The 57671-nt window shown below is 74.5% G+C and carries 16 protein-coding genes (1 of these 16 running past the window's edge); 8 read left to right on the top strand and 8 right to left on the bottom strand.

The genetic code is table 11. The features are described 5' to 3' along the window. From AB0I16_RS19190 to AB0I16_RS19165, 6 genes are all read right to left on the bottom strand, one after another. Positions 1-238 carry the 5' end (the start) of an SDR family NAD(P)-dependent oxidoreductase gene (locus AB0I16_RS19190; RefSeq protein WP_363250606.1) on the bottom strand. Its footprint begins 14591 nt before the window's first position, so only the first 238 of its 14829 coding nucleotides appear in the window; the start codon lies at positions 236-238; the stop codon falls past the left edge of the window. Between the two features lie 79 nt (positions 239-317). After that, positions 318-3542 (bottom strand): ACP S-malonyltransferase, encoded by a 3225-nt coding sequence (gene fabD, locus AB0I16_RS19185; protein WP_363250605.1) that lies wholly within the window; start codon positions 3540-3542, stop codon positions 318-320. Next, on the bottom strand, positions 3539-9544 hold the full coding sequence (locus tag AB0I16_RS19180) for an amino acid adenylation domain-containing protein (protein WP_363250603.1): 6006 nt from the start codon (positions 9542-9544) through the stop codon (positions 3539-3541). The genes fabD and AB0I16_RS19180 overlap by 4 nt, the downstream gene beginning before the upstream one ends. 77 nt (positions 9545-9621) lie before the next feature. Beyond that, on the bottom strand, positions 9622-13197 hold the full coding sequence (locus AB0I16_RS19175) for a beta-ketoacyl synthase N-terminal-like domain-containing protein (protein ID WP_363250602.1): 3576 nt from the start codon (positions 13195-13197) through the stop codon (positions 9622-9624). Positions 13198-13213: 16 nt separating this feature from the next. Further along, entirely contained in the window at positions 13214-22309 is a 9096-nt protein-coding gene (locus AB0I16_RS19170; protein ID WP_363250601.1) for an SDR family NAD(P)-dependent oxidoreductase, read from the bottom strand. Continuing rightward, complete coding sequence (locus AB0I16_RS19165; protein WP_363250600.1) at positions 22306-45699, bottom strand: amino acid adenylation domain-containing protein; 23394 nt, start codon at positions 45697-45699, stop codon at positions 22306-22308. Before AB0I16_RS19165 ends, AB0I16_RS19170 begins: the two co-directional genes overlap by 4 nt. Before the next feature lie 1211 nt (positions 45700-46910). On the opposite strand from AB0I16_RS19165, the gene AB0I16_RS19160 reads away from it, so the two are divergent. From AB0I16_RS19160 to AB0I16_RS19135, 6 genes are read left to right on the top strand one after another with little or no spacing between them, the layout of a single operon-like run. Further along, positions 46911-47774 carry a 3-hydroxyacyl-CoA dehydrogenase family protein gene (locus AB0I16_RS19160; protein ID WP_363250599.1) on the top strand — a complete coding sequence of 288 codons (864 nt, stop codon included), beginning with the start codon at positions 46911-46913 and terminating at the stop codon, positions 47772-47774. After that, on the top strand, positions 47774-48439 hold the full coding sequence (locus AB0I16_RS19155) for a class I SAM-dependent methyltransferase (protein WP_363250598.1): 666 nt from the start codon (positions 47774-47776) through the stop codon (positions 48437-48439). The genes AB0I16_RS19160 and AB0I16_RS19155 overlap by 1 nt, the downstream gene beginning before the upstream one ends. A 14-nt stretch (positions 48440-48453) precedes the next feature. Continuing rightward, positions 48454-48735: an acyl carrier protein gene (locus AB0I16_RS19150; RefSeq protein WP_363250597.1), complete on the top strand. Its 282-nt coding sequence runs from the start codon at positions 48454-48456 to the stop codon at positions 48733-48735. Beyond that, entirely contained in the window at positions 48728-49828 is a 1101-nt protein-coding gene (locus tag AB0I16_RS19145) for an acyl-CoA dehydrogenase family protein (RefSeq protein WP_363250596.1), read from the top strand. The genes AB0I16_RS19150 and AB0I16_RS19145 overlap by 8 nt, the downstream gene beginning before the upstream one ends. Further along, a complete protein-coding gene (locus AB0I16_RS19140; RefSeq protein ID WP_363250595.1) occupies positions 49825-50823 on the top strand; it encodes a 3-oxoacyl-[acyl-carrier-protein] synthase III C-terminal domain-containing protein in 999 nt (332 codons plus the stop codon). Before AB0I16_RS19145 ends, AB0I16_RS19140 begins: the two co-directional genes overlap by 4 nt. Next, the gene (locus AB0I16_RS19135) at positions 50820-51926 is read left to right on the top strand and encodes an HAD-IIIC family phosphatase (RefSeq protein WP_363250683.1); all 1107 of its coding nucleotides are present in this window, start codon (positions 50820-50822) and stop codon (positions 51924-51926) included. Before AB0I16_RS19140 ends, AB0I16_RS19135 begins: the two co-directional genes overlap by 4 nt. Positions 51927-51962: 36 nt before the next feature. On the opposite strand, the gene AB0I16_RS19130 is transcribed toward AB0I16_RS19135, so the two are convergent. Further along, positions 51963-53411 carry an MFS transporter gene (locus tag AB0I16_RS19130; protein ID WP_363250594.1) on the bottom strand — a complete coding sequence of 483 codons (1449 nt, stop codon included), beginning with the start codon at positions 53409-53411 and terminating at the stop codon, positions 51963-51965. Next, positions 53408-54355, bottom strand: a complete 948-nt coding sequence (locus AB0I16_RS19125) for a nucleoside hydrolase (RefSeq protein ID WP_363250593.1) — start codon at positions 54353-54355, stop codon at positions 53408-53410. Before AB0I16_RS19125 ends, AB0I16_RS19130 begins: the two co-directional genes overlap by 4 nt. Before the next feature lie 281 nt (positions 54356-54636). Here AB0I16_RS19125 and AB0I16_RS19120 point away from each other — a divergent pair, with 281 nt between their 5' ends. Both AB0I16_RS19120 and AB0I16_RS19115 read left to right on the top strand, forming a co-directional pair. Continuing rightward, a complete protein-coding gene (locus AB0I16_RS19120) occupies positions 54637-55710 on the top strand; it encodes a LacI family DNA-binding transcriptional regulator (protein ID WP_363250592.1) in 1074 nt (357 codons plus the stop codon). 502 nt (positions 55711-56212) lie between these two features. Then, the gene (locus AB0I16_RS19115; protein WP_363250682.1) at positions 56213-57580 is read left to right on the top strand and encodes a helix-turn-helix transcriptional regulator; all 1368 of its coding nucleotides are present in this window, start codon (positions 56213-56215) and stop codon (positions 57578-57580) included. Positions 57581-57671: the final 91 nt, after the last annotated feature.

Genomic DNA, 57671 nt, shown 5'->3' with positions numbered 1-57671 from the left:
CGAACAGGTCGACGTCCGGCAGGATGCCGTGGGCCCGTACGTAGGCGGGGTCGGCGCGCAGCGCCTCGGGAACCCCGGCGGCGGCCAGCTCCTCGTCGCTGAACCGGGTGATGCCCTCGCGGCCCGCGCGCAGCAGCTCCCAGAATTCCCCCACGCTGTCGGCGCCGGGGAAGCGCCCGGCCATGCCGACGATGGCGATGTCGTTCCCTGACACCTCGGTGGCGTCGTGCGAACTCACGGTCGTTCCCTCTTCCCTTGCTGCTCGGCTCGGAGTGCGGCTGCCGCTCGGTGGCCCGGTGTGCGTGCGCCGGTTCGGCTCAGAGCGCGGCGAACGCCGCCGCGCGGTCGCGCAGCAATGCCGCCGTCTCGGTCATCAGCTGCTCGGCGATCGCGTCGACGTGGCGCGACTGCCAGGACTCCAGGACGGTGCCGCGGGCCCAGGAGTTGAAGGCGCCCATCGCGGGCCCGCAGTAGATCAGGTAGTCGACGGTCCTGCCGGGTTCGCCGCGTCGTGCGAGGTCGAAGCCGCGGTCGAGGTAGGTCTTGAAGGCGTCGGCCATCCGCCGCTTGGGGTCGCCGCCCGCGTCGGCGGACGGGAGCGGGCCGCGCAGGAACTTCTCCTCGATCTGCCGTCGGATCGCCGGGTCGACGGCGTCGAGGGAGTCGTGGCGGCGCCACAGGTCGTGCAGCTTTCCGGCGCGCGCCGGCAGGAACACGCCGCGCTTGACGACCTGGGCGCGTACGCCGAGTTCGAACATCTCGGCGGCGGGCGCGAGGGCCACGTCGTGGACGTCGAGCGACTGGAGCAGGTCCTTGACGGCCGTGCTGGTGTCCGCCTCGGGTGTGCACTGGTTGATGGACCCGGTGAGCAGGAAGTCCGCGCCGAGCAGGAACGCGGCGGCGGCCGCCTCCGGGGTGCCGATGCCGCCCGCGGCGCCGACGTGCACGCGCGGCCCTGGACCGGCCGCCGCGTCGCGCAGGCGGAGCACGGCGGGCAGCAGGGTGGTGAGGCCGCCCACGGCGTCGTACCAGCCGGAGCCGGTCTCCACGCACAGGTCGTCGGCGAGCGGCAGGTCCGCGTACCGCGCGGCGTCGTCCGCGGAGACCTGCCCCGACGCGACGAGTTCCCGGACGGTCGCGGGCGGGGCGGGTGCCAGGAAGGCGGCGGCCATGTCGGTGCTCGACACCTTGGCGAGCACCCGCCCGCCGCTGAGGCGGTACCTGACCAGGGCCGGGGTGATCCGCAGGAAGCCGGAGGCCTCGACGGTGCGGACGCCCTTGCGCAGGAAGAGGTCGACGAGGGCGGACTCGCGGTGCGGGTCGGCGTGCTGGTGCAGGAGGTTGGCGCCGTAGGGCCCGTCGGCGCCGAGGCCGGCGCGCACCGCGTCGAGCCCCGAGGCGACCTCGTCCAGGGAGAGCCCTCCGGTGCCGAAGAAGCCCATGCCGCCCGCCTTGGCGAGCCGCACCAGGAGGTCCGCGCCGGACACTCCGCCGTACATGGAGCCCGCGAGGTAGGCGTAGCGCAGGCCGTGGCGCTCGCGGAACGCGGCGGCGCCGAGGGAGGCGGGGCCACCGCCGGTCCGCGCCGCCACGGGCTCCGGTTCAGCCGTCGGAGGTTCCGCCACCACGGGCTCCGCGCCGGGCACCGGAGCTTCCGCCACCTGGGGTTCCGCGCCGGCCACCAGAGGTTCCGCCGTCAGCGGCTCCGCCTCCGCTCTGATCTTCGTGACGAGCTTGTCGAGGACCCGGCCGGGGCCCAGTTCCACGAACGTGAAGTCGCCCTGGCCCATGAGGTAGCGGATCGTGTCGGTCCACCGCACGGGCGAGGCGATCTGGCGCGCGAGCTGTCGCGCCACCTCGCCGGGGCGGTAGGGCCGGGCGTCCACGTTGGCGATGACGGGCACGGCCGGGTCGCGCAGGGTGAACCCGTCGAGGAAGCGGCCGAACTCCTCGGCGGTGTCCCGCAGGTAGCGGGAGTGGAAGGGCGCGCTGACGTTGAGCTGCACGTAGTGCGCGCCGAGCCCTTCGAACACCGGCTTGGCCGCGGTGATCAGCTCGGCGGGCCCGGCGAGGACGAACTGTCCCGGCGCGTTGTGGTTCGCGATGTCCAGGCCGGTCAGGCCGTTCTCGGCGAGGGCGCGCTCGACGGTTTCGAGGTCGCACTTGAGGACGGCCGCCATGCGTCCGTCGGCGGCGCGGCTCATCAGCTCGCCGCGGCGCGCGACCAGGCGGAGGCCCGTCTCGAAGTCGAAGGACCCGGCGGCGAACAGCGCCACGTACTCGCCGAGGCTGTGCCCGACGAAGCAGGCGGGCGGTCCGGGGTCCGCGCGCTGCTCGCGCAGCCAGCTGAGCGCGCTGACGACGTAGAGGGCGGGCTGGGTGAACCGGGTGAGCTTCAGCTCGCGGCGGGGGTCGTCGACGCACAGTTCGCGGATCGAGTAGCCGAGCACCGAGTCGGCGAGCGCGGTCTGCTCGGGGAACTCGTCGAAGAGGTCCTTGCCCATGCCCTTGGCCTGGCTGCCCTGGCCGGGAAATCCGTACACCTTCATGGAGCCGTCCTTGGTCACGGGGGTCTGACGACGGGGTTCGGCGGCCGGCACGGCGGCGCGCACGGCGGCGAGGGAGCGGACGTCGTCGCCCAGCGGGCTCAGCAGCGGCAGCGACCGGGAGCGCGACGACGCGGGCAGGCCGTTGCGGGCGAAGTTGTGCAGGGTGCCCGAGGGGCCGAGGTCCAGGTACTGGAAGGGGCCGCGCCGCTCCATCGCGGCCAGCGTCTCCGCGTACTCGATGGGCAGCCGGGCCGCCCGCCACAGGTGGTCGACCGTGACGCGGTCCACCTCGCCACCGGTGGCGCAGGAGACGACGGGGAGGCGCGGCGGGCGCAGCTCGGCCTCCGCCATGACGGAGCGGAACAGCGGCTCGCCGGAGTCCATCCGGCGGGAGTGGAAGGCGTACGGGACGGGGACGCGGTGGCACACCACCTTGCGGGCCCGCAGCTCCTCCTCGGCGGCCGTCAGGTCCTCGTGGGCGCCCGAGAGGACGAAATGCCCGGGGTAGTTGCGGGCGGCGACCTCGGTGCGCTCCCGCAGCAGCGGCACGCGTGCGTGCAGCGCCACGTCGTCCAGTACGGCGAGCATGCCGCCGCGCGGCGCGGCGCGCAGCGCGGTGGCCTGGCGGACGAGGAGCCGCAGGCACTCCTCGGCGTCCAGGACGCCCGCGAGCACGGCGGCGGTGAACTCGCCGAGGCTCGCGCCGAGCAGCAGACCGGGTTCGATGCCGTACGCCATGAGGGTCTCGGCGGCGGCGAGTTCGACCATGACGATCGCCGGGTGGGTGAAGGCGATGTCGTCGAACGGCGCGGCGCGCCCACGGCCCGGCGCGTAGAGGGCGGCGAGCACGGATTCGCCGAGCTCGTCGGCCGCCGCCGCGTCGAGGCGGTCCATGACGCGGCGGAAGACCGGTTCCGTCTCGTACAGGGCCGCTCCCATGCCGCTGTACTGCGAGCCCTGGCCGGAGAACTGGAAGACGACGGGGCGGTTCAAGCGGGGTCACCGCCCTGCTGTGCGCGTATGTCGGCGACGCGGAACCCGCCCTCGTGGAAGACGCCGAGGCCGGGCGGGGCGGCGCGCTCCTCCAGGGCGGCGTCGGCGAGTTCGCCCACGGTCCTGTCGAGGCCGTCGAGCATGGCTTCGAGCACGCCCTGGAGCCCGAGCAGGAGCCGGGTCGCGGCGGCGTCGGTGACCTGGTCGCGGTGGTAGGACAGGTGCACGGTGACGACGTTGGTGGGGAAGACGTCGAGGCGGATCGGGAAGCCCATCTTGGAGACGAAGAACGCCGTGCCCGCGCGCTCCATGGTGTCCACGCCGACGTTCTGGAACACGATGTAGCTCTCGCAGGGCAGGGTGCCCTGCGGCAGGTCGCTCCAGCCGATGACGGTGTCCAGGGGAGTCGTCTCGTGGCCGCCCATCTCCACGAGGGCGTCGAGGACGTCCTTGAGGAACGCGCCCGCGTCGCCGTCGCGGTCGACGCGGGTGCGCAGCGGCAGGATGTTGAAGGCGGGGCCGACCATGGTGGAGAGCGCGTCGGGGTCGGCGACCGGTGAGGAGCGACCGGCGAGGAGCACGCCGTGTGTGACGTCGTCGCCGGCGGTGTACGCGGCGTTGACCAGTGCCCAGGCGCCCTGGAAGAGGGCGTTGAGCGGGAGGTGGGCGCGCTGGGAGAGGCGGCGCAAGCCGAGGGTGGTGTCCCGGTCGAGGGTGATGATCTGCCGTGCGCAGCCTTCCTCGGCGGGCTGTGCGGGCAGCGCGGCGCGCACCCCCGCGGACAGGGGGGTCGGCCGGGTGAGGCCGGCGAGGGCGCGCCGCCAGTAGGTCTCGGCGGTCCCCGCGGGCAGGGCGCGTACGCCTTCGACGAACCTCTTGAACGCCAGCCTCTCGGGCGCGGGTTCCGGTGAACGCCCGGTGGCCGCCGCGTCGAGCAGTTCCTGGAGCCGGTCGGTGACGATCTCGAAGCTCCAGCCGTCCAGGCAGAAGTAGTTCAGGCTCACCACGACGAGCGCGGTGTCCGCGTCGAGCAGGGCGACCAGGTAGCGCAGCCCTGAGGCGGTGCCGAGGTCCACGCCGCGGTTCCGGTCGGCGGCGAGGTAGGTCTCCAGGCGGGCGTCCTGCTCGGGTCCCGCAAGGCCGCGCCAGTCGGCGAAGGCCGTCTCGGGAGCGGCCTCCTCGTGCACCACCTGCACGGGTTCGGCGAGACCTTCCCAGGCGAAGGTGGTGCGCAGCAGCGGGTGCTCGGAGATGAGCTGCCGGAAGCAGTCGACGAAGACGTCCTCGCTGAAGTCGGAGACCGTCAGGAGCTGCATGCGGTGCACCAGGAAGAGGCCGGGTTCGGGGTGTGCGCGCCACTCGCCGAGTGCCCACTGCTGGAACGGCGAGAGCGGGTAGACGTCGAGGACGCCGGGCGCCTCGGACAGGTCGCGCAGCGCCGTGTCCGTGTCCGCGTCCCGGCCGGTGGCGGCCCGCCGTTCGGGGGCCGGGGTGTCGGCGGCGGCGCGCTGTTCGTCGAGCGCCGCGGCGAGCGCGGCGATCGTGCCGTGCCGGAAGACGAGCTGCGGGGCGAACTCCAGGCCGCGCTGCCTGGCCTTGGCGACGACGTGGATGGTGTGGATGGAGTCGCCGCCGAGCTCGAAGAAGTTGGTGTGCACGCCCACGTCGTCCACGCCGAGCACCTCCGCCCACAGCTCGGCGAGGACGTGTTCGGTGGGGGTGGTGGGCTCGGCGGCGGCGCCGTCGGCGTCGCCCTGTTCGGGGACGGGCGGCAGCGCGTCGCGGTCGAGTTTGCCGTTGACGCCGACCGGCAGGGCCCGCAGCGGCAGGAACGCGGCGGGCACCATGTAGTCGGGCACGCTGTCCTTGAGGAAGCGGCGCAGGTCGCGGACGAGTTCGGCGCCCGCGCGGTCGAAGGCGGGGTCGTTGGTGAGGGGTCCGGCGGGCAGGGTGTCCGTGAGGTCGAGGCGGTGGGTGCCGGTGCGGCTGAGCAGGACCGCGTAGCTGCCGTCGGTGGCGTCCGGCATCCAGGAGACGGTGACGGTGAGGCCGGTGTCGGCGCCGAGGCGCCACCACTCCTCGGGGTCCACGTAGCCGGCGGGGCCGGTCCCGGTGTCGCGGACGAGTTCGCCGACGATCTCCTCGGCGTCCTTGTCGCGCAGCAGGTCCCGCTTGGCGTTGACCGCGGCGAGGCGGGCGTTGGGCACGCCGCGCACCGCGAGCGCTTGGGGCCGCTCCTCGTCGAGGCGCCCGCGGACCTCGGCGAGGCTGCCGCCGTCGGCCCAGTCCAGTGTGACGACGTCGGTGTCGGGGGCGGTGTCCCGCGCCGTGACGTGCAGGACGGCGTCGTAGCGGTAGCGGGTCAGCTCGTTGTCGTGGCGGCCCCTGCGCAGCTGTACGTCGACGCCGCTGATGGCGGGCCGTTCCGCGCGCAGGGCGGTGAAGAAGGCGGGGTGGACGAGGAGTTCCTGCTCCTGGCGCGTCCTGCGGGCGATGCGACCACGCAGCCGCCCGGCGGGGAGCTTCGCCGTCGCGCGGCTCAGCTCGACGTCGGTGTGGAAGGTGTCGAGCAGGGTGAGGTTGCGCAGGTCGCCCACGAAGACGGCGCCGTCCCCGGAGAGGCTGTCCAGGGCCTGGCCGAGCACCGTGCGCAGGTAGGCGCCGTCGGGGAAGTACTGCGCGACGGAGTTGAGGATCACCACGTCGTACGGTTCGTCGCCGTCCCGTGCGCTCTCGTCGGCGGCGCGGTGCGAGAGCGTGACCCCGGCGAGTTCGGGGCGCTCGGCGATCAGCCGGGTGCGGACGAAGTCCAGGGCCGCCGCGGAGATGTCGGTGCCGTGGTAGCTCTCGCAGTGCGGGGCGATGCGGGAGAGCAGCAGGCCGGTGCCGCAGCCGATCTCCAGGACCCGGCGGGGCTTGAGGGCGAGGATGCGTTCGACGGTGCCGTCGACCCACTCCCGCATCTCCTCGGCGGGCAGCGGCTCACCGGTGTAGCTGCTGTTCCAGCTCACGATGTTGAAGTCCGCCTCGCGCGCGCCCGCGCCCTGCGCGTAGGCCTGGTCGAAGACCTCCGCCCACTCGGCGACCCGCTCGGCCATCGGGTCGTCGCCCCCGGCGGCGCGCGCGGCGGGCGCGGTGTCGGGCACGACGTAGGCGACAAGCTGCTTGTGGCCGGCCTCGCGCGGGTCGTCGCGGGTGACGACGGCGGCCTCCACGACGTCGGGGTGCCGGGTCAGGGCGGCCTCGACCTCGCCGGGTTCGATGCGGATGCCGCGCACCTTGACCTGGAAGTCGGCGCGGCCCCGGTACTCGATCGCGCCGTCGGGCAGCAGCCTGGCCAGGTCGCCGGTCTTGTACAGCCGCTCGCCGGGCGCGCCGAACGGGTCGGGGACGAAGCGCTCCTCGGTCAGTTCGGGCCGGTTGTGGTAGCCGCGGGCCACCTGGACGCCGCCGATGTGCACCTCGCCGACGACGCCGACCGGCACCGGTTCGAGCCGTTCGTCGAGGACGAGGACGCGGGTGTTGGCGATGGGGCGGCCGATGGGCACGGTGCCGCGCTCGTCGCCGGGCACGCACTGCCAGGCGGTGACGTCGACGGCCGCCTCGGTGGGCCCGTAGAGGTTGTGCAGCTCGGTGCCCGGCAGCTTGGCGAAGAACCGCTCCTGGAGGGCGAACGGCAGCGCCTCGCCGCTGCACACCACGCGCCGCAGGTCCGCGCAGCGCCCGGCGAGGCCGCCCTCGCCTTCTTCCTGGCCGAGGAAGACCTGGAGCATCGACGGCACGAAGTGGGCGGTGGTGATCCGCTCGGCGCCGATCAGTTCGGCGAGCCGGGCCGGGTCCTTGTGCTCGTCGGGCCCCGCGACGACGAGGGTGGCGCCGGTCAGCAGCGGCCAGAAGAACTCCCACACCGAGACGTCGAAGCTGAACGGCGTCTTCTGGAGGACCCGGTCGGTGGCGTCGAGCCGGTAGCGGTCCTGCATCCAGAGCAGCCGGTTGACGATGCCGCGGTGGGTGTTGAGGACACCCTTGGGCTCGCCGGTGGAGCCCGAGGTGTAGATCATGTAGGCGAGCGTGTCGGGGCCCGCCCCGTGCGCGACCGGCCCATCCGGTTCCTCGGCGATCTCCGCCCAGCGGGTGTCGAGGGAGAGCACCTGCGCCTCGGTGGGTGGCAGCGCGGCCCGCAGGTGCTCCTGGGTGAGCACGATCGCCGGTGCGGCGTCGTCGAGCATGAAGGCGCGGCGCCTCGCGGGGTGGGCGGGGTCGACGGGGACGTACGCGGCGCCCGACTTGAGCACGCCGAGCAGCGCGACGACCAGGTCGACCGAGCGCTCGGCGCAGACGGCGACGGTGCGCTCGGGGCCCGCGCCGCGGCCGCGCAGCCAGTGGGCGAGCCGGTTGGCGCGGCGGTCGAGGTCCGCGTAGGTGACCTCTTCGCCGCCGAAGACGACCGCGGGCGCGTCAGGGGTGCGCGCGGCCTGGTCGGCGATCAGGTCGTGCAGGCAGCGCTCCGCGCCGTCGAAGGTCTTCGCGGTGTCGTTCCACTCCTCGACGATGCGGCGGCGGTCGGCGTCGGGCAGTACGGGCAGCCGGGAGACGGCGAGGTCGGGCCCGGCCGCCGCGGCCTCCACCACGACGCGGAAGGCGTCCATGAGACGGCGTACGGTGCCGGGCTCGAAGACGTCGCGGTTGTACTCCACCTCCACCAGGAGTTCGTCGGCGCGGTCGACGACGCTGATCCACAGGTCGAACTTGGAGGTGCCGATCCGCACGCCCTCGATCGCCTCGATGACCAGTTCGTCGCCGGGCTTCATCTCCCTGGCGGGCAGGAAGTTGAAGCAGACCTGGAACAGCGGGTTCTGCGACAGGTACCGCTCGGGCCGCAGCGCGTCGACCAGGACCTCGAACGGCACCTCCTGGTGCTGCTGGGCGCCGTTGACGACCTCCTGCACCCGCCGCAGCACCTCGCGGAAGTCGGGGTCCCCCGCCAGGTCCGTCCGGTAGACGAGGGTGTTCACGAACATGCCGATCAGCGGTTCGATGTCGACGTGGGTGCGGTTGGTCACCGGGGAGCCGACGGGGATGCCGCTCTGGCCCGTGCAGCGGTGCAGGAGGACGTTCAGGGCGCCGAGCAGCACGACGAAGAGGCTGACGCCCTCGCGGCGGCAGAGCGCCTGGAGCTCGTCGCGCAGGGCGGCGGGGTAGACGTCCCTGAGGTCGCCGCCCTCGAAGGTCTGGACGGGCGGCCGCGGCCGGTCGAGGGGCAGCTCCAGGTTCTCCGTGCCCTCGCCCAGCTGTCCGCGCCAGTAGTCGAGCTGGCCCTCCAGGCGCTCACCGGAGAGGTACTCGCGCTGCCAGACGGCGAAGTCCGCGTACTGCACGGCCAGTTCGGGCAGCGGCGAGGGCCGGTCCGCGGCGAACGCCTCGTACAGCGTGAACAGCTCCTGCCAGAACAGGCCGAGCGACCAGCCGTCGACGACCACGTGGTGGGCGTTGAGGAGCACCACGTGCAGCTCGGGGGCGAGCCGGTACAGGGTGACGCGCAGGAGCGGGCCCCTCGCCAGGTCGAAGGGGCGGCGGCCGGCCTCGTACACCAGCGTGTCGAGCCGCGCCGGGTCGTCGGTGACGTCGACCAGTTCCACGGGGACGCGGACGTCGTCCACGATCTCCTGCCACGGCTCACCGTTCTCGCTGGGCAGCCGGGTGCGCAGCGACTCGTGCCTGCGCACCACCTCCTCGGCGGCCCGCTCCAGGACCTCGCGGCGCAGCGGCCCGCGGACGCGGAAGCTCATCGGGACGTTGTACGCGGGGCTGTCGGGCACCATCTGGTCGAGGAACCACAGGCGGCGCTGGGCGAAGGAGAGCGGCGGGCGGTCGTCGGCGGGGCGGCGCGGGATGCGGGTGGTCCCCGAGGTGCGGGCCTTGCCGCTCAGCTTCTCCAGCAGGGCCCGCTTCTGCGGGGACAGCCGCGCCTTGCGCGAGGTGGCGAGATCTTCGCGGGACATGCGGGGGAACTCCTTGGTGGTGTCGGCGGCGTCCTGGCCCTCGCCGGTTCACGCGAGCGGCGGGCGTACGGTCCGGTTCACGCGAGCAGGGTGGCGACGGTCTCCTCGGGCAGCTCGTCGATGCGCTCGATCAGCTCGGCCTCCAGCATCTCGACCATGTCGGCCAGGGTGCGGGCCTGGAACAGCTCCCCGAGGTCGAGCTCGAAGGGGAAGCCGCTCTTGAGGCGGGAGATGATCTGGGTCGCCAGGATCGAGTCGCCTCCCACCTCCTGGAAGTCGTCGTCCGGGCGGACCGTGGTGACGCCGAGCACGTCGCGCCACGCGTCGGCCACCAGCTCCTGGAGCGGGCCGCCCGACTCCTGCGCGCCCGACTCCTCGCCCGCCGGGGCCTCCGGTTCCGGGACGGGGGTGACGACGCCCGGGGCCGGACCGTCGGGCAGCACCGCCACGGGCTCACCGGAGCCGCGCGCGCCCTCCTTCTCCGCGAGGACGACCGCCTGGTACGCCTGGTCCTCGCGCACGGGGGCCGGCGAGAGGCTGCGGACCGCGCGGAACCCGCCGCGCTCCAGGGCCTGGCGCCACAGGGAGACGCTGAGCAGCGGGGAACCCGGCAGGCGGCAGTCGTCCTCGTAGGCCCACCAGCCGCCCATCAGGCCGAAGGTGAGGGTGAAGAAGTCCTGCGCCCGCGTGGTCTCCAGGAGGATCAGCACGCCGCCCGGGCGCAGGAGCTGCCGGGCGTGGGCCAGGGTGTCGTCGATGCCGCGGGTGGCGTGCAGCACGTTGCAGGCGAGGACGAGGTCCTGGCTGCCCGGCTCGAAGCCCTGCTCCACGGGCGGCGACTCGATGTCGAGCGGCGCGAAGGTGACATAGGGGTGGTCCTTGCCGTATTGGTTGCGTCCGTACTGGGTGAAGCCGCGCGAGATGTCGGTGTAGACGTAGCTGAGCCCGCCGTCCGTGCCGTCGAGGGCGGGCAGCACCTTGGCGGTGGTGCCACCGGTGCCCGCGCCGATCTCCAGGACGGAGACGGCGGCCCCGGGGTCGCGTTCGCGCCGGGCGCGGACATAGCGGGCGACGAGCCCCGCGACCAGGCCGTTGGTGTCGCCGTCGCTGTGGTAGACGGCCTCCACGGCGTCGAACGAGCCGCCGGGGAAGAGCACTTCGTGCGCCTTCTTGCGGCCGGTGAGGACGTCGGGCATCTCCTCCAGGCAGAGCGTCAGGAGGTGGAAGTACCCGTCCATCTCGGCGTACTCGGCGGTCACCTCGCGCCTGAGGGCCGCCAGTTCGCCCTCGTCCCACGTCAGCCGGCCGGGCTCGGCCACCAGGTCGGTGGTGAGCAGCTCCTCCCCCTCGGCGCGCAGGTAGCCGCCTTCGGTGAGGACGCCGAGGAGCCCGTGGAAGAGCGGGCGGTGCTCGTCCACGACGCCGAGTCCGGCCACCAGCTCGGCCTCCGTGTACCGCTCGCCGGCCGCCGCGAAGACGTCCATGCGGCGCAGCGAGGCGAAGAGCATCCTGCGGCAGACGGCGGTCAGTTCGCGCACCATCACGTCGGAGCGCAGCGCGGCTTCGAGGTCCGAGGCGGCCGGGTCGGAGCGCAGGTGTTCGGCGGCGGCCTCGTCGAGGTCGGCGAGGACGGAGGGGACGGCGTTCGCCGCGCACCCCGCATCCGTGCCGGCCTGCCCCGCGGGTCCCTGGGCGGTGCCGTCCGCCCAGACGTGCGGGAACACCTCGCGTACGAAGGGGTGCCCCGGCAGGGCGATGCGGCGGGGTGCCGTACCGGTGTGCAGGCGCGGCCAGTCCACCGCGGCTCCGGTGACCCAGGCCGCCGCGAACTCGTCGACGTCGCGGCCCGCGGGACCGGCCGCGGGGCGGCGCTCGGCGGCCCGGCCGCTGTAGGTGCCGGGCACCGCGGCGGCGCCGCCGGCGAACGCGTCGAGGCGGCCGAGCAGTTCACCGGTCGACGTGGCGGTGACGGCGAGGCGCTCGGCGAAGGCCTCACGTCCCACCTGCAGGGTGTACGCCACGTCCTGGATTGCGAGGTCCCCTGCCGCGCGCAGGTGGGCGGCGAGCGCGGCGGCCTTCTCGCGCAGCTGCTCCTCGCTCTTCGCCGAGAGCGGTACGACCATCCGGCGTCCGGATGGGGCCGGGGCCGCGGGGCGGTCGGCCACGTACTCCTCGATGATGACGTGGGCGTTGGTGCCGCTGTACCCGAAGGAGCTGACGCCTGCGACGCGGGGCGCCTCGCCCTCGCGGTCCCAGTCGGCCAGTTCGCGGCTGACGTAGACGGGGCTGTCCTCGAAGTCGGCGTGCTTGTTCTCGGTACGGAAGTTCGCCGCCGGGGGCAGTTTGCCGTGCCGCATGCACAGCAGCACCTTGATGGCGCCGAGGACGCCGGCGGCGCCCATGGTGTGCCCGATGTTGGCCTTCACCGAGCCGACGGCGCAGAACTGCCTGCGGTCAGTGAACTCCGCGAACGCCTCCGTGAGTCCGTGCACCTCGATCGGGTCGCCGAGGCTGGTGCCGGTGCCGTGCGCCTCCACGTAGCGCAGGCGGCCCATGTCGACGCCGCCGCGGCGGTAGACGTCGCGCAGCAGCGCGCTCTGCGCGGCGGAGCTGGGCGAGGTGATCCCGGAGGTGCGGCCGTCCTGGTTGGTGGCGCTGCCCCGGATGACGCCGAGGACCCGGTCGTTGTCGCGCACCGCGTCGGAGAGGCGCTTGAGGACGAGTACGCCGACGCCCTCACCGACGAGCATGCCGTCCGCGTCGACGTCGAAGGGGCGGCAGGCGCGGCCGGGCGAGACGGTGCCCAGGGCCTCCATGGTGACGAAGGTTCCGGGGTGGTTGGCCACGTACACGCCCGCGGCGAGCGCGAGGTCGGACTCGCCGTCGAGGAGCAGCCTGCGGGCGATGTCGACGGCGACGAGCGAGGACGAGCAGGCGGTGTCGACCGTCATCGCGGGGCCGCTGAGGTCGAGCTGGTAGGCGAGGCGGGCCGCCATGATGCTGGTGTCGGCGCCCATGAGGGCGTGCGCGGAGTACTCCGCCTGGGGTGCGAGCCCGGTGCTGCCGACGACGGTGGCGACCGCGCGTCCGCGCAGCGCGGACGCGTCCTGCGCGGCGTCCTCCAGGGCGTGGTAGCAGGATTCGAGCAGCACGCGCTGGGCGGCGTCCATGGCGGCGGCCTCGCGCGGCGCGATGCGGAAGAACGCCGGGTCGAAGCGGTCGCTGTCGGCCATGCGTCCGTAGCGCGGCGGCGCCGCGTCCGGGAAGTGCTCCTTGAGCAGGGAGAGCGCCACCGGGTCGTCGACCTCGGTGGTGCGGTCCTCGCCCGAGCTGATCACCTGCCAGAGCTCGTCGGGGTCGCCCGCGCCCGCGGCGCGGCAGTGCATGCCGATCACCGCGACGGCCTCCGGCGGCGCGTCGCGCCCCAGTCGGCCCGCCACGCGCGCGGTGAGCCCGTCGAGGTCGCCTGCCCCGCCGACCGCGTCGGTCGGGAGGGTGGTGCCGAACCGGGAGTTGATCTCCTCGGTGAGCGCCACGGCTGCGGCGAGGTCGAGACCCAGCTCATCGAAGGGCGTACGGGAGACCCGCTCGGGGGTGACGTCGAGGACACGGGCCGCGAGTTCCGACAGCGCCTGCTTGACGTGGGGCGACATTGACTCTGTATCTCCTTCAGCTCCGCGGGGCGCGCGGCTGCGCGGTGGTCTCGGCCAGGTGTGCCCGGTTGGTCCGCAGGCGGTCCTCCTCGGTGCCGGAGGCCGCCTTGCGCAGGCGGAAGAGGCGGCGTTCGATCCAGCCCCGCCGCAGTGGCTCCGCCAGGTCGGGGTCGGGGTGCTCGGCGGTTCCGTGGTCGACGCCCGCCTCCTCGACCACGAAGCGGTGGCGCGCGAAGAGCTCGGCCCAGGTGCGGGGGGTGGGGACGCTGATCCCGGCGCGGGCGTCCACCAGGTCGCCGCTGAGCGTGCACAGGTGGTCGGCGACGAGGAGTTGCCCGCCGTCCACGAGGGCCGCGTCGAGCCGGGCGAAGAGTGCCTGCTTGTCCTCCACCCGGTAGGTGGCGTCGATGCCGTACGCCAGGTCGTACTGGCCGGGGAAGGGGTCGAGCGGACCGCTCCGGTGGAACAGCACGACCCGCCCGTCGAGACCGGGCCGTCCGCCGGTCTCCCGCTGGGCGCGGTCGGCAAGCTCCTTGTCGGAGGTCACGCCGTGCGCGATGAGCGCGGGGTGCGCGTCGGCGAGACCGATGAGCGACGCGACGCCGCGGCAGCCGAAGTCGAGAACCGCACCGAGGTGCTCCAGGCCCGCGCCGGCGAGGAGGGTCTGGGGCGTGACGGGGGGCGGCTCGGCCGCGGGTAGTGCGGACGACGGCGTGGACGGAGGCTGCGGTGACGGTGCCAGCGGGGTCCGCGCCGGGGGTGGCGTGACTGTCGGCTGATCCGCCGGGGCCGGCGTAACCGTGGGATGTTCCGCCGGGGGCGCCTGCCGGGCGGCCTGCGGCGAACGCTCCTGCGGGGTCCGCGCCGGGGACGGCGTGACCGTCGGCTGATCCGCCAGGGGCGCCTGCCGGGCGGCCTGCGGCGAACGCTCCTGCGGGGTCCGCGCCGGGGACGGCGTGACCGTGGGCTGATCCGCCGGGGGCGTGTGCCGGGCGGGCTGCGGTGGCCGTGGCGTGGCGGTGGGCTGTGACGGCGTGGTGGCGGGAGTGGTCGCCGGTGCCGCCCCCTGGGTGGTCGTGGGCCGCGTACCGGCCTTGCCCCCGCTCGTCAGGCGCCGCCGCAGGTACGCGGCGAGCGGTCCCGGTGCCGGGTGGTCGAAGACCAGGGTCACCGGCAGGCGCAGGCCCGTCGCGCGGTTGAGGCGGTTGCGGAGTTCCACGGCGGTCAGGGAGTCGAGGCCCAGTTCGACGAAGCCGGTGTCCGGGCCGATGGTGGCGGGGTCGGTCACCAGGACCGAGCCGACCGTCTCGCACACCAGGTCGAGGACGAGCGCGAGCTGTTCGTCCGGGGAGAGACCGGCGAGGGCGTCGAGGCCCTTGCCCGCCCGGTCGGCGGAGGCCGCGGCCGCCCGCGGCGCGCTCCGCAGCAGGGCGCGGTGGAGCGGGTGGCCCTCCCCCGCGTCCGCCTGCGTGCGCAGCGCCGCGAGGTCGAGGCGCATCGGGACCTGTAGCGGTTCGTCCGCGCCCCGGGCCAGGTCGAAGAGGGCGAGGCCGTCCGCCGAAGGCAGCGGCAGCAGCCCGCCGCGGGCCATCCTGCCGGTGTCGCCCTCGCTCAGGTGCTTCGTGAGGCCCGTGGCCTGCTCCCAGTACCCCCAGGCCAGTGAGGTGCCCGGCAGCCCGAGCGCCCTGCGGTGCTGGGCGAGGGCGTCGAGGAACGAGCTGGCCGCGGCGTAGTTGGACTGCCCGGGGTTGCCGAGGACCCCGGCCGCGCCGGAGAACAGCACGAACTCGGCCAGGTCGGCCCCCCGGGTCAGCTCGTGGAGGTTCCAGGCGCCCTCGGCCTTGGGCCGCAGGACCCGGGCGAGCCGTTCGGGGGTCAGCGCGTCGAAGACCCCGTCGTCGAGGTCGCCCGCGGTGTGCACGACGGTGCCGAGCGGGTGCTCGGCGGGGATGGCGGCGAGCACTTCCGCGAGCCGCCGCCGGTCGGCGACGTCGCAGGCCACGACGGACACCTCGGCGCCCGCCGACCGGAGTTCGGCGGTCAGCTCGGCCGCTCCTGGCGCGTCGGGCCCGCGCCGGCCGAGCAGCAGCAGGTGCCGGGCGCCGCGCTCGGTCACCAGGTGCCGGGCGAGCATGCCGCCCAGGGTGCCGGTGCCGCCGGTGATGAGGACGGTGCGGCCGGGGTCGGGCCGGCGCGGCACGGTCAGCACGATCTTGCCGACGTGCCGGGCCTGGCTCATGAACCGGAATGCCTCGGGCGCCCGCCGGAGATCCCAGGCGCGGCGCGGCAGATGGGTCAGGACGCCCCGCTCGAAGAGGCCGACGATCTCGGCGAGGATCTCCCCGATGCGGCGCGGCCCGGCGTCGACGATGTCGAACGCCCGGTAGCGCACGGCGAAGTGCTCGGTCGCGACCTGGGCCGCGTCACGGATGTCGGTCTTGCCCATCTCCACGAACCGCCCGCCGCGCGGCAGCAGCCGCAGCGAGGCGTCGACGAACTCGCGGGCGAGCGAGTCGAGGACGACGTCCACGCCCCGCCCTTCGGTGACGGTGCGGAAGTGCTCCTCGAAGCCGAGGTCCCGCGAGGAGGCGAGGTGGTCGTCGGGTACGCCGAGGGCACGTACGGCGTCCCACTTGCCCTCGCTCGCGGTGGCGAAGACCTCCGCGCCCAGATGCCGGGCGAGCTGTACGGCGGCCATGCCGACCCCGCCCGCCGCCGCGTGCACGAGGACCGACTCGCCGGAGCGGAGGCCGCCCATGTCGACCAGGCCGTAGTACGCGGTGGCGAACGCCACGGGGACGGCCGCCGCCTGTTCGTAGGACCAGTCGGCGGGCATCGCCACGACGGTGTGCGCGTCGGCGACGCAGACGGGCCCGAGGCCGCTGGGGAAGAGGCCCATCACGCGGTCGCCGACGGCGAGGTGGGTCACGTCGGCGCCCACGTCGAGGACGGTTCCCGCCCCCTCGGCGCCGAGCGTCAGCTCGCCGGGGTACATGCCCAGCGCGCCGAGCACGTCACGGAAGTTGAGGCCCGCCGCGCGCACCTCGATCCGCACCTGGCCGGGGCCGAGCGGCGCGTCGGCCGCGGGCCACGGCAGCAGGGCGAGGTTCTCCAGGGTGCCCGCGCCGCTGGTGTCCAGGCGCCATGCGGTGCCGTCGCCCGGGGGCACGAGCGCGCTGTCCGAGGCGAGCGGGGCGAGGCGGGGCGCCAAAGCCTGTCCCGCGCGCAGGGCGAGCTGTGACTCCCCTGCGGCGACGGCGGACGCGACCGCCGCGGGCAGCGCGGCGGCGGACGCCTCGTCGCCGTCCACGTCGACCAGGAGCAGCCGCTCGGGGTTCTCCGCCTGGGCGGCCCGCAGCAGGCCCCACACGGGGGCGTGGACCAGGTCGCCGACGTCCTCGCCGACGCGGGTGGAGACGGCGTTGCGGGTCGCGACGACGAGGCGCCCGGCGGCCTGGCCCTCGTCGTTCAGCCACGCCCGCACCAGGTCGAGGGCGCGCGCGGTGGCGGCCCTGATCTCCGCGGCGAGGTCGGCCGCGGGGCCCGCGCCCAGGGAGAGCAGCGAGGTCTCCGCCCCGTCCGTCATGTCGAGGCCCGCGCCGCGCAGGTCGGCGGCGAGGCCGAGGTCGTCCGGGCCCGCCACGGCCCAGGTTCCGACGGGGGCGTCGGCCGGCGCGAGGGGCGTCCACTCCAGGCGGAGCAGTTCGTCCGGCAGGGCCGCGGGACGGGCGGACTTCGGTGCCGTGCCGGTGACCGGGCGCAGCACCAGGGATGCGAGTACGGCGAGGGGCCTGCCGTCGGCGTCGGCGACCTCGGCCGAGACCGCGTCGGTACCGGCGCCGGTGAGCCGCACCCGCACGGAGGCCGCGCCGCCCGCGAACAGCCGCATCCCGGTCCAGGAGAACGGCAGCAGACCGCCGCCGTCCCGGACGAAGCCGCCGAAGCCCATCGCGTGCAGTGCCGAGTCGAGCAGCGCGGGGTGCAGGCCGTAGCGTGCCGCGTCGGGGACGTCGTCGAGCGCGGCCTCGGCGAAGACCTCGTCGCCGCGCCGCCAGACCGCGCGCAGCCCGCGGAACGCGGGGCCGTAGGCGTACCCGGCGTCGGCCATCACCTGGTAGTAGTCGTCCACCGGTACGGATACGGCGCCGGCCGGGGGCCACACCGCCCAACCCTCGAACCCGGCGCCGGCATCGGCATCGGTGTCGGCTTCGGCTTCGGCTTCGGCTTCGTCGGCGGCGAGCAGCCCGGTGGCGTGCCGTGTCCAGGGCGCCTCGGCGGGCCGCCGCGCCGCCTCGTCGTCGGCGAGGGGCCGCGAGTGCACCTCCACGGGGCGGCTGCCCGTGGCGTCGGGCGCGCCCACGGCGAGCTGGAGCCGGACGCCGCCCGGTGCCTGCTCCGTGAGGGTGAGCGGGGCCTCCAGGGTGAGTTCTTCGAGGCGCCCGCAGCCCAGCGTCCGCCCGGCGTGCAGCGCCATCTCGACGAAGCCCGTGCCGGGGAAGAGCACGGTGCCGGACACCGCGTGGTCCGCGATCCACGGGTGCGTGGCGAGTGACACCTCGCCGCTGAACACGGTGCCGCCGTCGGCCAGGGGCACCTGGGAGGTCACGAAGGGGTGCCCCGTGGCGGGGGCGGGGCCGTGCTCGCGGGCCGGCGCCGGGGCGGGCTCGTCGACCCAGCAAATCCTGCGCTCGAACGGATACGTCGGCAGCCCCGGCACCCGCACGGGCCGTCCACCCGCGCCGCGGTCGCCGTCACCGTCCGCGTGGAGGGCGCTCCAGTCGACGGCCGCGCCGCGCACCCACAGGTCCGCGACCCGGGCGAGGTCCCGCTCGCGCAGGGCGACGTCGAGCCCCGACGCGTCCACCCGGGCGGCCGTGGCCGAGAACACCGCGTCGGAGGGGCGGCCCCTGCGCCACCGCGTCAGATGGCCGCGCAGCTCCTCGGCCCCCGAGGCGATGACGGCGAGACGGTGCGTCAGGTCCGTACGGCCGACCTGCACGGTGTACGCGATGTCCGCCATGGCGGCCGCGGGCCGCTGCCCGAGGAAGTCGAGCCAGAGGCCGGCGTACGCGTCGAGGCGTTCCGGTGTGTGCGCGGAGAGGACGAAGAGCACGGGCCCGCGCTCGGCAGGCCGGGGGCGGGGGGCCGGCTCGGGAGCCTCTTCCAGGACGACGTGCGCGTTGGTGCCGCCCCCGCCGAGGCCGGTGATCCCGGCGCGGCGCGGCGCGGGGACCCCGTCGACCGTGACCCGGTCCCAGGCCACGGGGGTACCGGACAGCTCGAAGGGGAGCCGGTCGACGTCGATGGCCGGGTTGTACTCCTCGGGCAGCCGGGTCGGCGGCAGCGTGCGGTGCCGGAGCGCGAGGACGACCTTGAGGAGTTGCGCCATGCCGGCTGCCGCCTCGCCGTGGCCGATGTTGGGCTTCAGGGAGCCGATGCGGTACGGCCCGTGCGCGTCCCGCCGGTCCTCGAAGACCTGGGTGAGGGACGTCATCTCGACGGCGTCGCCGATCTCGGAGCCGTTCGCCGTGGCCTCCACGTAGCCGACGGTCCGCGGGTCCACGCGGGCGTCGCGCAGCGCCTCGCGGATCACCTCGGCCTGGCGCTGCGCGCTGGGGCTGGTGAAGCCGATGGTGCGGCCGTTGTGGTTGACGGCACTGCCGCGGATCACCGCGTGCACCGGGTCGCCGTCGCGGCGCGCCTGCCGCAGGGGCTTGAGCAGCACCGCGCCGACGCCCTCGCCGGGCACGATCCCGGCGGCCTCCGCGCCGAAGGACGCGCAGTCGTCCCGGTCGGACAGCAGCCCGACCGTGGCCAGTTCGACGTACGTGGACGGGTGCAGGTAGAGGTTCACCGCCCCGACGAGCGCCAGGTCGCAGTGGCCGGAGCGCAGGCTCTCGACCGCCTCGTGCAGTGCCACGTGGGCCGAGGAGCAGGCGGTGTCCACGGCCTTGCTCGGGCCTCCGAGGTCGAACTGGAACGAGACCCGGTTGACCATGTCGCCGAACGACGTGCGCGGCATCTCCAGGCGCCCCTCGGCGCCGAGCTGCGTGAACCCGTGCTTGGCGCCGCCCGCGAAGACGCCGATGCGGCCGCGGACGCCGGAGGGCAGCTTCGACGGGGCGAGGCCCGCGTCCTCCAGGGCCCTCCAGCACTCCTGGAGGAAGAGGCGTACCTGCGGGTCGGTGTTGCGGGCCTCCTGCTCGGTGAAGCCGAAGAGCGCGGGGTCGAACGCGTCGAACCCGTCGAGGAACGCGCCCCACTTGGAGTGGCTCTTGCGCACCACGTCGGCGCCCTCGGGCCGCGGATCGTAGTGCTCGCGCCAGTCCCAGCGGCGCCCGGGTATCTCCGTGACAGCGCTCCGCCCCTCCATGAGCAGCCGCCAGAAGCTGTCCTGGTCGGGGGCGTCGGGGAAGGTGCCACTCATGCCGATCACGGCGATGGCGCCGTCGAAGTCGTCGAGCCCCGTGTCCACGGGCTCGGCGGCCGGCGCGGGCCGCGCGGGCCGCGGGGTCTCGTCCGCCGCCGGCGCGGGCCGCCGGGTCTCGTCCACCGCCGGCGCGGGCTCCGCGGGCGCGGCGCCCCGCCCCAGGAACGCCCGGCAGGCGTCGGGGAACCTCTCGACGAGGTGCCCGGCCACGCCCTCGACCTTGGCGAACTCGAAGAACAGGGTGCGGGACGCGGCCGGGAACGCCTCGCTCAGGAGTTGGTTCAGGCGGGTGCGGGTGATGGAGTCGATGCCGTAGCGGTCGAGCTGTTCCCCCGGGTCGACCGCGTCGTCGCCCTCGGTGCCGCCGAGCAGCTCCGTGGCCATCAGGGCGATCCGCCGCTCCACCGCCTCCGCGAGCCGCTCGGGCCGCTGCTCCACCGGCTCGGCGGAGACCGGCTCGGCCACCGGAACGGGAGCAGCGGGGGCGGCGGGAGCCGCCGTGGTCATGGGGATGCCGTGGCGGGTCGCGGCGAAGGGGTAGCCGGGCAGGGGGACGCGCGTCGGCGTGCCGTTCCTGTGCAGTACGGCCCAGTCCACCGGGCCGCCCCGTACCCACAGCTCCGCGGCCCGGGTCAGCTTGCCGCGTTCGAGCCACTTGCCCACGGCCTCGCGCAGCTCGTCGTCGGCGGCGAACAGCCGGGCGACGTCGGAGCGCCCGTCGCCCTCGCCCACCCAGCAGCCGTCGGGCAGCTCGGTGCCCTCGGCCAGCGCGCGGAGCCCGGCGACGAGTTCGTCGAGGTCCCGTACGACGAGGGCCGCGCGCGACGCCAGTGCGGCCCGCCCGAGCTGCAACGTGCGCGCCACGTCGTCGAGCGACGGCGACGTGCTCTCCGTACGCGCGTCGTCCCCGGTACGGACGTCTCCGGCGGTGCGCGGGGACGCGTCCACGAGGCGGGCGATCTCGGCCGCCGTGCTCCCCTCGTGCAGGGCGTCGCCGTCGACGCGACCGCCGAACCCGGCCTCCAGTGCCTCGCCGATGCGGCCGAACTGCTCGGGCCGCACCCCGTAGGAGCCGAGGGGCTCCTCCGGGTCGATCTCAGCGGCGTCGACGCCCAGCACGCCGGCCACCACGGCGCACACCCGCGCGGGCGCCACCGGCTCCGGGGCGGCGGGCGAGGTGTCCGCCCCGTCATCCGCGAGGTGGTCCGCGAGGTTCCCCGCGTACGCGCGCAGCCGCTCGGGCGTACGCGCCGAGAGCGGCACGACCCACGGGCCCGCGCCCTGCGGGGTCGCGGCACGCGCGGCCACGGGCACGTACTGCTCGACGACGACGTGCGCGTTGGTCCCGCTGTGGCCGAAGGAGTTCACGGCGGCCATCAGCGGCAGCCCGCCGGGACGCCGCCAGGGGCCGGCCGCCGCGTCGGCGACGAACGCCGAGTCGGCGAGGTCGATCAGCGGGTTGAGGTCACGCAGCGTCGGCATGCCGACGAGTCGGCCGTGCCGCATCGAGAGCAGCACCTTGATCATGCCGACGACCCCCGCGGGGGCACCCGTGTGGCCGATGTGCGCCTTGGCGCTGCCGAGTGCGGCGAACCCGCGCTCGCCCGTGAGCCGCCGGAACGCCCGGACCAGCGCGTTCGCCTCCACCGGGTCGCCGAGTGCGGTGCCGGTGCCGTGGGCCTCGACGTATCCGACGCGTTCGGCGGGGATGCCGAAGCGGCGGTAGACGTCGAGGACCAGCTCTTCCTGGGCGGCGCCGTTCGGGGCGGTGATGCCGTTGCTCGCACCGTCCTGGTTCATGCCGGTGGCGCGGATGACGCCATGGACGTGGTCGCCGTCGGCGATGGCGTCCGAGAGCCGCTTCAGCACGAGGACGGCCACGGCCTCGGAGTAGACGGTGCCGTTGGCACCGGCGTCGAAGGTGCGGCACTCGCCGCTCGGTGACATCGCGCCGCTCTCGACGAGGAGGTCGAGGCCGCGCGCGTCCAGGCCCGCGTTCACGCCCCCGGCCAGCGCGAGCGTCGACTCCCCCGAGCGCAGGCTCTGGCAGGCCAGGTGCACGGCGGCCAGGGAGGAGGAGCAGGCGGTGTTGACCACGAGGGCGGCGCCGCGCAGGTCGAGGAAGTACGAGAGCCTGGAGGCCACCAGGGCGTCGGAGGCGCCGGTGAACGACTCGTGCGGATAGCCGGTGGGCTCGGCGCCGATGAACAGGCCCGTCCGCGAGCCGGTGAGCGACGTCGGGTCGATCGCGGCGTCCTCCAGGGCGTGCCAGCTCTCCTGGAGCAGCAGCCGCTGGTTGTGGCTCATCAGGTCGGCCTCGTACGGCCGGATGCCGAAGAACTCGGCGTCGAAGTGGTCCCGTTCGGCGAGGGCGCCGCCCCAGCGGTAGCCGGCCGGGTCGTCGGGGGCGATGTAGTGGTCGGGCAGCTCGCCGTAGCCGACGCGGCCCTCGGTGAGGTTGCGCCAGAACTCGCGTACGTCCGCCGCCCCCGGGAACTGCCCGGCCATGCCGACCACCGCGACGTCCAGCATCCGCGAACGGTCGAGGCGGTCGGCGGCGTCGGCCGCGGGCTCCGGCGCCGGGTCGTGGCGGCGCGCGTCGAGGAGACCGCGTGCCTGCTCCGCGCCGACCGCGCCCCTGACGTATCCGTCGAGGATGTCGCGGAAGTTAGCGCTGCTCATCGTTGCTCCCTCGTGGCCAGCTCTGCGTCGAGCAGGTCGAGCACTTCCGCGGCGGACAGCTCTCCCGCCGCGAACCGTGCTTCCAACGTCACGATCAGGTCGTCCGGGGCCGCCGGTACGGATGGTGCGGGCGGTGGTGCCGCCTCCGGCGGCCGTGGCGGTTCCGCCGCCGCCCGCTCGGCCAGCAGCCCGTCCAGATGCTCGGCGAGCCGTTCGGCGGAGGAGAACTCGTACAGCGCCGCCGCGTTCAGCTCGACGCCCAGCTCCTCCGCGATCTGGGCGACGAAGGTCGATCCGGTGATGGAGTCGACGCCGAGGTCCGCGAAGGCCGTCGCGGCCGACACGTCCTCCTTCGGCACGCGCAGCGTCCGCGCCAGGCGCTCCACGAGCAGGCCCCGCAGCTCCGGGCGCCGGTCGCGGCCCGCGGGCGCGGTCCGTCCCGCCGGGTCCGGCCGGTCGGCCGCCTCGGCGCGAGGCGCGGGGCGGGCCGGGGCGCGCATGCCGATGACCTGCCGGTGGCGGCCCGCCCGCAGCAGCCGTACCGCCGTGTCGAAGCAGGCGGTGCCCTCGTCGTCGTCCAGGAAGCCGAGGGCCGGGTAGTCGCGCGCGGCCTCGCCGAACGAGGCGCGCCAGGCACCCCAGTTGACGATGCCGACAGGGAAGGCGGCGTCCGGTGCGATCGCCCTGGCGAAGGCGTCGGCCGAGGTGATGCCGGCCGCGTAGGCGGCGTGGGTGCCCGCGCCGCCGAAGGAGAAGGCCTGGGCGGACGAGAAGTAGCAGAGGAAGTCGAGCGGTTCGTCCGCCACGGCCTCGTACACGTTCCGCGCGCCCGACGCCTTGATCTCGTAGTGCGCGCGGAACTCGTCCTCGCCGAGGCCGGCGAGCGCGCCCGGGGCCCCGGTGATGCGGGTGGCACCCGCGAACAGCACACCGTGGATCTCGCCGAGCAGCCCCTTGGCCTCGGTGATCGCGCGCCGTGCCTGGCGCGGGTCGGTGACGTCGCCCCGCACGTAGCCGACGCGGTCGCCGTGGAGCGCCTCGCGCACCGCCGGGTCGCTCTGCGGGCGGCGTCCCACGCAGACCACCTTGGCGTCGTAGCGGTCGATGAGGTGGCGGCTGACGACGCGTCCGACGAAGCCGCTGCCGCCGACCACCACGTAGGTGCCGCCGGGCCGGATGCCGGGGAGCCCCGGGGTCGCGGCCTCGGCCGGGGTCACCGGGTTGACCTCCTGCCGGTACCGCCGCCCGCCGCGCAGCGCGACCAGGTCGGCGGCGGGGGACGCGGGTTCGGCGGCCACCAGGGCGGCCACGGCGGCGCGTCCTTCGGGTGTCCGCAGGTCGGCCGCCGCCACGTCGAGGTTGCGTACGGCGAACCTGCCGGAGTCACGCGCCACGAAGTAGGCGAGTCCGGCCAGGCCCGCGCCGTGCGCGGCGCTCCGCTCGCCGGCGACCGACTGCGTGTCCTGGGTGACGACGCACAGGTCCGTGCGCCCGCCGTCGAGCCGCTGGACGGCCTTGACCAGGCGCAGCAGCGCGAGTTCGGGCCCGGCCGATGTGCCGTCCGCGGCCGGGCCCCGGCCGCTCACGAGGAGGAGCCGGTCGGGCGCGGCACCCGTGAGGGCGAACGGGTCGTCGAAGGGCCGCTCGGTCACCTCGGTGACGTCGCCGCGCCGGAAGTGCGCGGCCAGCGCCCCCGCGAGTCCGGCCCCCGGCTCGTCGGCGGCGATCAGGACCCTGCGGGGCGCGGGCCCCGCGGCGGGGGCGACGGGCGACTCCGTCCAGCGCGGCACGCTCAGGAGCCCGCCCGGCGGCACGACGGGCGCCTCGGCCCGCTCCCCTGCGGCCACCTCGGCGGCGAAGGCGGGGGCATCGGCGGCCACGCCACCCGCCGCCGCGCCACGGACGCCGTCGGCGCCACCCGTGGGGACCCAGTGCCACTCCCCCGCGAACGGATACGTCGGCAGCGCCACGCGCCGCGGCCGGTCCTCGCCGTAGTGGGCGTTCCAGTCCACGGCGGAGCCGTCCGCCCACCGCCGCGCGGCCCCGTACGGCTCGCCACCGCCGAGCGCCGGGCGCACCCCGCGGTCGGCGAACTCACGGAGCTGCCGGTCCAGTTCGCTCACGTCACGTGCCACGAAGGCCACGCGTACGGGCCACTCGTACCGGCCGACCTGCAAGGTGTACGCGATGTCGCGCAGCGGATGCGAAGTGCCGCTCCCGGTGAGGGCGTCCCGCAGCCGTGCGGCGCTCCGCCGCAGCTGGTCCTCGGTGCGCGCGGACAGCGGGACGACGACGGGCCCTTCGGGGGCGCGGGAAGGCACGGCTTCGGCGACGGGCACGTACTCCTCAAGGACGATGTGCGCGCCCGCGCCGGTGGCGCCGAAGGAGCTGAGCCCCGCGCGGCGCGGCCCCTTCGGCGGCGCGGGCCACGCCTGGGTGGTGCGCTGGAGCCGGAAGGGGGTGCCGTCGAGGCCGAGCAGCGGGTTGACGGTGTCCGCGTGCAGGGACGGGACCAGGGTGCGGTGGTGCAGTTGCAGCACCGCCTTGGTCAGGCCCGCGACACCGGCGGCGGACTCCGCGTGCCCGATGTTGGACTTGACCGACCCGATGGCGCAGAAGCCCCGGTCGTCCGTGTGCCTGCCGAAGGCGTTGGTCAGGCCCTTGATCTCGATGGGGTCGCCCAGCGAGGTGCCGGTGCCGTGGGCCTCCAGGCAGCCGATGGAGCGGGCGTCGACACCGGCCCGGTCGAGGGCCGCGGTGATGACGGCGGCCTGGCCGACCGGGCTCGGCACGCTGAAGCCGCTCGCCGAGCCGACGTGGTTGACGGCGGACCCGGCGATGACGGCGTAGATGTGGTCGCCGTCGGCCTCGGCGGCGGCGAGCGGCTTGATGACGACCGCGCCGACGCCCTCGGCGGACACGTAGCCGTCCCCGCCCTCGCCGAAGGAGCGGCAGCGGCCGTCGGACGAGTGCATGCCGACGGCGCCGTAGGTGCGGTACTTGCCGGGGTGCAGGGAGAGGTTGACGCCGCCGGCGAGGGCGACGTCGCACTCTCCTCGGCGCAGTGACTCCACGGCGAGGTGCACCGCGGTGAGGGAGGACGAGCACAGGGTGTCCACCGTCATGCTCGGGCCGTGGAAGTCGCAGACGAAGGAGACGCGGTTGGCGATCTGCCCCTGGTTGAGGGCCAGCGGCACCGGTGCGGACGCCTCGGCGGCGACGAGGGTGTAGTCCTTGTGCATGGCCCCGGCGAACACGCCGACCGCGCGCCGCCGGTCCTGGCCCCTGGTTTCGGCGAGCCCGGCGGGGGTGTATCCGGAGTCCTCGATCGCCTCCCAGCAGGTGCGCAGGAACCAGCGCTCCTGCGGGTCGGTGATCTCGGCCTCGGGGCGGGAGATCCGGAAGAAGTCGGCGTCGAAGCGGCCGACGTCGTCGAGGAAGCCGCCCCAGCGCGAGCCGTCGCCCTCCCCGGGCGTCCAGCGCGGCGCGGGCACCTCGGAGACGCTGTCCCTGCCGTCCTTCAGGTTCGCCCAGAACGCGGCGAGGTCGTCCGCGCCCGGGTAGTGCCCCGCCATGCCGATGATCGCGAAGCGTTCGGCGCCCGCGGTCGGCAGGCGGCGCCGCTTGAGGCGGGGGCGGTCCAGCGGCTCGCGGCGCCCGGCCGCCGCCGCGTCGTCCCGCCCGGCCAGGACGGCGTGGGCGTTGGTGCCGCCGTCGGCGAAGCTGGAGACGGCGGCGACGAGCGGGGCGTCGGGCCAGGGGACGAGCGAGCGCTCGAAGCGCAGGGGCGTCGCGGCGAGGTCGAAGTGCTTGAGGGGCTGCTGCCCGCTGAGGAAGGGCACGATGGCGCGGTTGCGGAGCATCAGGACGGTCTTGATGACCCCGGCGATGCCCTCGGCGCACTGCGGGTGGCCGATGTTGGGCTTGGCCGAGCCGAGCGAGCAGGGCGTGGCGGAGCCGTCGCGGTAGACGGCCGCGACGGCTTTCAGCTCGATCAGGTCGGGGATCTCCGAGCCCGCCGCGTTGGTCTCGATGTACGTGACGTCGTCGGCGGCGAGCCCCGACGCGGCGAGGGCGCGGGCCATGACGCCGCGCTGGGCGCCGGGGCTGGGGGTGGCGGGGCCCGCTGTCCTGCCGTCGTTGTTGACGGCCACCGACTTGAGCACGGCGTGCACGCGGTCGCCGTCCGCCTCGGCCGCGGCGAGCGGCTTGAGCAGGAGGACGCCGACGCCCTCGGCGGGCGTGAAGCCGCGGGCCCGCCGGTCGAAGACGTGGAACTCCGTGCCGGTGTTGAGCAGCCCCCGCCGGTCGAACAGGCGGTGCCCGCCGGCGTCGGGCAGCAGCGAGACGCCGGCGACCACGGCCGCCTCGACGTCGCCGGAGCGCAGGGCCTGGGCGGCGTGGTGCAGTGCGACGAGCGCGGAGGAGCACGCGGTGTCGACGACCGTGCTGGGGCCGCGCAGGTCGAAGTGGTGCGACAGGTTGGCGGCCAGGTAGTTCTGGCCGACGGCGACCACGGGGTTGCGGCTGCGGGCGAGGGTCGCCTCGTCGGGGGCGTGCCGGGTGCGTCCGCCCACGTACACGCCGATGTCGCGTCCCTTCACCTCCTCGGGGGTGTATCCCGCGTCGCAGAGCGCGAACAGCGTCTCCTCCAGGAGCAGCAGCGCCTGCGGGTCCATAGCGGCGGCGTCGGCGTCGGACAGGTGGAAGTGGCCGGGGTCGAACCCGTCGAGGTCGAGCAGCCCCGCGGTGTACCCGGTCGCGCTCCCCCAGCGCTCCGCGGGCACGGGGGCGATCGCCGAACGGCCCTCGCTGAGCAGCCGCCAGTAGGCGTCGAGGTCCGGGGCGCCGGGGAAGCGCCCCGACATGCCGACCACGGCGATGTCGTACGGGGTGCCTGCGGGCGCCCGGTGGCGCGTGGCGGGCACGGCGGCGGTCACCGGCGGCGCGGCCGTGGTCATTGCGGGCACGGCCGCCGGAGCCGCGGAATCGGGCGTCGGAGCCGCGGAATCGGCCGCCGCACCCGCGGCCGGGTCGCCGAAGGCGGCCGTCAGGGCCTGTCCGTGGTGGTCGCCGAGCCAGCCGACGAAGGACTGCACGGTGGGGTGGTCCACGAGGACCGACGGGTCGAGGTCGACGTCCAGTTCGGAGCCGACCTTGCGCAGGACCTCGACCATCATGATCGAGTCGGTGCCGTAGTCGGAGATCGGCACGTCGGCGGCGAGACGGCCGCGGTCGAAGCCCGACTCGTCGGCGAGCAGCCCGAGGAGCCACGCCTCGGCCCGCTCGGCGGCACCCGCGCCGCTCCCGGCGCGCGGAGCCGACGGCACGGGAGCCGCGGCCCCGGGCGCCCCCTGAACCTTCGCGCGCCCGGCGCGCAGCGCGTCCGGCGTCCACTCCGGAGCGACGATCGCCGGCAGGACGACGGGGCCCGCCCCGGTGGACAGCACATGGTCGAGCAGCCGCAGGCCCTCCGCCTCCGAGAGGTCGCCGAGACCGGTGGCGAGGTAGCCGGGCCCCGGGCGTTCGCTTCCCATGCCGACGCCCCGCCAGCTCGGCCAGGCCACGCTCACCACCGGCAGCCCGTGGGGCGCGCGGCGGGCGACGGCGTCCAGGTGGGCGTTGGCCATCGCGTAGTCGCTCTGCCCCACGGCCGCGGCGGGGACCATCGAGGCGACCGAGGAGAACAGCACGCAGAACCGCAGCGGATCACCGGCCACCGCGTCGAGCAGGGCGTCGAGGCCCGCCGTCTTGGGGGCGAGCACGGCGCGCACGGCCTCGACCGGCTTCCGTACGAAGGCGAGGTTGTCGCGGTCCACGAGTCCGGCGGCGTGCAGCACTCCGCCGATCGGACCGAACTCCCCGCGGATCTCCTCCAGGCCCGCGTGTACGGCGGCGGCGTCCTCGCCCAGGGGCAGCGAGAGGACCTTCAGCCTGACCCCGGTACGCTCCAGGGCGCGCAGCCCGTCGAGCTTGCGGCCGAGCGCCGTGTCCGTGCCGTGCCGGTCCCACTCCGCGCGCGGCGGCAGCTGCTCGCGTCCGGTGAGGACGAGGGTCCGCGCACCCCACCGGGTGACGGCGTGCCGGGCGAGCGCGAGGCCGATGCCGCGGGTGCCGCCGGTGATGAGCAGCGGCTCGTCCGCGGGGAATTCGACCGGTGCCCCCGTGGCGGCGGGCAGCGCTTCGAGTACGGCCCGCTGCCGGGTCCCGTGCCGGTAGGTGACCTCGTTCTCGTCGCCGCCGTCGGCCAGTTCGCGCGCCACGAGGTCCGGCAGGTCCGGGTCCGCCGGGTCGGCCTCCAGGTAGCGGGAGCGGACGCGCCCGTACTCGCTCTGGAGCATCCGGTAGAGCCCGGCGCGGGCGTCGCCGTCGCCGACGCCGAGCAGCAGCGCCTCGCGTCCGGTCATGCGCTGGAGCACCGGCAGCCAGTCGGCGAGGTCCACGCCGCCGAGGTCGACCAGCGCGTCGAAGCCGTCGTGCACGTCGGCCGCGGAGGTGACCAGCCGGCCGCCGGGCAGGGCGTCGGCGAGCCGGGCGGCGTGCCGGCCCGTCCCGATGACGGCCACGGCGGCCGGTCCTCGGCCCGCGACGGCGGGTGCGGGCTCCCACCGCCGTACGAGCAGCCGCGTGCCCTCGGGCGGTGCCGCGTCGCCGGGGTCCCGCCGCGCGACGAGGACCTCGCCGAAGGCGTCCGGCTCGGCGACCGGCCGCCACACCTCGCCGTAGCCGGTGCCGTGCAGCACCTCCTGCCAGCGGGGTGCGGACAGGAGCGGTGCGCCGGGCAGCCGTACGTCCTCGTCGTCGTAGAGCCACCAGCCGTCGAGCAGGCCGAAGGTGAGAGTCAGGACGGCGGACTTGCGGGTGACCTCGTTGACGACGAGGACGCCGCCGGGGCGCAGTGCCGCGGCGAGGTTGCGCAGGACGGCGCGGACGTCGCGGGTGGCGTGCAGGACGTTGGTCGCCACGACGACGTCGCAGTCGCCGCCGGTGAGCCGTTCACCGGCACCGGGCACGGTGACGTCCCAGCGGCCGTAGCGCAGATGGTCCCTGCCGGGTCCGAAGCGGCGCTCGGCCTGGTCGAGGAAGGCCGGGGAGAGGTCGGTGTACCAGTACTCCAGGCGGTCGGCGCAGTCGTCGAGGCGGGGCAGCACGACGGCGGTGGTGCCGCCGGTGCCCGCGCCGACCTCGGCCACGCGGACGGTGGCCGACGGGTCGCGGTCGAGGCGTTCGCGCACCGCCGCCGCGGTCACCTCGGCGACCACGTCGTTGAGCCGGTCGGCGACGGGGTTGCCCTGGTAGACCGCGGTGAGCCTGGCCATGGAGCCGCCGGGGAAGAGCACGTCGGTCGCGGGCACGGCGCCGGACAGGATGCCGGGGAGCCGTTCCACGCAGTCCTGGACGAGGGAGAGCTGCGCGTCCCAGTACGGGTCGTCCGCGAAGCGCTCGCGCACGGCGGCCCACGTGGTGTCGGGCTCCGGGGTGCGCTCGTCCGCGAGTTCCAGGACGTCGCCGTGGTGGCGCGTCAGGCCGGTGGCGGTGAGCAGCCGGGCGGCCTCGTCGAGCCAGCGCCGGTACTTGTCCACGACGCCGAGGCGCCGCGCGATCCCTTCCACGGACTCGGCGCCGGTGTCGGTGAAGACGCCGGACGCGCGCAGGCGGTGCAGCACCTCACGGGCGATCAGGCGGTCCAGTTCCTCGGCCGGGAGCGCGGCGGGCGCGGGGGCGGGCGGGATGACGGCGTCCCGCCGTACGCGGTCGAGACCGGAGCCGGTGACGGTGACGGTGCCAGTGCCGGAGCCGGTGACGGTGCCGGTGTCGGAGCCGGTGCCGGAGCCCGAGCCGGAGCCCGAGCCCGAGCCGGTGACGGTGCCCGAGCCGGTGTCAGAGCCGGTGCCGGAGCGCGAGCCAGTGCCGGAGCCGGTGCCCGAGCCGGTGCCCGAGCCGGTGCCGGTGTCGGGACCGGTGGACGTGGCGGGACCGCCGGCGGCCCCGGACCCGGACCCGAACGCGTCCGGGAAGCGGGCCGCGAGGTGGGCGGCCAGTTCGCGGACGGTGGTGTACTCGAAGAGCAGCGTGGGCTCCAGCTCCTGCCCCACCACGTCCCGCACGGCCTCGACCAGGCCGAGTACCTGCCCGGACTCCAGGCCGAGTTCGTAGTACCCGGCGGTCGGCGGGACCGACCGCGGGTCCGTGCCGAGGCGTTCGGCGAGCAGCCGCCGCAGGAAGTCCTCGACGTGGCCCGCCCCGGGCGCGGCGGCGGGGGCCGGGGCGGCGGCGGGCCGCGCCACGGTGGACGGTCCCGACACGGCCTTGCTCGACAGCTCCGACAGCTCCGCCACCTGACGCCCCTGGGGGTCGAAGAAGTCCACGGAGAACCGGGCGACCTCGCCCCTGCGGCTCACCGAGGCACGCCGCACCCGTGCCGTGCAGGCCCCGGTCAGCGGCCCCGCCGTGCGGAACGAGCCGATGTGCAGCGGCAGGAACGCCTGGCCGCCGGTGTCGAGCAGCGACCCGGCCGCGACCGCGCCGGCGAGCAGCAGGGCGGGGTGGACCACGAAGTCGCCGTCCGGGGCGTCGAGTTCGGCCGTCAGCCGCTCCTGGTCGACGCGGACGGTCCCTTCGGCGCGCGCCGCGCCGCTGTAGTGCTGGCCGTTGGCGCTGTCCCTGGCGTAGGTGTCGGCGAGCGGGACCGGTGTGCCGAGCGGGTGGCCGTCGAGCCGTTCGCGGAAGCCGGGGGCGCCGCCGAGGACCACCTCGGCCGTGGCGTAGGGCTCGCCGTCGGTCACCGTGACGCGCCAGCGGTCTTCCCCGGCCGGGACGCAGCGGATCTCGGCGGTCACGGGCCCCTCGGTCACGTCGAGCGGGCGCAGCGCGGTGAGGTCGCGTACCGTCAGCCGGTCGACGGGGTGCCCGTGGTCGCGGAAGACCTTGGCGATGAGGTCGGGGTAGGCGAGGGCGGGCAGCAGCGAGCGGCCCTGGACGCGGTGTCCGGCGATGACGGGGGTCCCGGTCGAGAGCACCGCCTCGGTCCGGAGTTCCGTGACGGGGGCCCGTCGCACGGCGTCCGCGGCGGGCAGCCAGCAGCGCTCCCTGGCGAAGGGGTAGCCGGGCAGGGAGACGCGGGGGCCGCCCGGCCAGTCGATGGGGGCGCCGCGCACCCAGGCCGCGGCGAGTTCGGGCGCGGTGCGGCCGGTGGCCGGTGCGGCGGAGCGGCTCGCGGTGCCGGTCAGGACGCGCGGCGAGCCCCCCGCGAGGTGGTCCTCCAGGGCGTCGGCGAGGTCGTCCACGCCGTCGAAGACCACGGCGGCACGGTGCGCCATCGGTTCGCGGGTCTGCAGCGTCGCGGCGACCGCGGCCGGGTCGGCGGCACGCCCCTCGCCGCGCAGGAACCCGGCCGTGCGCGCGATGTGCTCGCCGAGCCGCTCGGCGTCCCGCGCGGAGAGCACGCACACGTACGGCGGCTCCTGTGCGGGCGGCTGCGTCGGGGACACGTACTCCTCCAGGATCACGTGGGCGTTGCCGCCGCCCGCGCCGAACGCGCTGATGCCGGCGGTGCGGGGCAGGGCGCGGCCCGCGGCGTCGGTGCGCGGCGTCCAGGGCGCACGTTCGCGTTGCAGGCGGAAGGGGGTGGCGTCCAGGTCGAGGTGCGGGTTGAGGCGGTCGGCGTGCAGCGAGGGCACGAGTTCCCGGTGGCGCAGTTGCAGCAGGACCTTGGTGAGCGCGGCCATGCCCGCCGCGGACTCGGCGTGCCCGATGGCGGACTTCACCGAGCCGATGGGGATGCGTACGCCCGTCAGGTCGTGCCCCTGGAAGGCGCGGACCAGACCGGTGATCTCCACCGGGTCGCCGAGCGAGGTGCCCGTGCCGTGTGCCTCCAGGTAGTCGAGGTCCGCCGGGGTCAGGCCCGCCCGGTCGAGGGCGTCGCCGATCAGCACGCCCTGCGCCCTGGGGTTGGGCACGCTGAAGCCCTTGCCCGCACCGCCGTGGTTGACGGCCGTCGACCTGACCACCGCGAGGACGCGGTCGCCGTCGGCCTCCGCCGCCGAGCGGCGCTTGAGCAGCACGGCCCCCGACCCCTCGGCGGGCACGTATCCGTCGCCGCCCTCGCCGAAGCTGCGGCACCGGCCGTCCGTGGAGAGGAACCCGCCCTTGGCGAGCTGGAGGTACTTGAGCGGGTGGCTGGAGACGTTGACCCCGCCCGCCACGGCGACCTCGCAGTCGCCGTCCCTGATCGCCCGGCAGGCGAGGTGCAGGGCGGTGAGCGAGGACGAGCACATGGTGTCGAGGGCGATGCTGGGGCCGTCGAAGTCGAAGAAGTACGAGACGCGGTTGGCGACCGACGCGTACGAGGACGAGGTGGCCGCGCCGGTGCCGCGGAGCGCCTCGTCGACGCCGTAGAGCTGGTAGTGGCCGTACATCAGGCCGACGAAGACGCCGGTGCGGCTCTTCGACCTGGCCAGGGCCGCGCGCGAGGTGCCGGCGTCCTCCAGGAGGTGCCACACCGTCTGCAGGAAGATCCGCTCCTGCGGGTCGATGTGCTCCGCCTCCACCTGGGACATGCGGAAGAACATCGGGTCGAAGGAGGCGACGTCGGAGAGCCAGCCGCCCCACTTCGCGTACGTCTTGCCGGGGGCCGTGGGGTCGGGGTCGTAGAACCGGTCGTGGTCCCACCGGTCGGCGGGGACCTCCGTCACGCAGTCCCTGCCGTCCCGCAGGTTGCGCCAGAACTGCCCGAGGTCGTCGGCCTGGGGATAGCGGCCCGCCACCCCCACGATCACGATCTCGTCGTCGTCCCGTGCGGGGCGCGGCGCGGGCAGGGTGGCGTGGACGGCGGGCGCGGGGGCGACGGCCGCTTCCCGGACACCGCCGCCGCCTTCGCCGCCCCCGTCGTCTCCGGTGTTCCCCTCGGATGCGACGAGGGCGCGCGCCTCGGCCGGGTGGTGCGCGACCAGGAAGTCGGCCAGCTCGCCGATGGTCAGGTACTCGAAGAACAGCGTCTTGGAGAGCGGCCCGAAACGTTCCTCCAGCGACCGCGTGAGGCTCAGGACGAGCAGTGAGTCGACGCCGTAGTGGTCGAAGGCCTCGTCCTCGGCGACGTCCTCCAGAGCCATCTTCAGCTCATCGGCGAGGAGTTCACGCAGGTGGGCGACCATGGGCGCGCGCAGGTCGCCGCTGTCCGCGGTCCCGGCCGGGGAGCCGGGGGCCGCTGTCCGCCGGGGCTGGGTGGTCCTGCGCAGCGCCTGGCTCACGCGCGCGCGCTCGCCCGTGGTCAGCAGGAGGCGGGAGGCGCCACCGCGCAGGGCGGCCTCCAGGGCGTCGAGGGCGGCCTCCGAGGGCAGCGGTTCCATGCCGAACTCGCGCCGCATGGCCTCCCGGGCGGCGGCGTCGAGAGTCATGCCGCCGTCGCGCCACAGCGACCAGTCGACGGTGAGGCCGCCGCCGGGGCGCCGCTCCAGATAGTGGGCGAGGAAGCTGTTGGCGTAGGCGTAGTCGGTCTGGCCGACGTTGCCGAAGACCGCGGCCGTCGAGCCGAACGCGACGAAGTAGCCGGGGGCGTCCGCCCTGGTCGCCTCGTCGAGGTGGACCAGGCCGCGCACCTTGGGGGCGAGCACCGCGTCGGCGTCGGCGCGGCTCTTGTGCAGCGCGAGCCCGTCACGCAGCGTCCCCGCCGCGTGCACCACTCCGGCCACGCGTCCGAACCTGCGCCTGGCCTCGGCCACCGCACGCTCGACGTCCTCGCGCACGCTCACATCGGCCCGGATGTGCAGCCAGCCGTCGGGCAGCGGCCCCGCGGGGGCGGACCGGCCGATCAGGACGACCCCCGCGCCCGGGTGCCGGGCGATCCGCCCGGCGACCAGCATGCCGAGCTTCCCGGTGCCGCCCGTGACGAGGTGTGCCCCGGCCGCGGCCAGGGGCGAGGCCCCGGCCCGGGGCAGCGTGGTCTCGCGCCAGGCGCGCACGAGCCTGCGGTGCCCGTCGTGGCGTATCTCGGGGGTTTCGCAGGGAAGTTCCGCCAGCACGAGTTCGGCGAGTTCGCGGGCGGAGGGCGAGCCGGTGCGCGTGAGCACGCTCATCCGGATGCCGGGGTGCTCCTGGCCGATGGCGCGGGCGAATCCGTCGTGCGCGGCGTGCGCCGCTCCCGTGGCGCCCTCCCCGTCCTCGTGGACGATCAGATGGCGCAGCGGCCCGCCGTGGTCCGCGATCCGGGTGCGGCACACGTCGAGGGCGGTGTGGAACCCGTGGCGCAGCGCCGCGTCGAGACCGGCGCCGGGCTCCGCCGCGGTGAGGTGGACGAGGTGCGAGGCGCGCGACCGGTCGCCGGTCACGACGTCCAGGTCCGGCGCGAGCGCGGCGAGTTCGTCGCGCAGGGCCTCGGCGCGGCCGTCCCCGCTGTCGATGACGGACAGCAGCGTGACCGGCTCGGCCTCCGCGTCGGCGGCCGGTGCCTCCTGCCAGTACGGCTCGAAGGCGAGCACGCCGGTCTCGGCGGTCTCGGCGGTCTCGGCGGCTGCTGTGGAGGCGCGCCCCGCGTCCGGCACGGCCCGCAGCGTGAACCGCTCGACGCGCGCGACGACACCGCCGTCGGGGGCGGTCAGGCTGATGTCGAAGACCTGGGCGTCGGTCCTGCCCTCCACCGCCACGACGTGGGCGAGGCAGTCGGCGGGCAGTTCCCCGAAGAGGCGTACGGAACCGATCGAGTACGGCAGGTGTGCCGTCGAGCCCCGCACCAGCAGGCCCGCGGCCTGGAGGGCCCCGTCGAGCAGCGAGGGGTGGAACCGGTGGTCGCCGACCTCGGGGCGGCGCAGCCGCGCGAGGGCCTCGCCGTCGCCGAGGGCGAGCTCCTCGACGACCCGGAAGGCGGGGCCGTACCGGAAGCCGAGGTCCGCGAAGTAGGCGTAGCAGTCCTCGCCGGTCCTGTGCTCGCCGCAGCGGGCGCGGACGGCGGCCGGGTCGATCGGCGCGGGCGCGGCGTCCCGCCCGGTGCCGTCCTGCCCGAAGACCAGGCGGCCCCTGGCGTGCGGGCGCTCGCCCGCGATCTCGAAGTCGCCGGAGGGCGCGACCACCACCTTGAGGTCACGCGGGTGGCCGGGCGTGAGCGTGACGGGCGCGGCCCAGACGATCTCGTCGACGCGCCGCACCGGGGCGGTGCCGTGGGCGCGCTCGCCGGCGGCCCTGGCCATCTCCAGGTAGACGACGCCGGGCAGCACGAGTTCGTCGCCGACCCGGTGGTCGGCGAGGTAGAACTCCCGGCCGGTGAGGTGTTTGGCGAAGGCGGTCTCGCCGAACGTGGAGACGTTCGCGTCGAGCAGCTCCGACGACGCGGGGCGCGGGGCGCCGTCGGTCGCGGCCTCGGCCGGGGCGCCGGTCGCTCCGTCGATCCAGTGCCGGGTCGGCTCGAACGGGTACGTCGGGAGGCCGATGCGGCGCCCTCGCGGCAGCCAGGACCAGTCCACGTCCGCCCCGTCGGTCCAGAGCCCGGCCAGGGACGCGAGGTCGCCCTCGGCGGACAGCGCCCGTACGAACTCCCGCCAGGCGTTGCCGCGCGTGGCGGCGGCGCGGCGCTGACCCGGGGTGATCCGGGCACGCAGCACGCCCTCGGGGGTGCGGCCCTCGGCGCAGGCGTCGAGGCGGGCGAGGAGTTCGGCGCGGCCACGGGCCACGAAGGCGAGCCGCTCGTCCATGGCCTCGCGGCCGACGCGCAGGGTGTGGGCGACGTCGGCGGGCGCGGGCTCGGCGGCGCGTACGTGGGCGGCGAGCCGCGCGGCCTGCGACCGCAGGGCCCGCTCGGTCCGCGCCGAGAGGACGAACAGCTCCGGGTCGCCGCTGTCCTCGGCGGGCGCGGCGTCCGGCCCCGCGGGGGCCTCCTCGATGACCACGTGGGCGTTGGCGCCGCCGAAGCCGAAGGAGCTGACGCCCGCGCGGCGCGGCAGCGCGGAGCCGTCGTCGGCGAGCGGCGCGGGCCAGGGCCGGGTGGTGTCGACGATCTCGAAGGGGCCGCCGTCCAGGTCGAGGTACGGGTTGCGCTCGCGGAAGTGCAGGCTGGCCGGGATGGTCCGGTGACGCAGCGCGAGGACCACCTTGAGGAGTCCGGCGATGCCCGCGGCGGCCTCCAGGTGGCCGATGTTGGTCTTCACCGAGCCGATGCCGATGTGCGCGCGCCGGGCATCGGTCGCCCCGCCGTCCCCGCCGTCCTCGGCGTTCCCGCTGTCCCCGCCGCTCCGGCCGCCCGCGCCGAGCCGCTCGAACGCCTCGGTCAGACCGCTGATCTCGATGGGGTCGCCGAGGGCCGTGCCGGTGCCGTGGGCCTCGATGTAGCCGACCGTGCGGGGGTCGACGCCGGCCGCGCGGTACGCCTCGACGAGGAGTTCCGCCTGCGCGGTGGGGCTGGGTGAGGTGAGGGAGGTGGTGCGGCCGCCGTGGTTGACGGCGACGGCCTTGATCACCGCGGCGACGCGGTCGCCGTCGCGGCGGGCCTCCGCGTGGTCCTTGAGCACGACGACGCCGACGCCCTCGCCCCGTACGTAGCCGTTGGCCGAGGCGTCGAAGGCCTTGCACCGGCCGTCCTCGCTGAGCATCTCGTTGCGGCTCAGGGCGGCGTAGAGCCGGGGGTCGAGGATGAGGCTGACGCCGCCCGCTATCGCGAGGTCGCAGGTGCCGTCGCGCAGCGCGCCGACGGCCTGGTGGACGGCGGTGAGCGAGCTGGAACAGGCGGTGTCGACCGCGACGCTCGGCCCGCGCAGGTCGAGCAGGTACGAGACGCGGTTCGGGATGACCGACAGCGCGGCGCCGGTGAGCGTGTGCGCCTCGGCGGTCCTGCCGCCGGCCCGCTGCACCTCGGCGTAGTCGGAGTTGGTGGTGCCGATGAAGACGCCGACGCGCTTGCCCGCGAGGTCGCTCGCGCGGTACCCGGCGTCCTCGACCGCCGTCCACACCACTTCGAGGAGCAGCCGCTGCTGGGGGTCCATCAGCTCGGCCTCGCGCGGCGAGATGCCGAAGAAGGCGGCGTCGAAGCGGTCCACACCGGGGACGAAGCCGCCCCAGCGGGAACGGGAGGTGCCGGTGTGCGCCCGCCAGTCCCAGCGGTCGCCGGGGATCTCGGTGACGAGGTCCCTGCCCTGCTCCAGGTTCTCCCGGAACTCAGCGAGGTCGGCGGAGCCGGGGAACCGCCCGGCCATGCCGACGACGGCCACGTCGCCGCCGCGGGGGGCGGGGCCGGTCTCGGCGGGGGCGGCTTCCGCGGCTTCCGCGGCTTCCGCGGTTCCGGTGTCGTCCCCGAGGACCTCGCTCAGGTGCGCGGCGACCGCGGCGACGGTCGGGTGGCGGTAGAACAGCGTGGGCAGGACCTCGATCCCGTACCGCTCGCTGACGCGCGTGCTGAGGGCGGTGAAGCTGATCGAGTTCATGCCGAGCTGCCCGAGCGGCACGTCGGCGGGGACCTCCTCGGGGGCGGTGCCGAGGATGCCGGCGATGACGGCGGTCAGTTCGGGGACGCGGGCGGTGGCGTGGGCGGCCCGTGCGGGGGCGGCGGCGAGAGCCGTCCGTCCGCCCGCTGCCGTCTCTCCGCGCAGTTCCGCGAGCGGTGCCTCGCCGAGGCGTCCGCGGTCCACCTTGCCGTTGAGCGTCCGCGGCAGCGCGCCGAGTGCCACCAGGACGTCGGGGACCATGTGCGCGGGCAGCCGTCGGGCCAGCTCCTCGCGGGGCGGCACGCCGGCGCCCTCGTCGAGGACGAGGAAGGCGTGCAGGACGTTCTCGCCGCCGACCCGCCGCGCGACCACGGCGGCCTCGCGGACGCCGGCCCGCGCGTGCAGCACCGCCTCGATCTCGCCGGGTTCGATCCTGAAGCCGCGCACCTTCACCTGGGCGTCGAGCCTGCCCAGGTACTCGATGCGTCCGTCGGGCAGCTCGCGGACCAGGTCGCCGGTGCGGTAGCGGCGCTCGCCGTCCAGGGTGACGAACCGTTCGGCGGTCAGTTCCGGGCGGCCCAGATAGCCGGTGGCCAGACCCGCGCCGCCGATGTACAGCTCGCCGGGGACTCCGGGCGGCACCGCCCTGCCCCGCGCGTCGAGGACGTACAGGCCGGTGTTGGCGATGGGACGGCCGATGGTGACACGCTCGCCGGGGGCGAGCCGGCACACGGCCGACCAGACGGTCGTCTCGGTCGGCCCGAACATGTTCCACACCTGGCCCGCGCGGGCGAGCAACTGCTCCGCGGTGTCCTGGTCGACGGCCTCTCCCCCGCACAGCACCTTCAGCCCCGGTGTGCCGGTCCAGCCCGCCGCGAGCAGCATCTTCCACGTCGCCGGGGTCGCCTGGACGACCGTGGCGGGGCTGGAGTCGAGGAGTCTGCGCAGCAGGACGCCGTCCCGTGCGACCTCCGCGGGCACGATCTCGACCCGGCCGCCGGTGATCAGCGGCAGGAACAGTTCGAGCGCGGCGATGTCGAAGCAGACGGTCGTGAGCGCGAGCAGATGGTCCTCGGCCGTCAGGCCGGGCTCCTCGGCCATGGAGAGGAGCAGGTTGGCCAGCGCCCGGTGCGGCACCTGGACGCCCTTGGGGCGGCCGGTCGACCCCGAGGTGTAGATCACGTACGCGGTGTCGTCCGGTCCTGGCACCGCGTGGGCGCCCGCCTCCCGGCCGCCCGTGGGGTCGTCGTCGGCGTCGATCGCGAGGACCGGCGCGCCCAGGTCGACGCGGGCCCCGGAGTCCGCGATCACCAGGTGCAGTCCGGCGTCGTCGGCCATGTACCGCAGCCGCTCGACCGGGTAGTCGGGGTCCAGCGGCACATAGGCGCCGCCCGCGGCCAGGACGCCGAGCAGGGCGACGAGCATGTCGGCGGACCGGCCGACGAGCACGCCGACGTGGCGTCCCGGCGCCACTCCCCGGCCCCGCAGGCGGGCGGCCAGTGACGCGACACGCTCCCCTAGTTCGCCATAGGTCAGCGTGGTGCCGCGGTCGGCCACCGCCACGGCGTCGGGGGTGCGGCGCACCTGTTCGGCGAGGAGGGCGGGCAGCACCCGGTCGGCGGGGACGTCGCGCCGTGCGAGCCGCTGCCGCTCCCGGTCGCGGGCCGTGTCCTCGGCGCTCCGCAGGGACAGCGCCCCGAGGTCGCGGTCCGGGGTGGCGAGGGCCGAGTCGAGCAGCAGGCAGAAGTGCTCGCCGAGCCTGCGCACGGTGTCCTCGTCGAAGAGGTCCGGGTCGTACTTCAGGCAGTAGCGGGCGCCCTCGGGCTCCTCGACGACCTCCAGGGTCAGGTCGAACTCGCCCTCCTGGTGGACGCCGTGGAACACGCCGGCGACCGGGCGTACGTCGGTGTCGTCCTCGACCCAGTTCTGGAAGTAGAAGGCGGTGTCGAACAGGCGCGAGGCCCGCAGCTCCCGGGCGAGGTCGAACAGCGGGTAGTCGCTGTGCTCCAGGGCCTCCAGGGTGGTATCCCGCACCTCGCGCAGCAGGCCGCGGAAGTCCTGGCCCTCGGCGATGTCGTGCTTGAGGACGACCATGTTCATGAAGTAGCCGAGGACGTCGGCGTAGCGGGCGGAGGGCCGGCCGGCCACCGGGGTGCCGATGAGGATGCGGTCCTGCTGCGCGTAGCGGTGCAGGAGTGTCGTGTAGACGGTGAGGAGGACCACGAAGAGGGAGGTCCGCTCGTCGCCCGCGAGGCGCCGCGCCGCCCGGACACGGGCCGCGTCGAGGTGTCCCTCGACGGACGCGCCCCGGTGGCCGGGCACCGCCGGGCGAGGGCGGTCGAAGGGCAGGTTCAGCGCGGGCAGGTCGCCGGAGAGGTGCCGCAGCCAGTACGAGCGCAGCCGCTCGCCGCGTTCCGAGCCGAGCAGTTCCTTCTGCTGGTCGACGAAGTCGGCGAAGGTGGCGGGCGGCTCGGCGGCGGGTGCCTGGCCCCGGTAGAACGCGGAGAGTTCGCGCAGGAAGACGGCGATGGAGAGGCCGTCGAAGACGATGTGGTGGAAGGTGAGCAGCAGCACCTGCCGGGCGTCGGCGAGGGTGAAGAGCGTGACCCGCAGCAGGGGCCCGCGCGCCAGGTCGAAGGGTTCGCGGACGCACTCCCTGGCCGCCTCGCGCACGGCGTCCTCGGACGTCGTGTCCAACGCGACCTGTGTGAAGGCGAGTCGCTGGTGCGGTTCCACGATCTGGTGGTCGCCGTCGAGGCGGGCGCGGAGCTGGGGGTGGCGGTCCACCATGGACCGCAGCGCCTCGCGGAGGGCGGCCGGGTCGGTCCCGGGGTCGAGCCAGAACGCGAGCGGCAGGTTGTAGGCGTACGTGCCGGGCGCCGTCTGCTCGATGACGCTCAGGGCCCGCTGTCCGGACGACAGGGGGAAGCGGTCGGGTGCCGCGGGGGCGGCGGGCTCGGGGGCGGCGCCCGTCAAACCGCCGATGTGGTCGCCCAGTTCGCGCAGGGTGGCGTGTTCGAGGAGGTCGCTCAGCCGCAGCCGGACGCCGAGGTCCTCCTCGATGACGGCGGCGATCTTCATGCCGCTCAGCGAGTCGAAGCCGTAGTCGGCGAGGGCCCGGTCGGGGTCGACGGGCTCGTCCAGCTTGAGGGTGGCCGTCACGATGCCGCGCAGCCGGTCCAGCGGGCCGTGGCCGGAGGGGGTGGCGGCGGCGGGCCGCGCGGACCGCTCGGGGGTGGTGGTCGGTGCGCGGTGGCCGGCGTCCGCGTTGACGCCGATGATCACGTGCTGGCCGAGGTGGGCGCCCCGGTCGAGGACCAGGGCGTCGGCGAAGCCCTCCTCCAGGAGGAGCCGCTGCCAGGTCTGCGCGGTGGCCAGGGGCGCGTCCTTGATGCGGAGCGCTTCGTCGGTGAAGGCCCACCAGCCGTCGAGGACACCGCCGGTGACGGTGATGCTGCTGCGGATCGCGGTGAGTTCGTTGAGGACGAGCCTGCCGCCGGGACGCAGGAGCTCCCGCGCCTTGCGCAGGGTGGCGCGCAGGTCTCCGGTGGCGTGCACGACATTGGTCGCCACGACGATGTCGACGCTGCCTGGCGTGTGGCCCTGTTCCGACAGGTCGCGTTCGAGGTTGAGCGTACGGAACCGGGTGAACGGGTGGCCGGTGCCGAACCGCTGCTCGGCGCTGTCGAGGAACTGCGGCGAGATGTCGGTGAAGACGTACTCCGCACGGTCGGCCCAGTCGGCCAGGGCGGGCAGCACGCGCTCGGTGGTCGCTCCGGTGCCCGCGCCGAACTCGACGACGCGCAGCCGCTCGCCCGCCCCCAGCTCCCCGGCGCGCCGCCGGGCGTGGTCGGCGACCGCTTCGGCGACGAGTTCGTTGAGGGAGTCGGTGAGCGGGTTGCCCCGGTAGAAGTCCTGGACGAGGTCCATCGACGCGTTCGGGAACATGATCTCGGTCGCGCCGGTCTCGCCGCGCAGCACCTGCGGGTAGCTCCGCAGGAACAGGCGTGTCAGCTCCACCGTGGCCCGGATGTCCGGATGGTCGGCGGCGATCCGGTCGAGCTCGCGCTCGGCGTGCGCGAGGCCGGTGTCCGCGTCGGCGGCCCCGGCCACGTCCGGGTCCACGCCGCCGTCCCCGCCCCCATCCGCGTAGGCGTCGGTGTCGGCGGCGATCACCTCCACGGTGTCGCCGCGCACGGTCAGGTGCCCGGCGTCGGCGAGGATGTTGAGCAGCGCCGCGTGCAGCCTCCGGTACTTGGGCACGATGCCGAGCCGGTCCGCGAGCGCCGTGACGCTGTCGCGCTCGCCCTGCCGGGTGAGGGCGCCCATGCGCCGGTAGACGCCGAGCAGCGCCCGGTCGCAGAGCGCGGAGAGGCGGTCGTAGCCCTCGATGACGGCGTCGGCCCCCGGTCCGGCAGGTGCGGGCGCGGTGAACCGCTCGCCGAGCGGCGAGGCCCGGTGGCCGAGGGCCGCGAGGGCCCGCAGGTCGGCGCGGATCGGCATGACCTGGACGGGCCCGCACGCCAGCACACGCTCCAGGCAGTCGAGCCCTTCGCGCACGGTGAACTCGGCGACGCCCGTCCTGCGGAACACCTCCTGCAGCCCCGGCTGCGCCCCGGAGCCGACGCGCCCCCAGTAGCCCCAGTTCAGCACCCGTACGGGATACGGGAGCCGGGTCGAGAGGTGGCGTCCGTAGGCGTCGAGGAAGGAACTGGCGGCGACGTAGGCGGCGTTGCCCGCCGCGCTGACGAAGGAGCCGACCGAGCTGAAGAGGGCAAGGAAGTCCAGGGGCTCGTCGCCCAGCGCCGCCACGAGCGCGAGCGCTCCGTCGACCTTGGCGGCGAGGGCCGCCCGCAGCTCGGGTTCGGTGAGTTCGGCGATGGTGCTCGCGTTGAACGCCATGGCCGCGTGGAAGACACCGTGCGGTGGGCCGAACTGCCGTCCGGCCTCGGCGACGGCGGCGGCCAGCGCCGCGGGGTCGGAGGCGTCGGCCCGCAGGTGCAGCAGCTGCCCCCCGGCCTCGCGCACGCGCTCGGCGGTGGCCCGCTGTTCGGCGTCGAGTCCGCCGCGGCTGATCCACACGACGCGGGCGCGGTACCGCTCGGCCAGCTCCTCGGAGAGGGCGCGGCCGATGCCCCCGCTGCCGCCGACCATGAGGTAGGTGCCGCCCGTGCGGTAGGGCGGGCGCCGCGGGGCGGGTACGGGGGTGCGCACGAGCTGCCGTACGTGGCGGCGGCCCGCCCGCAGCAGGACGGCACGCCCCGCGGGGTGCGGGGGCTCGGCCAGGAGCGCGGGCACGGCGTCCGCCGGTTCGGTGCCCTCGATGTCGACGCAGGTGATGTCGAGGTGGGGGCATTCGGCGGCGAGGACCTGGGCGTATCCGAGGATGCCTGCCGCGTGGGGGTTGTCGTCGTGGGCGCCGGCGGTGACCACGGTGATCCGGGGGCCCGCGCCGTGGGTGCGGAAGAGGGCGAGGACGCCGTCGCGCAGGCCGGCTTCGAGGCTGTCGGGGCGGCGCAGTCCACCGAGGTGGTACAGGTGCCGCACGGGCCGGGCGAGCAGTTCCGCCGGGTCCTCGCGGTCGAGCCGGAGGAGGCGGGCGCCGGGGTGGTGGCGCAGTAACGCCTCGGCGAGCGCGCCGGGTTCACCGGTGGTGAGGACGGCCACCTCGTGGCCGGGGGTCGTGCCGGTGGTGGCGCCGGCGGCCGCGCGGTGCGCGGGCTCCGGAAGCTCCTCCGGGCACCAGACGGGCTGGTAGAAGCCCAGCTCAGGTATGTCATGGCGCGGTTCGGGTGCGGGTGGCGCGGCCGGGGCGGGCCGGGGCTCTCCCGCGGAGGCGCGGAGGGGCTCGGCCACCCGCGCGGGCTCCGGTATCCAGTACCGCTTGCGCGCGAACGGGTACGTGGGCAGGCCGACGCGGCGGGCACCGCTGTCGGGCCACCGGGCCTCGGCGCCCTGGGTCCACAGCCGGGCGGCTTCGGCGAGGTCGCCGTCGGAGAGGGCGCGCGCGAGCCGGTCGCCGGCGTCGGCCGGCAGGGAGCGGCGGCTGCGGGAGGTGTCGTTCAGCGCGATGCCGCACTCCACGCCGTCCGCGACGTCCCGCAGCACGGCCCGCGCGTGCGCCGGTTCGCGCGCCGGGAAGGCGAGGCGTACGTCGAGCTGCTCCCTGCCGACGCGCAGCGTGTGCGCGAAGTCGGCGAGGGACGGCGCGGGCGCGGACCCGTCGCGGGCCAGCTCGCGCAGGGTGGTCCTGTCGGAGACGGTCGTCGTGAGGCCGAGGCGTTCGCTGAGTCCGGCGAGTTCGGCGGCGCCGAGCCCGTACTCGGCGAGTTCGAGGTCGGCGTCGAGGTCGTGCGGCAGGACCCGGAGGACGTCGGCGGCCACCCGCACGCACGTGTCGAGCGTCCGCCCCGTGGCCGGCTGCCGGTCGAGGAAGTCGGCGAGCCGGCGGGCGTAGACCCGCAGCCGCTCCTCGCTCAGCGCGGACAGGACGATCAGTTCCTCCCGCTGCTCCTCGCGCGGTTCCTCGTGCGGTTCCTCGTGGGCGCCGCCGGGCGCGGGCGTGCCGGGGCCGTCCGGCCGCGGCAGGTACTCCTCGACGATCAGGTGGGCGTTGGCGCCGCCGCCGCCGAAGGAGCTGACGCCGGCTCTGCGCGGCCCTTCCGTCTCCCGCCCCTCCTGGTCGCGCAGCACGGGGCGGTGCCAGGGCGCCGCCTCCTGCTGTACGTGGAAGGGGGTGCCGGTCAGGTCGATGTCGGGGTTCAGCTCCGCCGAGTGCAGGGACGGCGGCAGGACGCCGTGCTTGAGCTGCATCAGCACCTTGGTGAGGCCCGCGATGCCGGCCGCCGACTCCAGGTGCCCGATGTTGGACTTGAGGGAGCCGACGGCGCAGCCGCCCGGCGTGGCGTGCTCGTCCGGGCCCGTGCGGAAGGCCTCGCGCAGCCCCGCAATCTCGATGGGATCTCCGAGGGGGGTGCCGGTGCCGTGTGCCTCGACGTAGCCCACGGTGTGCGGTGCGACGCCCGCCCGGCGCAGGGCCGCGGTGATCACCTCGGCCTGGGCGGTGGGGTTCGGCACGGTGTAACCGCTGGTCTTGCCGCCCGCGTTGATCGCCGATCCCTTGAGCACCGCGTAGATGCGGTCGCCGTCGGCCTCGGCGGCGTGCAGGGGCTTGAGCAGGACGGCGCCGACCCCTTCGCCGTCGACGAAGCCGTCCGCGTGGGCTCCGAAGCTGCGGCACGTGTCGCCGCGGGAGATCATCTGGCGGTCGGCCAGCATCCGCAGGTGCATGGGGTGCAGGATGAGGTTGACGCCGCCGGCGATGGCCGTGGCGCACTCGCCGCGGCGCAGGCTCTCGCAGGCCAGGTGGATGGCGGTCAGCGACGCGGAGCACGCGGTGTCGACGGTGAGGCTCGGTCCGCGCAGGTCGAGGACGTAGGAGACCCGGTTGGCGATCGACCAGTGGGCGGAGCGGGCGTGCGTGTGCTCGCCGAAGGCGCTGCCGTGGCCCGCGAGCCATTCGTAGTCGTTGTTCATGACCCCGGCGAAGACGCCCACCGCGTCGTGCTCGCCGAGCCCGCGCGGGCGGTAGCCGGCGTCCTCGATGCTCGCCCAGGCGGTCTCCAGGAAGAGGCGCTCCTGGGGGTCCATCTCCTCGGCGTCGGAGGGGGAGATCTGGAAGAGCAGCGGGTCGAACTTGTCGACGTCGTCGAGCCAGCCGCCCCACTTGCTGTACGCGCGCCCGTCCTTGGCGTCCGGGTGGTAGTGCGCGTCCACGTCCCAGCGGTCCGCGGGGACCTCGCCGACGCAGTTGCGGCCCTCGACGACGTTGCGCCACAGCTCGTCCGGTGTCCGCGCCCGCGGGTAGCGTCCCGCGAGGCCGATGACCGCGACGTCCTCGGTGGCGCGGCGCGGCGCGGTGGCGGGAGCGGCCTGGTGCCGTACGGATGCCAGCAGCTTCAGGAGAAGAGCACGCTTGTCGTCCATAGACCTTCGTCTCATCCGGGTGCCTTGAGGCTCGAATTAGGGCGGCCCACAGCACCGCGCCACAATGTGGTGCGGTCCAAGGTGAACAATTCGTCAATAAGGGCTGAAGAGATTCAGCACCGAGCGGGACCATCGGCTCGCGTTCGGCCTACATGAGACGGAACCCACGTGCGCGCGGAAAGGGCGTCCGCCGTTGCGGCGAAGTATTGATCACGGGATTGACCGGATGAACTGTCACGGGCCGGGCCGCACGCGGAGAATGAGATCGGCCGACGACTCCACTTGCATCACTGTCCGTAGGCATGCTCAGCGGTCGACCCCCCGTCAGCTTCATCGGTCAACCGGAATCTAACACTTGATATCCAGCAACGGCAAGCATGTGATCATTCACACCCACGATACTGATCAGTCATTCAACTAATCATCGCTAAACCCTCAATGGCCAGCGAAAACAACTCCTCCGCAGGCTTCCGCCCGGCCGCACCGGCAGGTGTTCCGGGAGGTCGTTTCCGGACACGAGCGCCACCGTGGCCCGACAACTGGCCGGTAAGCGAAGGAAGTTGACACGCCCACGCTCCGTAGCGCGCACCTGCCGGCATTCCGTCCGTTTGTGCCCGATTCCGGCACCTTGAGCCGCTTGTAAGCGACGCCACGTGCCGGGTTTCCACCCCTCCTCACGCACGCCGGCACACGGAAGAGCCGCACCCCGGCAAGGCGTGCGGACCGAACCCGGAAACCTATTCCCCACCTGCCCGCGACATATTCACGGGAGAAGAAGAAGGTACGGAAAAAGAGAGAAGCCGCAGGCCGCCCCGCATTCGAGGCGGAGTCTCGGGATTCAGGGCCTATTGGCCCCTGGCGCCACCCCGGAACAATCATGCTACGGTCGTCCGGCGTCGGATCGAAGGGGAGGAACGTGGCGTCGCATTGCGACCCGTCGAGCATCTCGCCGACCGGTGTCCCAAGTTTGCGGAATACAGCATTCCAGCGTGTGGAGACCACGCACCGTGTGGCGACCACACGGTGATGTTCTGCGGCGATGTCCCGCGGTGATCCCACGCGGTGATGTCGCACAGTGACGCCGACCGTGGCACCGCACGGCGATATCTTCACGATCTTCGCGCGGTCCTCGCGCGCCGAGCGGAAGTCCATACCCGCTTCCCGAGCGAACCATTCATTGATGTCGACCGCCCGGCATGGGGAGGTACGCGGTGACAGAGGAAGATCCCACCCCACGGCTCGCCGTTCTCGGCGCCGGCGTCATGGGGGTCAGCATCACCACGCTCGCCCTCGGCCGGGGCGTGCCCGTGGTCCTGATCGAGACCGATCCGGCGAAGCGGGCGGACGCCCCGGCCCGGATCGAGCGCGAACTGCGCACGGCGCAGCTCATGGGCGTCCGCTCCGAGCGGCCCCGCGCCGAGCTGGTGACCGGCGGCTCGCCCGCCGACTGCGCGGACGCGGACGTGGTGATCGAGGCGATCACCGAAGAGGCCGGCCTGAAGACCGCGGCGCTGACCGAGGTGAGCCGCGTGGTCGGTGCGGACACCGCCCTGGTCACCAACACCTCCTCCATCCCGGTGGACGAGCTCGCGGCGAAGCTCCCGCGCCCCGAGGCCCTCCTCGGCGTGCACTTCATGAACCCCTCGTACCTCATCGGCACCGTCGAGGTGATCCGCGGCTCACGGACCTCGCCCGCGGCCGTGGAATCGGTCGGGCGGCTCCTCACCGCGCTCGGGCGGCGCGGTGTGTTCGTCGGCGACGGCCCCGGCTTCGTGACCAGCCGCGTACTGCACCGCATGATCAACGACGCGGCCCGGGTCGTGCAGGAGGGCAGGGCGAGCGCCGAGGACGTCGACACGCTGATGCGGGACTGCCTCGGCCACCGCACAGGGCCGCTGCGCACCGCCGACCTGATCGGCATCGACAACCTCGTGGACTCCCTGCGGGTCCTGCACGAACGCACCGGCGACGAGGGCTGCCGCCCGTGCGAACTGCTCCTTGAGAAGGTCGACGCGGGCGAGCACGGCCGCAAGAGCGGCAAGGGCTTCTACACCTATACGGGAGTGGTCTCCTGATGGCCGGTCAGCTCGCCGTGGACGAACCGCTCCTGGACTACGTACGGCGGATGTCGCTGCGCGACGACGACGTGCTGCGCGAACTGCGCGCGGAGACCGCGGGCATGCCCATGCTCCAGGCCATGCTGGTCCTGCCGGAGGAGGCCCAGCTCCTCGCCCTCCTGGTACGGGTCACCGGGGCGCGGCGCGTCCTGGAGGTGGGCACCTTCACCGGTTACAGCAGTCTGTGCATGGCACGCGCCCTGCCGCCCGGCGGCACGGTCGTCACCTGCGACATCAGTGAGCGGTGGACCGCCGTCGCCCGCCGCTACTGGGAGCGGGCCGGGGTCGCGGACCTGATCGACCTGCGGCTCGGCGACGCCGCGGAGACGCTCGGCGCGCTGGGCGCGCAGGACGGCCCCGGCAGCTTCGACCTGGCCTTCCTCGACGCCGACAAGGCCAACTACGTCCGCTACTACGAGCAGGCGCTCGCCCTGGTCCGCCCCGGCGGGCTGCTCGTCCTGGACAACACCCTCTTCTTCGGCAAGGTCGTCGACCCCGCCGCGCAGGACCCGGACACCCTGGCCATCCGTGAACTCAACGCCCTGCTGCGGGACGACGAGCGCGTGGACATCTCCATGCTCGCCGTCGCCGACGGCCTGACCCTCGTCCACAAGAAGCCCTGAGAGGAAGCACGGAGATGAGCGAGCCCACCACCACCCCTCCCCTGTCGGCGGAGCACGTCAGGACCGAGCTGAAGCGGTTCCTCACGGAGCGCACCAAGACCGACTGGGCGGCGGACACCGACCTCTTCGCGACCGGCGGTGTCTCCTCCCTGTTCGCGATGGAGCTCGTGGTCCACGTGGAGAAGACCTTCGGCATCGCCGTCGAGGGCCCCGACCTGCGCATCGACAACTTCCGTACGGTCGACGCCATGACGGCCCTGGTGCTCCGGCTCGCCGAAGCGGGCTCCGGTGAGTGACGAACTCGCGGCCCTGATCGGTGCGGAGACCGCCGACCGGGCCGCGGGGTGGGACCTGGCGGGGGCGATCCCCCGTGAGGTGCTGCGCGGGCTCGGCGCCAAGGGCGCGCTGTGCGCCGAGGTGCCCGCCGAGTACGGCGGGCACGGCCTGACGGGCCGGGCCAACGGTGAACTGACCGCGCACGCGGGGGCGCTGTGCAGTTCGCTGCGGTCGGTGATGACCTCGCAGGGCATGGCCGCCTGGACCATCCAGCGCTTCGGCACCCGCCGCCAGCGCTCCACGGAGCTCACCCGGCTCACCTCGGGTTCCCTCGCGGCCGTGGCGTTCAGCGAGCCGCGGGCCGGCAGCGACCTCTCGGCGATCGCCACCACGATCACCGACGACGGCGACGAGGTCGTCCTCGACGGGCACAAGGTGTGGTCGACCGCCGCCGCCTACGCCGACGTCGTCGTCGTCTTCGGCCGCTACCAGGACGGCGCGGCGGCCGTCGTGGTCCCCACCGACACCCCGGGCGTCACGGTGGACCCGATCGCCCAGCCCCTCGGCTGCCGCGCGGCGGGCCACGCGGACGTGGTCCTCGACGGCGTGCGCCTGCCCGCGGACCGGGTGCTCTCGGGCACGAGCCAGTCGCTCGGCCTGCTGACCACCCTCGCCCTGACCTACGGCCGGCTCTCGGTGGCCTGGGGCTGCGTGGGCATCGTCCGCGGCTGTCTGCGGGCCGCCGCCGACCACGCCCGCCGCCGCGAGCAGTTCGGCAAGCCGCTGGCCGAGCACCAGCTCGTCGCCCGGCACCTGTCGGAGCTGTTCGTCGCCGAGCAGACCGCCACCCGCGTGTGCGAGCACGCGTCGGACCGCTGGGACAGCGGCTCCCCCGAGGTGACGGGCGAGGCGGTGCTCGCCAAGCACGTCGCCGCGGGCCGCGCGGCACACGCCGCCGCCACCGCGGTGCAGGTCCTCGCGTCGGCGGGGTCGGTGGACGGCGAGGTGGTGGCCCGTGCCTACCGGGACGCCAAGTTGATGCAGATCATCGAGGGCAGCGACGAGATCTGCCAGCTGATCCTCGCGGAGCGCGCGCTGGAGGGTGTGGCATGACGACGGCTGCCGAAGGCACGGGAACCGAAGAGGCGGGAATAGGGGTCGGCGCGATCCACTGCCTGCTGCCCGACGAGCGCGTGGCCGTGGTGGACCTGCCCGAGCTGGCGAGGCTCACCGACGAGGAGCTGAAGTTCGCCGAGCAGGCCGGCATCAAGTCGGTCGGCGTCTTCCCCGACACCGAGCCGACCGAACTCGCCGCACGGGCCTGCCGGGAACTGCTCGCCGCGCACCCCGGCACCCCCGATCTGATGCTGCACATCGGCTCCCGGGCACCGGACGTCCTGATCGGCTCGGACGCGGGCAAGATCGCCCACCTCGCGGGGCTCACCGGAGTCTTCCCCTTCACCGTCGACGGCCTCGGCTGCGCGGGCTCGTCGGCGGCCTGGGCGCTCGGCAGGGACCTGCTCAACGGCGACCCCTCCCGGCGATGCGTCCTGCTCACCTACGGCAGCCGGCCCACCGCCGCCGACCGGGTGCGCCGCCCCGTCACGGTGATCGGGGACGGGGCGTTCGCCATGACGCTGGTGCGCGGCGGCAGGCCGCTGCTGACGGCGCACCGCATGGAGGCGGACAGCTCCTTCCACGACCTGTTCAAGGTGGAGTACAAGAACAGCCCCTGGTCGCAGTGGCGCGAGGTGTGCGACGACAACGACCGCTACTCCTTCGAGCTGGCCATGCACAGCCGCACCAGGCTCGGCAAGCTCGTCGACCAGGTGCTCGCGGACGCGGGCATCGGCAAGGACGACGTGGCCGCCACGCTGATGCAGAACGTCACCTCCAGCGCCTTCGACTTCTACAAGGCCACGCTGGGGCTCCCGATCCACCCGGTCTGCGCCACCCACCTGGCGGAGCTGGGCCATCTCGGCCCGATGGACGTGGTCCTGAACCTGGACCGCCTCCTCGCCACCGGTGAGGTCGCCCGCGGCCAGTACGTCCTCGTCCTGAGCAACAGCCCGGTCGCCGCGTGGACGGTGACGTTGTGGGAGGTGTGAAGCCGGTGACCGAAGCGCAGCCGACGATCAAGTGCCTGGTCTGGGACCTGGACAACACCCTGTGGCGCGGGACGCTCCTGGAGGACGGCGAGGTCGCCCTGCACGAGGGCCTGCGCGAGGTGATCGTCGAACTGGACTCGCGCGGCATCCTCCAGGCCGTCGCCAGCCGCAACGACCACGACCACGCCTGGGGGCGCCTGGAGAAGCTCGGGATCGCGGACTACTTCGTGCTGCCGCGCATCAACTGGGGCGCCAAGTCGGCCTCCGTGCGGGCCATCGCCGAAGAGCTGAACTTCGCGCCGTCGACGATCGCCTTCATCGACGACCAGCCCGCCGAACGCGCCGAGGTCGCGTTCCACCTGCCCGAGGTGCGCTGCTACCCGGCGGAGGACGCCCTCGGGCTGCCCGCCCGCCCCGAGTTCACCCCGGCCGTCGTCACCGGCGACGCCCGCAGGCGGCGGCAGATGTACCAGGCGGGTGTCCGCCGGGAGGCGGAGCGCACCGAGCACGTGGGCACCGACGAGGAGTTCCTGCGCTCGCTCGGTCTTGAGCTGCGCATCGAGCGCGCCGGTGACGAGGCGATCTCCCGGGTCGAGGAGCTGACCCTGCGCACCAGCCAGATGAACGCGACGGGCGTGCACTACTCCGACGAGGCGCTGCGCGCCCTGGTGGCCGACGAGGAGCACGAGGTGCTCGTCGCCTCGCTCATCGACCGGTTCGGCCCGCACGGCGCGATCGGCGTGATCCTGCTGGAGCGGCGCCCGACGTCCTGGCACATCAAGCTGCTGGCGACGTCCTGCCGTGTGGTGTCGTTCGGCGTCGGGGCCGCGCTGCTGCGCTGGCTCTCCGACGAGGCCGCCCGCGCGGGGGTCCTGCTGACCGCCGGGTTCCGGCGCACCGAGCGCAACCGCATGATGGAGGTCGCCTACCGCTTCGCGGGCTTCCGCGAGCACACCGGGGACGCGGAGAAGGCGGCGGAGGACGGCGTCCAGACACTCGCGCTCGAACCCGAGAGGCAGGACGCCCCCGCGCACCTGGCCGTGCTCGCGCCGCGCCCGTTCGGTGACTCGCCCGGTCTCGTCGGATGGGCGCACGCGGAATGACGGCCGAGGCCCGGGGTCCGGGTCTCGGCCGCGCGCTCACTCCGCGGCTTCGGCCTCCACCGGCTTGGGGATGAGGAAGGACGTCGCGAAGGCCGCCGCGATGAGGACGACACCGGCGATCATGCCTGCCGAGTACCCGGCGGTCGAGGTCTCGTCGGCCGGTGCCGCGGCGGTCCGCACCGCGTACAGGACGGCGAAGCTGAGTCCGGCGCCGAGGTTGAAGGCGCCCGCGTTGAGTCCGGGCAGGAAGCCCGGGTTCTCCTTCGGGGAGAGCACGATGCCGAGGCCGTTGAGGACGATGTTGCCCACGCCCGCGTAGGTGACGCCGATGAGGACCGATGCGGCGAGGAGCAGCGGCCGCGAGTCGCCGTGCAGGGTGACCAGCATCAGGGCCACCGTCACGGCGGAGCCGATGAGCCCGAGGCGCAGGACGCGGCCGTAGCCATGGGTGGCGGCCATGCGCCCGGCGAGGGGTCCCATGGCGAGGCCCGCGAGGGCGTACGGGGTCAGGGTCCACCAGGCGGACTGCTCGGCGCTCATGCCGAAGCCGGCCCGGGCGTCCTGGGCGAAGGCCGGGATCATGCCGTTCATCACGGCGAAGACGCCGGTCATGGTCAGGACGGTGGTCAGGAGCAGCGCCCAGGTGGAGCGCCGGCGCAGGTGGCGGGTGGCGACGAGCGGGTGGCTGCTGCGGTCCTCGGCGCGCCAGAACAGGGCGAAGGCGAGGGCCGTGACGGCGAACAGGCCGATCACGAGCGGCCAGTTCGCCGCGCCGAGCTTGCCCGCCTCGTTCAGGGCGATGAGGGCGGCGCCGACGGAGACCACCAGGAGGGTGACGCCGGGCCAGTCCATGCGGCGGTCGGCCGGGCCGGCGGCCCGGGACTCCGGGGTGAGGGTGGCGACGAGCAGGGTGGCGAGCGCGGCCACGCCGGCCATCGCCCAGAACACGGACTGGAAGCCGTGGTGGTCGGCGAGGTAGCCGCCGGCCAGGGAGTCGACGCCCGCGATGCCGCCGTTGACGGCGGTGATGACGCCGAGGAGGGTGCCGTACCTCTTGGGCTCGCGCACTTCGTTGCGCAGCATGATCAGGCAGAGCGGCACGGTGGGGCCCGAGACGCCCTGGATGACGCGGCCCGCGAAGAGCAGGGGGACGCTCTCGGCGAGCGCGGCGACGACGCAGCCGACGACCATGAGCGCCAGCATCCCGGCGAGCACCTTGCGGCGTCCGATCAGGTCGCCGAGGCGCGGCAGGAAGAGCGAGAAGAGCGCGGCGGAGGTGAAGAACGCGGTCTGGGTCAGGCCGATCTCGGCGGAGGTCGCCCCGAGGGAGTCCTCGATGTTCTTCAGGGCGGGGCTGAGCATGCTCGCGTTGAGCTGGAAGGCGAAGCAGGCGGCGAGGAGCGCGGTGACCAGGACGCCGACGCGCACCGGGCGGGAGCCGCGCGCGCCGCCGGGGGCTGCGGCGGGTTCGGTGACGGCGTTCATGCGCGGACGTCCCCGATCCGCTCCAGGGCGTCCACGACGAGGTCCCAGAACCGCTGGTGGTCGAGGTCGACGGCGACCTGGGTGTGGCAGTCGTCGGGGGCGGGCGCGCGGAGGTCGGTGACGGTCATGCCGAGGGTGAGGGTGCCGGTGAGCTCGATGTCGACGGGGGCCTTGCGGACCGTCATGACGTCGGGGTCGATGACGTAGGCGACGGCGCACGGGTCGTGGACGGGCGGCGCGTCGAAGCCCTGGGCCTGGAGGTACATGGCGCCGAAGAAGTCGAGCAGCTCGGTGACGAAGACGGCGGGTCCCGTGCCGACCTTCGCGATGCGCTCGACGACCTCGGGGGTGGCGAGGGCCTGGTGGGTGAGGTCGAGGCCGACCATGGTGACCGGCCAGGGCTCGTTGAAGACGATGTGCGCGGCCTCGGGGTCGATCTTGATGTTGAACTCGGCGACGGGGCTCCAGTTGCCCGTGTGGTAGCCACCGCCCATCAGGACGACCTCGCGGACGCGCTCGACGATGCGGGGCTCCTTGCGCGCGGCCAGGGCGATGTTCGTCAGACCCGCGGTGGGCACGATGGTGATCTCGCCGGGCTCGTGCGCCATGACCGTGTCGATGATCAGGTCCACGGCGTGGCGGTCGTCGACGGCGAGGGTCGGCTCGGGCATGACGGGGCCGTCGATGCCGCTCTCGCCGTGGATGTCGGGGGCGGTCTCGACGGTGCGGATCAGCGGGCGGGCGCAGCCGGCGGCGAAGGGGACACCGGTGATGTTCGCGATGCGGGCCACCGAAAGGGCGTTGCGGGTGACCTTCTCCAGGGTCTGGTTGCCCACCACCGTGGTGACGGCCACCAGCTCGACATCCGGGTTGCCGTGCGCCAGGAGCATGGCGATCGCGTCGTCATGTCCGGGGTCGCAGTCCAGGATGATCTTTCGGGGCATCGCGGAACCTCTTTGTTCGGCTGAGCCGGCGCCGCGGGGCGACGGCTCGGGAAAACGTTCTCCGAAGACTCTGTGCACGAGTGCGAATTATGTCAATGGCGGACGCCACATCGCGGCAAACCGGCCCGGAACGGACACAGGTCATATCTGGGCAAGACCGGTTGATCGGCGGAATGCGTCGCGAAATTCGGCCCGCGATCGGGTCTGGCCGGGGCACCTGTCCGCTGATAACGTTTGCCGAAATTTGATCAACCCGACCTTGATCGAGAGGTGGCCGCGGCGTGGCCGACGCAACGCTGAAGGACGTGGCCCGCGCCTCGGGCTGTTCCGTCGCCACGGTCTCCCGCGTCCTCGCGGGCACGCGCCCCGTCGGCGCCGAGACCGCCCACCGCGTCCGGGCCGCCGCCGAGGCGCTCGGCTACCGGCCCAACCAGGCGGCCCGCGCCCTGCGCAGCCGCGCCACGGGCACGGTCGGCCTCGTCCTGCCGCAGATCACCAACCCCTTCTACCCCGCCCTCGTACGGGAGTTGACGCACGCCCTGCACGCCGACGGCCGTGCCGTGCTGCTCGCCGACTGCGACGACGACCCGGCGGCCGAGGCGGAGCACATCGCCGACCTGCTCGGCAGGCGGGTCGACGCCCTCCTGGTGATCCCCGCGGACGAGGAGCGCAGCCGGGCGGCGGTGGCCGCGGCGGCGGCCCGGGTGCCGCTCGTCCTGATGGACCGGGGCTGCGGGCCCGGCGTCGCCGACTCCGTCGCTGTCGACAACACCGCGGGCATGGCACTCGTACTGGATCACCTGGCCGCCACGGGACGCCGCACGGTCTGCTTCATCGGGGCCGAGGGGACGGCGTCGGCCGCCGCCGAGCGGCGCGGCGCCTACGCGGCCGGGTCCCGCGCCCTCGATCCCGGGGCTCCGGAGCGGGTGGCGCTCGGCGACTTCTCCGTGGAGTGGGGGCGCGCCGCCGTCGACCGGGTCTGGCCCGCCCGGCCCGACGCGCTGGTCTGCGCCAACGACCTGATCGCGATCGGGGCCCTGCAACGGCTCCACCGGCTCGGCGCCGACGTGCCGGGCGAGGTCGCCGTCACCGGCTTCGACGACATCCCGATGGCGGCGCTCTCCGCGCCCGGCGTCACGACGGTCCGCCAGCCGGTGGCCCAGCTCGCCGCCGAGGCCGCGCGGCTCCTCGCCCAGCGCCTCGCCGGCGGCGAAGCCGGGCCCCGGCGGGCCATACGGCTCGCGCCCGAGCTGGTCGTACGGGAGTCGAGCGCGCCGAAGCGGTCGGCGCGCACCCCCGCGCAGCAGTGCGCGCCGCCCGGCTCGGGGCAGCTCAGCGCCGTACGCGCCAGGTGAGTGTGCCGGTCAGTGCGGTCCGCAGCTCCGGGTCGCGCACCGCGTCCGTCGAATCGGTGGCGCGGACGGGCAGGGTGTGGATGCGGCCGTCCGCGGGGACGCCGGCGCGCGCGGGGTCACGGCGGAGGCGTCCCCGGCACGCCTGACCTCACGGCCGTCGGGCGGCGCTCCTGGCCGGTCGGGGATGCGATGCGTGGGGGGCATGGGCCTCCTCCCGAAGTCCGCGATATAAATGGCGAGTCAAGCGGGGTCAAGGCGCGGCTCAACGTAGGGGCTCCTGCGGTCCCGGGCGACGGTCGGGGCTCAAGTCCCCCTCTGTGCCCGTGCGTTCGCACAGCGGCAGCGGACTCCCGGTGCTCATCTCGGTACGCGACCTGTGGAGACAGCGGTGGCTCAGAACAGTCCCGAAGGGGTAGGGCGCGCCCGCGTCGAGGACATACGGCGCGACCACCCCCGGCGGGCACGGCGCGAGGACGGCGTCAGGAGCGGTGAGCCCGCCGAGATCGGCCGGCGCGTCTCGCGGCTGCGCGCCGAACGCGGCCTGACGCAGAAGCAGTTGGCCGAGCCCGCCTACACCCCCGCCTACATCTCCACCCTGGAGTCGGGGAAGGTGCGGCCCTCCGAGGCCGCGCTGCGCCACCTCGCCGAACGTCTCGGCGTCAGCCACGAGGAACTGGCCACAGGACGCCCCGCCGCACTCGCCACGGAACTGCGGCTGCGGCTCACCGACGCCCGGCTCGCACTGTCCTCCGGCGCGCCGGAGGACGCCGCCGCGCTCTTCGAGGCACTGCACGAGGAGGCCGTACGGCACGGGTTCGCCGCCGAGCAGGCGGCGGCGCTGCTCGGCCTCGGCGACTGCCTGCTGGAGTCCGGCGCGCTGGTCGATGCCCGCGACTGCTTCGCCTCCGTCGAGCGGCTGCTCGCCGACGAGCCGCTGCCGCGCCGGGTGCCCGCCATCCGGGGCCGCGCCACCGCCCATCTGCTCACCGGCGAGCTGCGCTACGCCTGCTACCTCCTGGAGAACGCGCTCGACGAACTGAACGCGTCGGGCCCGCACGACCCGGAGGCCCTGCTGCTGCTCTACACGGCGTCCATCGCGCCCTACATGGACATGGGCGCGCACGTCCGCGCGGCGCACGCCGCCGAGCTGGCGCTCGCCCTCGCCCCGAGCGTGAGCGACCCCGCGCTGATCGCGGGCATGCACCGCGGGGTGGCCCGCACGCTGATCGCCGAGGGCCGCATCGCCGAGGCCGACGCCTCCCTCGCCAAGGCCCAGGAGCTCTACCGGCAGCTGCAGATCCGCACGGAACTGGCCCACTGCCACTGGATGCGCGGCTACGTCCACGCCCAGCACGGCAACCTGGAGCGCGCCGAGAGCGAGCTGCGCACCGCCCGCTCCATCCTGGCCGCCAAGCGGGCCGCGCTCTTCACGGAGCAGGTCGAGGTCGAACTGGCGGACGTCCTGCGCCGGCGGGGCAGGGCCGAGGAGGCGGAGGCACTGCTCCGGCCCCTCGTGACCGCCCGCACCGCCGAAGCCCCGGGGGACGGCCTCACGGAGGGCGGGGCGGGTGCTCTCGGGGCCGGGCGCGGCGCGGTGCACGCGGGCGGCGCGCACCGGCTGCTCGGGCTCATCGCCGAGGAGCGCGGCGACACCGAGGCCGCCGAGGAGCACTACTGCGCGGCCCTGTCCCTGCTCGAACGCTCCAGCGCGACGGGCGACCTCGCCGACCTCTGCCGCCTCCTGGGCGACCTGCTGCGCCGCACCGGGCGGGTGGAGGCCGCGATGGACGCCTACCGCACCGGCCTCGGCCACCGCGCGGCCCCCGGCACGACGACACTGGGCCCCGCACCGGCGACGCCCCCGTTCTAGGTGTATTGACCCGCAGCGTTGTTGACCCGGCTGATCGGGGGCTGGCCGCCGAGTGCGGTGTGGCAGCGGTGGTGGTTGTAGGTGTGGAGGA

Origin of the sequence: Streptomyces sp. NPDC050703 (assembly GCF_040654435.1) — a bacterium.
GTDB lineage: Bacteria > Actinomycetota > Actinomycetes > Streptomycetales > Streptomycetaceae > Streptomyces.
The sequence above is the reverse complement of the archived record's forward strand: the minus strand, read 5'-3'. Positions and strand labels throughout refer to the sequence as shown.

Bases quoted from the DNA above. Each gene is read 5' to 3' on its own strand.
- AB0I16_RS19180 (WP_363250603.1), bottom strand. From the start codon at position 9,544: ATGTCCCGCGAAGATCTCGCCACCTCGCGCAAGGCGCGGCTGTCCCCG.
- AB0I16_RS19175 (WP_363250602.1), bottom strand. From the start codon at position 13,197: ATGTCGCCCCACGTCAAGCAGGCGCTGTCGGAACTCGCGGCCCGTGTC.
- AB0I16_RS19170 (WP_363250601.1), bottom strand. From the start codon at position 22,309: ATGAGCAGCGCTAACTTCCGCGACATCCTCGACGGATACGTCAGGGGC.
- AB0I16_RS19165 (WP_363250600.1), bottom strand. From the start codon at position 45,699: ATGGACGACAAGCGTGCTCTTCTCCTGAAGCTGCTGGCATCCGTACGG.
- AB0I16_RS19155 (WP_363250598.1), top strand. From the start codon at position 47,774: ATGGCCGGTCAGCTCGCCGTGGACGAACCGCTCCTGGACTACGTACGG.
- AB0I16_RS19150 (WP_363250597.1), top strand. From the start codon at position 48,454: ATGAGCGAGCCCACCACCACCCCTCCCCTGTCGGCGGAGCACGTCAGG.
- AB0I16_RS19140 (WP_363250595.1), top strand. From the start codon at position 49,825: ATGACGACGGCTGCCGAAGGCACGGGAACCGAAGAGGCGGGAATAGGG.
- AB0I16_RS19130 (WP_363250594.1), bottom strand. From the start codon at position 53,411: ATGAACGCCGTCACCGAACCCGCCGCAGCCCCCGGCGGCGCGCGCGGC.
- AB0I16_RS19125 (WP_363250593.1), bottom strand. From the start codon at position 54,355: ATGCCCCGAAAGATCATCCTGGACTGCGACCCCGGACATGACGACGCG.